This window comes from Amycolatopsis stemonae, from assembly GCF_054781455.1.
Genome location: NZ_BAAGUJ010000004.1, coordinates 1 through 55,213, shown reverse-complemented (window position 1 = coordinate 55,213; position 55,213 = coordinate 1). Strand labels below are relative to the sequence as shown.

General features: G+C 72.2%; 56 protein-coding genes and 1 pseudogene (1 of these 57 cut by a window edge). 26 read left to right on the top strand and 31 right to left on the bottom strand.

The genetic code is table 11. The annotated features are described in order from the left end of the window. A protein-coding gene (locus ACYVLJ_RS16090; RefSeq protein WP_460439185.1) for a chemotaxis protein CheB crosses the window boundary here: on the bottom strand, positions 1–795 show its 5' portion. Its footprint begins 225 nt before the window's first position; 795 of the gene's 1,020 nt are visible here — the first part of the coding sequence; the start codon lies at positions 793–795; its stop codon lies beyond the left edge, outside the window. Positions 796–1,327: 532 nt separating this feature from the next. Between ACYVLJ_RS16090 and ACYVLJ_RS16085 the strand changes: the two genes are divergently transcribed. After that, on the top strand, positions 1,328–1,669 hold the full coding sequence (locus ACYVLJ_RS16085) for a hypothetical protein (protein WP_451979877.1): 342 nt from the start codon (positions 1,328–1,330) through the stop codon (positions 1,667–1,669). Between the two features lie 4 nt (positions 1,670–1,673). Here the strand turns inward: ACYVLJ_RS16085 and ACYVLJ_RS16080 are convergent, their stop codons facing one another. Then, positions 1,674–2,048, bottom strand: coding sequence for a VOC family protein (locus tag ACYVLJ_RS16080; protein WP_460439184.1), 375 nt, complete (start codon positions 2,046–2,048; stop codon positions 1,674–1,676). Between the two features lie 109 nt (positions 2,049–2,157). Here ACYVLJ_RS16080 and ACYVLJ_RS16075 point away from each other — a divergent pair, with 109 nt between their 5' ends. Continuing rightward, on the top strand, positions 2,158–2,652 hold the full coding sequence (locus ACYVLJ_RS16075) for an SRPBCC family protein (protein ID WP_460439183.1): 495 nt from the start codon (positions 2,158–2,160) through the stop codon (positions 2,650–2,652). Here ACYVLJ_RS16075 and ACYVLJ_RS16070 read toward each other — a convergent pair. From ACYVLJ_RS16070 to ACYVLJ_RS16060, 3 genes are all read right to left on the bottom strand, one after another. Next, positions 2,643–4,235, bottom strand: coding sequence for a phytoene desaturase family protein (locus ACYVLJ_RS16070; RefSeq protein WP_460439182.1), 1,593 nt, complete (start codon positions 4,233–4,235; stop codon positions 2,643–2,645). The two genes, ACYVLJ_RS16075 and ACYVLJ_RS16070, sit on opposite strands and share 10 nt — an antisense overlap. A 25-nt stretch (positions 4,236–4,260) precedes the next feature. Further along, positions 4,261–5,334: a Rossmann-fold NAD(P)-binding domain-containing protein gene (locus tag ACYVLJ_RS16065; RefSeq protein WP_460439181.1), complete on the bottom strand. Its 1,074-nt coding sequence runs from the start codon at positions 5,332–5,334 to the stop codon at positions 4,261–4,263. A gap of 136 nt (positions 5,335–5,470) precedes the next feature. After that, entirely contained in the window at positions 5,471–6,658 is a 1,188-nt protein-coding gene (locus ACYVLJ_RS16060; RefSeq protein ID WP_460439180.1) for a zinc-dependent alcohol dehydrogenase, read from the bottom strand. A 110-nt stretch (positions 6,659–6,768) separates the two neighbouring features. Between ACYVLJ_RS16060 and ACYVLJ_RS16055 the strand changes: the two genes are divergently transcribed. The 5 genes from ACYVLJ_RS16055 to ACYVLJ_RS16035 all read left to right on the top strand — a co-directional run bounded on the left by ACYVLJ_RS16055 (position 6,769) and on the right by ACYVLJ_RS16035 (position 8,945). Then, a complete protein-coding gene (locus ACYVLJ_RS16055) occupies positions 6,769–7,374 on the top strand; it encodes a flavodoxin family protein (protein WP_460439179.1) in 606 nt (201 codons plus the stop codon). A gap of 221 nt (positions 7,375–7,595) precedes the next feature. Beyond that, positions 7,596–8,000 carry a DUF4383 domain-containing protein gene (locus tag ACYVLJ_RS16050; protein ID WP_451979857.1) on the top strand — a complete coding sequence of 135 codons (405 nt, stop codon included), beginning with the start codon at positions 7,596–7,598 and terminating at the stop codon, positions 7,998–8,000. Between the two features lie 14 nt (positions 8,001–8,014). Then, the gene (locus ACYVLJ_RS16045; protein WP_451979854.1) at positions 8,015–8,182 is read left to right on the top strand and encodes a hypothetical protein; all 168 of its coding nucleotides are present in this window, start codon (positions 8,015–8,017) and stop codon (positions 8,180–8,182) included. Next, a complete protein-coding gene (locus tag ACYVLJ_RS16040; protein ID WP_460439178.1) occupies positions 8,179–8,592 on the top strand; it encodes a hypothetical protein in 414 nt (137 codons plus the stop codon). Before ACYVLJ_RS16045 ends, ACYVLJ_RS16040 begins: the two co-directional genes overlap by 4 nt. After that, positions 8,589–8,945 carry a VOC family protein gene (locus tag ACYVLJ_RS16035; protein ID WP_460439177.1) on the top strand — a complete coding sequence of 119 codons (357 nt, stop codon included), beginning with the start codon at positions 8,589–8,591 and terminating at the stop codon, positions 8,943–8,945. Before ACYVLJ_RS16040 ends, ACYVLJ_RS16035 begins: the two co-directional genes overlap by 4 nt. 1 nt (position 8,946) lies before the next feature. Here the strand turns inward: ACYVLJ_RS16035 and ACYVLJ_RS16030 are convergent, their stop codons facing one another. Together ACYVLJ_RS16030 and ACYVLJ_RS16025 are read right to left on the bottom strand one after the other, a co-directional pair. Further along, a complete protein-coding gene (locus tag ACYVLJ_RS16030) occupies positions 8,947–9,381 on the bottom strand; it encodes a DUF6292 family protein (RefSeq protein WP_460439176.1) in 435 nt (144 codons plus the stop codon). 113 nt (positions 9,382–9,494) lie between these two features. Beyond that, entirely contained in the window at positions 9,495–10,145 is a 651-nt protein-coding gene (locus tag ACYVLJ_RS16025) for a phosphoribosyltransferase (protein WP_460439175.1), read from the bottom strand. 198 nt (positions 10,146–10,343) lie between these two features. Here ACYVLJ_RS16025 and ACYVLJ_RS16020 point away from each other — a divergent pair, with 198 nt between their 5' ends. Then, positions 10,344–11,789 (top strand): glycoside hydrolase family 76 protein, encoded by a 1,446-nt coding sequence (locus ACYVLJ_RS16020; protein ID WP_460439174.1) that lies wholly within the window; start codon positions 10,344–10,346, stop codon positions 11,787–11,789. Positions 11,790–11,856: 67 nt separating this feature from the next. On the opposite strand, the gene htpG is transcribed toward ACYVLJ_RS16020, so the two are convergent. Then, positions 11,857–13,752 carry an Hsp90 family chaperone protein gene (gene htpG / locus ACYVLJ_RS16015; protein WP_460439173.1) on the bottom strand — a complete coding sequence of 632 codons (1,896 nt, stop codon included), beginning with the start codon at positions 13,750–13,752 and terminating at the stop codon, positions 11,857–11,859. Between the two features lie 161 nt (positions 13,753–13,913). Here htpG and ACYVLJ_RS16010 point away from each other — a divergent pair, with 161 nt between their 5' ends. The 3 genes from ACYVLJ_RS16010 (at position 13,914) to ACYVLJ_RS16000 (ending at position 16,846) form a co-directional block, all read left to right on the top strand. Next, entirely contained in the window at positions 13,914–14,852 is a 939-nt protein-coding gene (locus ACYVLJ_RS16010) for a CE1 family esterase (RefSeq protein ID WP_460439172.1), read from the top strand. 64 nt (positions 14,853–14,916) lie between these two features. Further along, positions 14,917–15,378, top strand: coding sequence for an HNH endonuclease (locus ACYVLJ_RS16005; RefSeq protein WP_460439171.1), 462 nt, complete (start codon positions 14,917–14,919; stop codon positions 15,376–15,378). A gap of 115 nt (positions 15,379–15,493) precedes the next feature. Continuing rightward, a complete protein-coding gene (locus ACYVLJ_RS16000; protein WP_460439170.1) occupies positions 15,494–16,846 on the top strand; it encodes a protein kinase domain-containing protein in 1,353 nt (450 codons plus the stop codon). Here the strand turns inward: ACYVLJ_RS16000 and ACYVLJ_RS15995 are convergent. Next, entirely contained in the window at positions 16,843–17,727 is an 885-nt protein-coding gene (locus ACYVLJ_RS15995) for a LysR family transcriptional regulator (RefSeq protein WP_460439169.1), read from the bottom strand. The genes ACYVLJ_RS16000 and ACYVLJ_RS15995 overlap by 4 nt on opposite strands. Positions 17,728–17,798: 71 nt before the next feature. Between ACYVLJ_RS15995 and ACYVLJ_RS15990 the strand changes: the two genes are divergently transcribed. Beyond that, positions 17,799–18,716, top strand: a complete 918-nt coding sequence (locus tag ACYVLJ_RS15990; RefSeq protein WP_460439168.1) for a DMT family transporter — start codon at positions 17,799–17,801, stop codon at positions 18,714–18,716. Here ACYVLJ_RS15990 and ACYVLJ_RS15985 read toward each other — a convergent pair. The 7 genes from ACYVLJ_RS15985 to ACYVLJ_RS15955 are packed head-to-tail and all read right to left on the bottom strand — an operon-like array spanning position 18,622 to position 28,739. Beyond that, the gene (locus tag ACYVLJ_RS15985; RefSeq protein WP_460439167.1) at positions 18,622–20,448 is read right to left on the bottom strand and encodes an exo-alpha-sialidase; all 1,827 of its coding nucleotides are present in this window, start codon (positions 20,446–20,448) and stop codon (positions 18,622–18,624) included. The genes ACYVLJ_RS15990 and ACYVLJ_RS15985 overlap by 95 nt on opposite strands. Positions 20,449–20,450: 2 nt before the next feature. Beyond that, positions 20,451–22,412 (bottom strand): beta-galactosidase, encoded by a 1,962-nt coding sequence (locus ACYVLJ_RS15980; protein WP_460439166.1) that lies wholly within the window; start codon positions 22,410–22,412, stop codon positions 20,451–20,453. Next, on the bottom strand, positions 22,412–23,335 hold the full coding sequence (locus tag ACYVLJ_RS15975) for a dihydrodipicolinate synthase family protein (RefSeq protein ID WP_451985960.1): 924 nt from the start codon (positions 23,333–23,335) through the stop codon (positions 22,412–22,414). Before ACYVLJ_RS15975 ends, ACYVLJ_RS15980 begins: the two co-directional genes overlap by 1 nt. Continuing rightward, positions 23,335–24,273 carry an ABC transporter ATP-binding protein gene (locus ACYVLJ_RS15970; RefSeq protein WP_460439165.1) on the bottom strand — a complete coding sequence of 313 codons (939 nt, stop codon included), beginning with the start codon at positions 24,271–24,273 and terminating at the stop codon, positions 23,335–23,337. Before ACYVLJ_RS15970 ends, ACYVLJ_RS15975 begins: the two co-directional genes overlap by 1 nt. After that, complete coding sequence (locus ACYVLJ_RS15965) at positions 24,270–26,174, bottom strand: dipeptide/oligopeptide/nickel ABC transporter permease/ATP-binding protein (RefSeq protein WP_460439164.1); 1,905 nt, start codon at positions 26,172–26,174, stop codon at positions 24,270–24,272. Before ACYVLJ_RS15965 ends, ACYVLJ_RS15970 begins: the two co-directional genes overlap by 4 nt. After that, positions 26,171–27,130, bottom strand: coding sequence for an ABC transporter permease (locus tag ACYVLJ_RS15960; protein WP_460439163.1), 960 nt, complete (start codon positions 27,128–27,130; stop codon positions 26,171–26,173). The genes ACYVLJ_RS15965 and ACYVLJ_RS15960 overlap by 4 nt, the downstream gene beginning before the upstream one ends. Before the next feature lie 13 nt (positions 27,131–27,143). Next, the gene (locus ACYVLJ_RS15955; RefSeq protein WP_460439162.1) at positions 27,144–28,739 is read right to left on the bottom strand and encodes an ABC transporter substrate-binding protein; all 1,596 of its coding nucleotides are present in this window, start codon (positions 28,737–28,739) and stop codon (positions 27,144–27,146) included. 140 nt (positions 28,740–28,879) lie between these two features. Here ACYVLJ_RS15955 and ACYVLJ_RS15950 point away from each other — a divergent pair, with 140 nt between their 5' ends. Next, on the top strand, positions 28,880–29,605 hold the full coding sequence (locus ACYVLJ_RS15950) for a FadR/GntR family transcriptional regulator (protein ID WP_460439161.1): 726 nt from the start codon (positions 28,880–28,882) through the stop codon (positions 29,603–29,605). Positions 29,606–29,728: 123 nt separating this feature from the next. Here the strand turns inward: ACYVLJ_RS15950 and ACYVLJ_RS15945 are convergent, their stop codons facing one another. The 5 genes from ACYVLJ_RS15945 to ACYVLJ_RS15925 form a co-directional block, all read right to left on the bottom strand. Then, positions 29,729–30,367: a LuxR C-terminal-related transcriptional regulator gene (locus ACYVLJ_RS15945; RefSeq protein WP_460439160.1), complete on the bottom strand. Its 639-nt coding sequence runs from the start codon at positions 30,365–30,367 to the stop codon at positions 29,729–29,731. A 2-nt stretch (positions 30,368–30,369) separates the two neighbouring features. Continuing rightward, a complete protein-coding gene (locus ACYVLJ_RS15940) occupies positions 30,370–30,759 on the bottom strand; it encodes a hypothetical protein (protein WP_451985974.1) in 390 nt (129 codons plus the stop codon). 29 nt (positions 30,760–30,788) lie between these two features. Then, entirely contained in the window at positions 30,789–31,997 is a 1,209-nt protein-coding gene (locus ACYVLJ_RS15935; RefSeq protein WP_460439159.1) for a cytochrome P450 family protein, read from the bottom strand. Positions 31,998–32,158: 161 nt separating this feature from the next. Next, the gene (locus ACYVLJ_RS15930; protein ID WP_460439158.1) at positions 32,159–33,550 is read right to left on the bottom strand and encodes an aspartate aminotransferase family protein; all 1,392 of its coding nucleotides are present in this window, start codon (positions 33,548–33,550) and stop codon (positions 32,159–32,161) included. A 117-nt stretch (positions 33,551–33,667) separates the two neighbouring features. Beyond that, on the bottom strand, positions 33,668–34,162 hold the full coding sequence (locus tag ACYVLJ_RS15925) for an Lrp/AsnC family transcriptional regulator (RefSeq protein WP_451985980.1): 495 nt from the start codon (positions 34,160–34,162) through the stop codon (positions 33,668–33,670). A 172-nt stretch (positions 34,163–34,334) separates the two neighbouring features. On the opposite strand from ACYVLJ_RS15925, the gene ACYVLJ_RS15920 reads away from it, so the two are divergent. Further along, positions 34,335–35,708 carry an APC family permease gene (locus ACYVLJ_RS15920; protein WP_460439157.1) on the top strand — a complete coding sequence of 458 codons (1,374 nt, stop codon included), beginning with the start codon at positions 34,335–34,337 and terminating at the stop codon, positions 35,706–35,708. Between the two features lies 1 nt (position 35,709). Here the strand turns inward: ACYVLJ_RS15920 and ACYVLJ_RS15915 are convergent, their stop codons facing one another. Continuing rightward, positions 35,710–36,261: a copper resistance CopC family protein gene (locus ACYVLJ_RS15915; RefSeq protein ID WP_460439156.1), complete on the bottom strand. Its 552-nt coding sequence runs from the start codon at positions 36,259–36,261 to the stop codon at positions 35,710–35,712. 225 nt (positions 36,262–36,486) lie between these two features. Here ACYVLJ_RS15915 and ACYVLJ_RS15910 point away from each other — a divergent pair, with 225 nt between their 5' ends. The 7 genes from ACYVLJ_RS15910 to ACYVLJ_RS15880 are packed head-to-tail and all read left to right on the top strand — an operon-like array spanning position 36,487 to position 40,458. Then, the gene (locus ACYVLJ_RS15910) at positions 36,487–36,972 is read left to right on the top strand and encodes a L,D-transpeptidase (RefSeq protein WP_460439155.1); all 486 of its coding nucleotides are present in this window, start codon (positions 36,487–36,489) and stop codon (positions 36,970–36,972) included. Between the two features lie 12 nt (positions 36,973–36,984). Then, a complete protein-coding gene (locus tag ACYVLJ_RS15905; protein WP_460439154.1) occupies positions 36,985–37,779 on the top strand; it encodes a class I SAM-dependent methyltransferase in 795 nt (264 codons plus the stop codon). Then, positions 37,776–38,252, top strand: coding sequence for an RNA polymerase sigma factor (locus tag ACYVLJ_RS15900; protein ID WP_460439153.1), 477 nt, complete (start codon positions 37,776–37,778; stop codon positions 38,250–38,252). The genes ACYVLJ_RS15905 and ACYVLJ_RS15900 overlap by 4 nt, the downstream gene beginning before the upstream one ends. Beyond that, positions 38,249–38,842 (top strand): methylated-DNA--[protein]-cysteine S-methyltransferase, encoded by a 594-nt coding sequence (locus tag ACYVLJ_RS15895; RefSeq protein ID WP_460439152.1) that lies wholly within the window; start codon positions 38,249–38,251, stop codon positions 38,840–38,842. Before ACYVLJ_RS15900 ends, ACYVLJ_RS15895 begins: the two co-directional genes overlap by 4 nt. A 40-nt stretch (positions 38,843–38,882) precedes the next feature. Beyond that, positions 38,883–39,596, top strand: a complete 714-nt coding sequence (locus ACYVLJ_RS15890; RefSeq protein WP_451985994.1) for a 2OG-Fe(II) oxygenase — start codon at positions 38,883–38,885, stop codon at positions 39,594–39,596. Next, the gene (locus ACYVLJ_RS15885) at positions 39,593–39,970 is read left to right on the top strand and encodes a type 1 periplasmic-binding domain-containing protein (protein WP_460439151.1); all 378 of its coding nucleotides are present in this window, start codon (positions 39,593–39,595) and stop codon (positions 39,968–39,970) included. Before ACYVLJ_RS15890 ends, ACYVLJ_RS15885 begins: the two co-directional genes overlap by 4 nt. Next, positions 39,970–40,458 (top strand): methylated-DNA--[protein]-cysteine S-methyltransferase, encoded by a 489-nt coding sequence (locus ACYVLJ_RS15880; RefSeq protein ID WP_451985998.1) that lies wholly within the window; start codon positions 39,970–39,972, stop codon positions 40,456–40,458. Before ACYVLJ_RS15885 ends, ACYVLJ_RS15880 begins: the two co-directional genes overlap by 1 nt. Here ACYVLJ_RS15880 and ACYVLJ_RS15875 read toward each other — a convergent pair whose 3' ends face one another. Next, positions 40,459–41,061 carry a LysE/ArgO family amino acid transporter gene (locus tag ACYVLJ_RS15875; RefSeq protein ID WP_460439150.1) on the bottom strand — a complete coding sequence of 201 codons (603 nt, stop codon included), beginning with the start codon at positions 41,059–41,061 and terminating at the stop codon, positions 40,459–40,461. Positions 41,062–41,130: 69 nt separating this feature from the next. Here ACYVLJ_RS15875 and ACYVLJ_RS15870 point away from each other — a divergent pair, with 69 nt between their 5' ends. From ACYVLJ_RS15870 to ACYVLJ_RS15860, 3 genes are all read left to right on the top strand, one after another. Next, the gene (locus ACYVLJ_RS15870; RefSeq protein ID WP_460439149.1) at positions 41,131–42,009 is read left to right on the top strand and encodes a LysR family transcriptional regulator ArgP; all 879 of its coding nucleotides are present in this window, start codon (positions 41,131–41,133) and stop codon (positions 42,007–42,009) included. Positions 42,010–42,163: 154 nt separating this feature from the next. Beyond that, a complete protein-coding gene (locus ACYVLJ_RS15865) occupies positions 42,164–43,405 on the top strand; it encodes an ATP-grasp domain-containing protein (RefSeq protein ID WP_460439148.1) in 1,242 nt (413 codons plus the stop codon). A 20-nt stretch (positions 43,406–43,425) separates the two neighbouring features. Next, positions 43,426–45,453, top strand: a complete 2,028-nt coding sequence (locus tag ACYVLJ_RS15860; protein ID WP_460439147.1) for a hypothetical protein — start codon at positions 43,426–43,428, stop codon at positions 45,451–45,453. Here ACYVLJ_RS15860 and map read toward each other — a convergent pair. The 6 genes from map to ACYVLJ_RS15830 form a co-directional block, all read right to left on the bottom strand. Further along, entirely contained in the window at positions 45,425–46,204 is a 780-nt protein-coding gene (gene map, locus ACYVLJ_RS15855) for a type I methionyl aminopeptidase (RefSeq protein ID WP_460439146.1), read from the bottom strand. The genes ACYVLJ_RS15860 and map overlap by 29 nt on opposite strands. 80 nt (positions 46,205–46,284) lie before the next feature. Next, positions 46,285–47,586, bottom strand: a complete 1,302-nt coding sequence (locus ACYVLJ_RS15850; protein WP_460439145.1) for an aldehyde dehydrogenase family protein — start codon at positions 47,584–47,586, stop codon at positions 46,285–46,287. Positions 47,587–47,590: 4 nt separating this feature from the next. After that, entirely contained in the window at positions 47,591–49,075 is a 1,485-nt protein-coding gene (locus tag ACYVLJ_RS15845; protein ID WP_460439144.1) for a CoA transferase family protein, read from the bottom strand. Beyond that, entirely contained in the window at positions 49,072–49,968 is an 897-nt protein-coding gene (locus tag ACYVLJ_RS15840; RefSeq protein ID WP_460439143.1) for a 3-hydroxyacyl-CoA dehydrogenase family protein, read from the bottom strand. Before ACYVLJ_RS15840 ends, ACYVLJ_RS15845 begins: the two co-directional genes overlap by 4 nt. Further along, entirely contained in the window at positions 49,965–50,711 is a 747-nt protein-coding gene (locus ACYVLJ_RS15835) for an acetoacetate decarboxylase (protein ID WP_460439142.1), read from the bottom strand. The genes ACYVLJ_RS15840 and ACYVLJ_RS15835 overlap by 4 nt, the downstream gene beginning before the upstream one ends. Before the next feature lie 53 nt (positions 50,712–50,764). After that, positions 50,765–51,391 carry a TetR/AcrR family transcriptional regulator gene (locus tag ACYVLJ_RS15830; RefSeq protein ID WP_451986020.1) on the bottom strand — a complete coding sequence of 209 codons (627 nt, stop codon included), beginning with the start codon at positions 51,389–51,391 and terminating at the stop codon, positions 50,765–50,767. A gap of 65 nt (positions 51,392–51,456) precedes the next feature. On the opposite strand from ACYVLJ_RS15830, the gene ACYVLJ_RS15825 reads away from it, so the two are divergent. Further along, complete coding sequence (locus ACYVLJ_RS15825) at positions 51,457–52,974, top strand: FAD-dependent monooxygenase (protein WP_460439141.1); 1,518 nt, start codon at positions 51,457–51,459, stop codon at positions 52,972–52,974. Between the two features lie 43 nt (positions 52,975–53,017). Here ACYVLJ_RS15825 and ACYVLJ_RS15820 read toward each other — a convergent pair whose 3' ends face one another. Next, the gene (locus ACYVLJ_RS15820) at positions 53,018–54,037 is read right to left on the bottom strand and encodes a hypothetical protein (protein WP_451986024.1); all 1,020 of its coding nucleotides are present in this window, start codon (positions 54,035–54,037) and stop codon (positions 53,018–53,020) included. Positions 54,038–54,158: 121 nt separating this feature from the next. On the opposite strand from ACYVLJ_RS15820, the gene pip reads away from it, so the two are divergent. Continuing rightward, positions 54,159–55,085 (top strand): alpha/beta hydrolase family protein, encoded by a 927-nt coding sequence (gene pip / locus ACYVLJ_RS15815; protein ID WP_460439140.1) that lies wholly within the window; start codon positions 54,159–54,161, stop codon positions 55,083–55,085. Here the strand turns inward: pip and ACYVLJ_RS15810 are convergent. After that, positions 55,082–55,213 (bottom strand): annotated as a pseudogene (locus tag ACYVLJ_RS15810) (IS481 family transposase); the annotation flags it as partial. The gene pip and the pseudogene ACYVLJ_RS15810 sit on opposite strands and share 4 nt — an antisense overlap.

The window sequence follows — 55,213 nt, the reverse complement described above, 5'->3', positions numbered from 1 at the left end:
GGCCCCCAGCAGGGCCTCCGCCGACCACGCGTGCCCGATCCGGCAGCGGAACTGGTCGGCCGCGTCGACCTCCATCAGCGCCCCGTGGCAGTCCGGGCAGGTGAAGCCGGAGGCCGGGAGCCCGGCGCCGGGGACGACGGCCCCGAGCCGCACGTCGTCCCGCGCGATCCGGTCTTCCAGCAGCAGCGCGGCGGACGGCTGCGGCACGTCCCCCACCTCCACCGGCGTCCGGACGAGCTTGTCCAGGGCCGGGCCGATCTCGTGCGCCGGCAGGACGTACTCCGCGTCGACCGCGGCCAGCGCCTTCTGCGGCATGCCCGCGTACAGCGCGTCGGCCGGGTCCTGCACCACGGCCTGCCCGCACCGGTCGACGATCGAGCGCAGTCCCTGCGACCCGTCGTCGAGGGTGCCCGACAGGATCACGCCGATCGCCTTCGGCCCGGCCGTCACGGCGGCGGAGCGGAAGGTGGCGTTGATCGCCGGCCGGTGCCCGTTTTCGGTGGGGCCGTGGGTGAGCACGACCGCGCCGTCGTCGGTCAGGAGGTGGTGGTCCGGCGGCCCGACGTGGATGACGCCCGGCCGCAGCCGCGCGCCGTGGGTGGCGGGCCGGGCGGGCAGCGGGCCGGCGCGGTCGAGGATCAGGGGGAGCGCGCTGCGGGCGCCCGGGGAGAGGTGCATGACGACGAGGACGGCCGCGGGGAAGTCCGCCGGGAGTGACCGGGCCAGCGCTCGGAGGGCCTCGACCCCGCCTGCCGACGCGCCGACGACCACGACGTCCCGCCGGAATGCGGGCACGGTCACCACCTCCGCCTACCAAGGTAGTCCTCAAGTCCGCACCTCGGGTAGCCCACCCGTGGCGGGCTGAAACCCGATGGTTACCCGGAAGCGAACCCGAACGGCAGGGCATCGACGCGGGCGCGGTTCTTCTGCACCATTTCCTGCTCGGCGTGGGCAGCGACCAACTGCACGGCTCGAAACCGTCGCTGTCCCCTTCCCGGCAATCTGGTAATGCCCCTTCCGCGGCCGGCGGCCCGGATCCTGGCCCCAGCCGAGGCGCACCACGATCTCGTGGCCGGCGCCCCCACGAATTCGACCAGCTCGGCGTGCGACGGCGAATGTCCCGTTGTCGTACCCGGTCCGGGGCCGGTGTGGTCCACTGTGGACCCGCCACCGTGAATCCCGAGCTGTGTGGGATTGAACGTCACCCGGGCGGGGAAACCCGGGAACACAGGCGGCCAGATCGCGGCTAGGAGGCACGGTGAGTGAGCGTCGATCCACCCGGACGTGTACTGGCCCGCCGACGCGGTCGTCCGGGAACCTGAATGCGATGAATCCCGAAGCCTCCCCCGTCCGCTGGCGCGCGTCGATCGGCCTCGCCGTCGGCGGCGACGGCCCGGTGTCGAGCATCGTCGAGTCCGACCACGTCAGCGAGGGCTCCGCCCGCGAGTGGGTCGAACGGAAGCTGCCGCGCACCCGCTTCCCGGCGTGGATCCCGGCGGCGCGGCAGGCCGCGGGGGTCGAACTGTTCGGCGAAGTGGCCTGCGGCCGCGTCCTGACGGACCGGCTGCTGCCGACCTGGGAGTCCGAGGGCACGACGGTGTGGCACGCGGATCGCGCCGGCGACCGGGTGCACTGGCGCCGCTGCGCGGCCGGGCCCGACGAACGCTAGGCCGTCAGCCGACGTCCGTGCGCAGCAGGCAGAACTCGTTGCCCTCCGGGTCCTGCAGCACTTCCCACGACTCGGTGCCGTCCTGGCCGACGTCCGCCGGCCGCGCACCGAGGGCCAGCAGGCGAGCCAGCTCCGTTTCCTGGTCGGTTCCCGCCGGGCTCACATCCAGGTGCAGGGGCAGCTTGCCGTGGCGCGGGTCGCCGCTACGGGCCAGGATCAGCGTCGGCGGCCCTTCGCCGAAGGGCGTGCCGGGCGGGCCCAGCGCGAGACCGTCCGGTTCGGGGCCGATGACCTCGTAGCCGAGCACGGCGCACCAGAACTCCGCGAGCCGCTGCGGGTCCCGGCACTCCAGCACGAGCTCGGTGATCCGGCAGGCCATCCCTCAGCTCCGTTCGGGGTCCGGCGACGTTCGAGATCGGCCACGATACAAGGAATGCGCGGCCCGCGACCGGGTATCCGGCCTTCGAGCCGAACCACAGGAGGAAGCCGTGACCGAGGTCAGCCGCGTCATCGACGTACCGCCCGACGCCCTGTTCGACGTGCTGGCCGACGGCTGGCTCTACGCCGGCTGGGTGGTCGGCAGCTCGCACATCCGCGACGTCGACGACGACTGGCCCGCGGTGGGCGCGCGGATCCACCACAGCGTGGGGCCGTGGCCGCTGCACATCCAGGACGAGACGGTGGTGACGGCGGCCGAGCCCGGCGTCTCCCTCTCGCTGGAGGCCCACGGCTGGCCCCTGGGCGCGGCGGCGGTGGGGCTGACGCTGGTCCCGCACGGCGAGGGCCGGACGCTGGTCCGGATGACCGAGCACGTCGTCAGCGGCCCGGCCAAAGTCCTGCCGGCGGCTCTGCAGGCCCTGGTGATCAAGCCCCGCAACACGGAGTCCCTGGCCCGCCTGGCCGACCTGGCGACGGGCAAGTACGCCCGCGCCCGCCACGGCCACCCCCGCCCCGGACCCGGCGCGGGACGTGCTCAGCCGTAGATCGCGCGGTGGGCCGCGCGGATGACCGCCGCGTAGCCGCCGCCCAGCGCGCCCGCCCGGGCCAGGGCCGCGCGGGCCGCGTTGGCCCCCGGGCCGCCGTGGACCGCGCCGCCCGGGTGGGCCGAGGCGCCGGCCAGGAACAGCCGGTCGACCGGGGTGTCCGACCGGCCCGTGCCCGGCACCGGGCGGAAGAACAGCTGCTGGTGGATCGCCGTCGTGCCGCCGTTGATCGCGCCGCCGACCAGGCCCGGGTTGTGGCCCGCCAGCTCGACGGGCCCCTGGACGTACCGGGCCTTGATCAGGCCGCCGAACCCGGGCGCGTTCGCCTCGACGACCTCCTCGATCCGCTTCGCCCGCCGCTCCAGCGCCGCCCGGCTCTCCATCGTGCCGCGCGGGACGTGCGTGTACGCCCACGCCGACTCCGTGCCCGCGGGCGAGCGGTCCGGGTCGGTCGTCGTCATCTGGCCGAACAGCAGGAACGGCTTCCGCGGCGTCCGGCCGCGGGTCAGCTCGCCGCCGAACGCCGCGAGGCCGTCCAGGTCCGTGCCGAGGTGGACGGTGCCCGCGCCGCGGGCGCCTTCGGCCGTCCACGGCACCGGGCCGGACAGCGCCCAGTCCACTTTCACCGTCGCGCTGTCCCACTCGAACCGGCCGAGGTCCTCGACCAGCCGCGAAGGCAGCCATTCCGTGCCGACCAGCTCGGTGTACAGCACCGGCGCCGGCACGTCGGCGAGCACGGCCTTGCGCGCCCGCACCGGGTCGCCCGAGCCGTCGCGCACCCCCAGCGCCCGCCCGCCGGCGACGAGCACCTCGCGCACCGGACGTCCACAGTGGACTTTCCCGCCGCGCGACTCCAGGCGCCGCACCAGCGCCGTGATCAGCTCGCCCGCGCCGCCCGCCGGCACCGGGAAACCCTTGTCCTGCCCGATCATCGCGAGCAGCCAGCCGAACACCGCGCTGCCCGCGTTGTCCACCGAAAGGTCACTGTGCGCGGCGTTCCCGGCCACCAGCAGCTTCGCGCCCTCGCCGGTGAACACCTCATCGGCGAACCGGCGCGCTGGCAGCGTCAGCATCCGGGCCAGGCGCAGCGCGTCGGGCGTCCCGGTGCGGCGCAGCAGCTTCAGGGCCGGGCGCACCGGCGGGAACGGCGTGAACAGCGCGTCCAGCAACGGATCGCGCAGCTCCTGCCACTGCTCGGCCAGCCGCCGCCACGCATCACCGTCGCCGGGGGCGAACTCGTCGACCGACGCCGCCGTCCGGTCGAGGTCACGCGACAGCACCGCACACCGGTCGTCCGGCAGCACGTGCGCGAGGACGTCGGGCGCGTGCCGCCAGCGCAGGCCGTGCTCTTCCAGCCGCAGGCCCCGCAGCACCGGTGACACCGCCGTCATCGGGTAGAAGGCGCTGAACAGGTCGTTGCGGAAGCCCGGCTCGGTGACCTCGGCGGTGCGCACCGCGCCACCCGGGTGGTCGGTCGCCTCCAGCACGAGCACGGACCAGCCCGCGTCGGCCAGGAGGTTCGCCGCCACCAGTCCGTTGTGGCCGGCGCCGATCACGACCGCGTCGGCGGCTTCCGTACTCACTCGGGCCTCCTGGGGCTCAGGATCGTCAGCCTTGCGACTGGTGGCTCGGCCCGACCCGCGCGAGCGAGCGGAGCCGGGACAGCACCCCGTCGCGGCGCGGCGGGGCCAGGGGCGGGCTCGCCGCCCCCGCGCCCGCCCGGAGCCCGTCGACCAGCTCGGCGAGCGCGGACGCGGCGTCGTACCGAGGTTGCCAGCCCAGCGCGGTCTCCGCCAGCGTCGCGTCCACGAGCGCCGCCCGGTCGGCGAGCTCGAGCCAGCCGGGGTGCACCGGCAGCGCACCGGCCCACCAGGCCGCCCGGGCCGTGACCTGCACCAACGGCTTCGGCACCGGGACGCGCACGCCGCCGAGCACCTCGGCGAGCGCGTGGGCGTCGAGCACGCCCGGCGCGGCGAGGTTGACCGGCCCGCGGTGCCCGGCGTCGAGGATCAGCCGGATCGCGTCGGCGACGTCGGCGGTGTGCACGGCCTGCGCGCGCAGGTCCGTCCACAGCGGAAGCGGCAGCGCCCGGCCGCCGACCAGGCGCGCGGGAACGGCCGGGCCGAGGAGCCAGCGCGCGAACTCGCCGGCCGCGCGGCGGTGCAGGATCGCGCACGGCCGCAGCCGGGCCACCCGGACTTCGGGGTGGCGCTCCCCGAACCGGTCGAGCAGCGTCTCGAGCGCGGCCTTGCCGCGGCTGTAGGCGCTGTGCGGGATCCCGGTGCACGGCCGGGCTTCGGGCACCGGCACCCAGCGCGGCGCCGGGCCGTACGCGGCCGCGGACGACACGACGACCGGGGGCACCACGCCGGCGGCCGCGACCGCGGACAGGACGTGCCGGGTGCCGTGGTCGTTGGTGCGCCACATGGGCGGGTCACCGCGCTCCGGCGAGATGGCCCACGCGAGGTGGACGACGGCGTCGGCGTCTTCGAACAGCCGCGTCAGTTCCGCCTGGGCGCCCGGCACGCCGATGTCGACGGCCCGCCAGCCCGCCCGGCGGTACGGCTCGGCCGTGGTGTCGGGCAGCCGCCGAGCGAGGCCGACGACGTCGTGTTCGGGGTCGAGGGCGGCCAGCAGCGCCGTTCCGACGTTGCCGGTGGCCCCGGTGATCACGATCCGCACCCGCCACGCTTACCCCGTGCCGCGAAGCCGAAACCCGGGCCAGGTCGCGCGGGTTCGCCGGAGGTCACCGGCAGCCCGGCCCGCGGTGTCCGTTGTGGACGGACAGCGGAACCGGCGCCGGCGGTCACGACCTCCCTCAGGCGGCGGGCTGCAGCAGGATCTTCTGGGCGCCCTCCAGCTTCTTCTGGAACATTTCGTACGCGCGGGGCGCGTCGGCCAGCGGGAGCTTGTGCGTGGCGAAGCCCTCGACGCCGAGCGGGTCGCCGTCGGCGGTGAGCACCGGCATGATGTCGTCGATCCAGCGCCGGACGTTGGCCTGCCCCATCCGCAGCTGCACCTGCTTGTCGAACAGTTCCATCATCGGGATCGGGTCGACCATGCCGCCGTACACGCCGGACAGGGAGATCGTGCCGCCGCGGCGGACGGCGTCGATGGCCGCGTACAGCACGCTCAAGCGGTCGATCCCGGCCTTCTCGGTGATCTTCGCGGCGATCGGCTGCGGGAGCAGGGTGACGAGGTCGTGCGCGAGCTTGCCGACCGGCGCGCCGTGGGCCTCCATGCCGACGGCGTCGATCACCGAGTCCGCGCCGCGGCCGCTCGTCAGCTGCCGGACAGCGTCGCCGATGTCCTTGTGGTCACGGGTGTCGAGCGCGGTGACGCCGTGCTCGCGGGCCCGCGCGAGCCGCTCGGGCACCAGGTCGACCCCGATGACGTTCGCGCCGCGGTGCCGCGCGATCCGGCAGCTCATCTGCCCGATCGGGCCGAGGCCGAACACGACGACCGTGCCGTCCCGGGGGATGTCGGCGTACTCGACGGCCTGCCACGCCGTGGGCACGACGTCGGAGAGGTAGACGAACCGCTCGTCCGGCGGCCCCTCGGGGACCTTGATCGGACCGTACTGCGCCTGCGGGACGCGCAGGTATTCGGCCTGGCCACCCGGGACCTGGCCGTACAGCTTGGTGTAGCCGAGCAGGGCCGCGCCCTTGCCCTGGTCCTTCACCTGGGTGGTCTCGCACTGCGACTGCAGGCCGCGTTCGCACATCCAGCAATGGCCGCAGGAAATGTTGAAGGGGATGACGACGCGGTCGCCGGGTTTGAGGCCGCTGACCGCGTCGCCCACCTCCTCGACGACGCCCATCGGCTCGTGCCCGAGGATGTCGCCTTCGGTCATGAACGCGCCCAGGACCTCGTACAGGTGAAGATCGGAGCCGCAGATCCCGGTGGAGGTGACGCGGATGACCGCGTCGGTGGACTCCTCGATCTTCGGATCCGGCACCTCGTCGACGCGGACGTCGCGCTTGCCGTGCCAGGTCACTGCCTTCATGGCTCTCCTTTCCGCGGGCGGGACTGGCTCACCGGCTTCCCGCGGGCCGGCCCGTTTAACCGGCGATCTCCGGGAAACCCGGGCCGTTCAACCCATCGACGGAGGCCGACATGACCCTGCGCGTTCTCGCGCTCGTCTGCACGCTCAAGCCGTCGCCGGCGAGGTCCAGCAGCGACCTCATCGCACGCCAGCTCCTCGACCTGTTCGCCGAGCGGGGCGCCACCGGCGAGCTGGTGCGGGTGGTCGACTTCGACGTCCGGCCGGGCGTCGAGGCCGATCTGGGCGACGGCGACGAATGGCCCGGGATCCGGCGGAAGATCGCCGACGCGGACGTTCTGCTGGTCGCCACCCCGACGTGGGTGGGTCACCTGTCCAGCGTCGCGCAGCGGGTGCTCGAACGGCTGGACGCGGAACTGTCCGAAACGGACGCCGAGGGCCGGCCGGCGATGGTCGGCAAGGTCGCGGTGGCCGCCGTGGTCGGCAACGAGGACGGCGCCCACAAGATCGTCGCGGACCTCTTCCAGGCGCTCAACGACACCGGCTTCACGGTGCCCGCGCAGGGTGGCACGTACTGGAACGGCGAAGCCATGAAGGGCGGCGACTACCAGGACCTCGCCGAGACGCCCGAAGCCGTGGTGTCGACGAACGCGACCCTGGTGCGCAACGCCGTCCACCTCGCGGACCTGCTGCGGGCACGGCAGTACCCGGCCGCCTAGCTGCCCGGCTGCGCGCTCCCGGTGTTTAGTCCCCGGTGGAGGTGGTAGCCGATCTGTTCACCCCCAGTCCAGGGGCCCGCGTCGTGGCTGCAGGGACCGGCGCGGGTCCCGGCCACGGGCCGGACGGCGGATCCCCCAGCCCGCCGTCCGGCCCGTTCCATTCCCCCGTTTCCCACCCGGTGCGCCGGGTATCCGGGCACGAACGGGCAAAGGAGGCACCGATGACCACCGTGATCCGCCCGGTCGTCGCCGTGATCGGGCTGTGCTACCTCGCGCTGGGCATCGCGGGCTGGCTGACACCGGAGACGGCGGCCGTCGGCCACGCGACGACCCACGTGGTGTGGCTGTTCAGCGTGAGCGTCCTCCTGAACCTCGTCCACACGCTGGTCGGCGTGCTCGGGCTCCTCGCCGCGACCCGGCGCACCGGCTCGATCATCTACTGCTGGCTGATCTTCGTCGGGTTCCTCGGCATGACCGCCTACGGCGTCCTGGCCACGGCGTTCGGCCCACCGGAGGACCCGATCAACCTGAACTGGGCCGACAACTGCCTGCACGGGCTGACCGCCGTGGCCGGGCTGGTGCTCGGGATCGCCGCCACCCGCGCGGCCACGCGAGCCGCTACGTGATCGAGGAGGTTCCGATGCACCGCGAAAGCGACAGTCATTCACCGCGCGAAGACGACGAGCTGAAGGCCGAGCTCCGCGGCACCCTGCAGGGCAACGGCCCGTCCCGCGCCGAGGAGTGGCGCGACCCCGAGGGCCCGGCCGACGACGACCCGGACGTCCCGCCGGTGGGTGGTGGAGCGTGACGGCATCGAGGGAACGGGTCGCCGTGCACTACCGCTTGCACGCGGAGTTCGCCGTGAAGTCCGCTCGCCTGCGCCGCGTCCTGGGTCCGCGCAGCGGGCTCGACCTGGACGCCGGCGGGCTGCGCGTGCGGCTCGGGCCGTGGGTGGTCACGACCCCTCTGAGCAACATCGCCGGTGCCGAGGTGAGCGGGCCGTTCAGCCCGCTGCGTGGCCTCGGCGTCCGGCTGTCCCTGGCCGATCGAGGCCTGACGTTCGGCACCACGACCGACCGCGGCGTGTGCCTGCGGTTCCACGAGCCGGTCCGCGGGCTCGACCCCTGGGGGCTGGTCCGCCACCCCGGGTTGACCGTGACGGTTTCGGAGCCCGAACTGGTCGCCGAGGCGATCGACCGGGCGGTGGTGTCGCGATGAGGATCCTGGCCGTGGCCGTCGACTGCCGGCAACCGGACCTGCTCGCCGAGTTCTGGGCGAAGGCGCTCAGGACCCCGGGCAGGACCCGCACCTGGACCGACTCCCGCGGCCTGACCTACCGCCAGCTCGACTTCGCCGGCGGACCCGCGCTGCTCTTCCAGCCCGTGCCCGAAGACAAGTCCGTGAAGAACCGGCTGCACCTCGACCTCGCCCCGGCGGAGGGCGACCAGCGCGCCGAGGTGGAACGCCTGGTGATGCTGGGCGCGAAGGTCCTCGAGGACCCGCCCGACGACCCGTGGGTCGTGCTCGCCGACCCGGAGGGCAACGAGTTCTGCGTGCTTCCGCCGCGGTGACTCAGGCTTGGCCTTCCGGCAGGCAGACGGTGTCGCCCGCGCAGGCCGTGAGGCGTTCGTCGAAGCCGTCGGACGCGCCGGGGCTGCGGAAGTCCGGCGGGTCCGGCCGGCCGGGGTAGCCGTTCGAGTAGAGGCCGTCCACGAACGCCACGACCTTGTCCGGCGCGGGCAGCACGTCTTCGCCGAGGTAGGCCAGGATGACCACGTCCTCGCCGCTCGCCGACTCCACCGCGGCGGCCCAGCCGTCGCGTTCGTCCCACAGGAGCGCGACTTCGTGGTCAGGGAAGCGCGCGAGCCGTCGTTCCAGCGCGATGTACGCCGTGGCCGGCGCGTCGACTTCGCAGAACCACGCGGGCGCGTCGAGCTTGCCCGCGACAGCCAGCATGTACTGCCGCAGCCCGCGCGCCGCGGCGCCGAGCCCGTCCCGTTCGATCATCTCGCGCCTGCCCATCCCCGTCGGTGCCCCGCCGGGTGATACCCCGGCACCCGACGGGTCAACCGGGGCCGTCCCCCGGATGGAGCAGCAGGTCACGGCCGGTTCGCCGGGGGTCACCGGGCGAGCAGGTCCAGGACGTCTTCGTCACTCGTCTGACGGAAATCCCCGTACCACTGGCCGACCGCGCGGAACTCCGGCGGCTCGGTGACGCACACGACGTCGTCGGCCTCGTGCAGCAGTTCCGCCGCCGCGGCCGGGGCGCCCACGGGGGCGGCGAACACGAGGGTCCGCGGGTGGCCGGCCCGCAGGTCGCGCAGGGCCGCGGTCGCGGTGACGCCGGTGGCGAGCCCGTCGTCGACGAGGAGGACGTCGCGATCGGCGAGGACGGCGTCCGGCCGGCCCGCCCGGTAGCGCTCGAGCCGGCGGCGGGCCTCCGCGCGCTCACGCTCCTCCGCCCGGCCCATCCGGCCTGCCGTCAGCTTCAGGGCGCGCAGGCTCGCTTCGTCGTAGATGGCGGGGCCGTCCGCGGTCACCGCGCCGACGCCGAACTCGCGCCGCCCGGGGGCGCCGATCTTGCGCGCGACCGCAACGTCCAGTTCGGCCCCGAGCCGCCGGGCGACGACGGCGGCCACCGGCACCCCGCCGCGGGCGAGTCCGAGCACGAGCGGGGCGACCCAGGTGCGCCGCCCCAGCTCGTCGGCGAGCCTGCGACCACCGTCTTCGCGGTCGGCGAAGACCCGCGAAACTCCCTGCCGGCCGGCCATGTCCGCTCCCTCCGCGCCGTTCGCCGCTCGGGTAAGTCTGCGCCGGATCCGGCGGAACGTCGCCCGTCGAGATCCGCCGTGAACCGCGGTTACCGCGGGAATTCCTGTCCGAAACCTGTCCCGCCAAAGGACTGGACCAATAATATTAGCTCGGAAAAATGGAGGTATCGCCCCTTCAGCGTGGAAGGCAGCTGTGCGATGAACCTCCTCGTTCCCCTGCTCACGGTCGTCCTGGCGGCCACCCCCACTCCGAGTCCGTCCCCGAGCCCTGCCGCCGCGCCACTGGCGGCGATCTGCGACAAGTACTGCGACGCAAGGGATCCCGCCCTCTCCCCCGGCGATCGCGAAGGTGCCACGGCCGGCGTCAGCGGACGACGGCTCTCCCTGCACCTCGACGACGGCGACGACATGGGCTGGGCGGCGATCACCGGCGGCGCGCCGGGTGACCACGTCTGGCTGGACCGCTCGTTCGACGCCGGGCGCACCTGGGCGTCGGGCAGCAAGCTCGGCGACACCGCGACGCCGTCGGGGCAGACCGGCTGGCGGACCCTGATGTACAACGTCGACGACTGGAACAACCGGGGCGTCGGTCTGCTGCGCGCCTGCGGTCAGCCCGCCGGTTCGGCCACGATCGCCTGCACCGGCTGGGCCCGCACGACCTGGAACGCCTGGGACCGCCGCACCGCGGCCGCCACGGCGCTGATGGAGCGGTACAACCAGGGCACCGGCCTGTTCGACACCACCGGCTGGTGGAACTCGGCGAACGCCCTGACCGCGATCGTCGACAACGCCCGGATCAGCGGCATGGGCAGCTACCGGTACGCGATCGACACGACGTACACGAAGAACCTCGCCGCCCAGGGCGGGAACTTCCGCAACGACTACCTCGACGACACCGGCTGGTGGGGCCTGGCGTGGGTCGGCGCGTACGACCTGACCGGCGACAGCCGCTACCTGACCACGGCCCGCGCGGACGCCGACCACATGTACGCGTACTGGGACGGCGTCTGCGGCGGCGGGATCTGGTGGAGCACGAGCCGCACCTACAAGAACGCGATCCCGAACTCGCTCTACATCCAGCTGAACGCCGCCCTGCACAACCGCATCGCGGGCGACACGGCGTACCTCGCCCGGGCGCGCGCGGGCTGGACCTGGTTCGCCGGCAGCGGGATGATCAACGGCTCGAACCTGGTCAACGACGGACTGAACTCCTCGACGTGCGCCAACAACGGCCAGACGACGTGGACGTACAACCAAGGCGTGCCGCTGGCGGCGCTGACCGAGCTGTACCGCGCGACGAACGACGCGAGCCTGCTGACGAAGGCCCGCACGATGGCGAACGCGTCGACGACGAGCGGAACGCTGAACCCCGGCGGCATCCTCCGCGACCCGGGCGAGTCGGCGGGCGGCGGCGGTGCCGACGGCCCGACGTTCAAGGGCGTGTACGTCCGGGACCTGGCGGTGCTGAACGCGGCCCTCTCGGACCACCCGTACACGGGTTACCTGCAGCGCCAGGCGAACTCGGCGTATGCGAACGACCGGAACAGCGCGGAGGCGTACGGCCTGCTGTGGGCGGGCCCGTTCGACCAGGCCGACGCGGCCCGCCAGCAGACCGCGCTGGACCTGATGAACGCGGCCCCCTGACCGAGCCGTCGTGAGTGGTCAGGGCGGTTGGAACGCCCTGACCACTCACGACGAGCCGCGGCAGAACTCAGAGGGTCTTCTCCAGGCGGCTCGCCAGCAGCTTGATGAAGCGGGCCGGGTCGCCCAGCTCGCCGCCTTCGGCGAGCAGGGCCATCCCGTAGAGCAGTTCGGCCGTCTCGGCGAGCCCGGCGTCGTCCGGGCGCGCCGCGTGGGCCTCGCGCAGGCCGGTGACCAGCGCGTGCTCCGGGTTCAGCTCGAGGATGCGCTTGATCGGCGGCAGCTCCTGCCCCATCGCGCGGTACATCTTCTCGAGCGTCGGGGTCAGGTCGTGGGTGTCCCCGACGATGCACGCCGGCGACGTCGTCAGCCGCGACGAGAGCCGGACCTCCTTGACGTCCTCGCCCAGCGCCGTGCCCATCCAGCCCAGCAGGCCTTCGAAGTCCTTCTTCTGCTGCTCACGCGCGACCTCGGTGGCCTTCTTGTCCTCGTCCGACTCGAGGTCGACCTGGCCCTTGGCGATCGACTGGAACTGCTTCCCCTCGAAGCCCGGCACCGCGTCGACCCACATCTCGTCGATCGGGTCGGTCAGCACCAGCACCTCGTAGCCCTTGGCCCGGAACGCCTCCATGTGCGGGGAGTTCTCGATGGCCGAGCGCGACTCGCCGGTCATGAAGTAGATGTGCTCCTGGCCGTCCTTCATCCGCTCGACGTACTCGCGCAGCGAAGTCGGCTTCTCCGCGTCGTACGTCGAGGAGAACGACGAGATCTCCAGGATGGCTTCGCGGTTCTCGAAGTCGTCGAGCAGGCCTTCCTTGACCGCGCGGCCGAACTCGCGCCAGAACGTCGCGTACTTCTCGGCGTCGGCGGTCATCATCGACTTCACCGTCGAGAGGACCTTCTTCACCAGGCGACGGCGGATCAGCTGGATCTGCCTGTCCTGCTGCAGGATCTCGCGCGAGACGTTCAGCGAGAGGTCCTGGGCGTCGACGACGCCCTTGACGAACCGCAGGTACTCCGGCACCAGCGATTCGCAGTCGTCCATGATGAAGACGCGCTTGACGTACAGCTGCACGCCGCGCTTGCGCTCCCGCAGGAACAGGTCCATCGGGGCCTGCGACGGCAGGAACAGCAGGGCCTGGTACTCGAACGTCCCCTCGGCGTTGAGCCGGATCGTCTCCAGGGGGTTCTGCCAGTCGTGGCTGACGTGCTTGTAGAACTCGTGGTACTCGTCCTCGGTGACCTCGCTCGACGAGCGCGCCCAGAGCGCCTTCATCGAGTTGACCGTCTCGGGCTCGGCGTCTTCGCCTTCGCCCTTCATCCGGATGGGCCAGGTGATGAAGTCGGAGTACTTCTTGACGATCTCCCGGATCTTCGCCGGGGACGTGTAGTCGTAGAGGTGGTCCTCGGCGTCTTCCGGCTTGAGGTGCAGGGTCACCGTGGTGCCCTGCGGCGCGTCTTCGACCTCCTGGATCGTGTACGTGCCTTCGCCGGTCGACTCCCAGCGGACGCCTTCGGCGGTGCCGGCCTTCCGGGTCACGAGGGTGACCTTGTCGGCGACCATGAAGCTCGAGTAGAAGCCGACGCCGAACTGGCCGATGAGGTCCTGCGACGCCGCCGCGTCCTTGGCTTCCTTCAGCTTGGTCAGGAACTCCGCGGTGCCGGACTTGGCGATCGTGCCGATGAGGGCGACGACGTCCTCGCGGCTCATGCCGATGCCGTTGTCCCGGACCGTGAGGGTCCGCTCGGCCGGGTCCGTTTCGAGCGTGATGTGCAGATCGGTGGTGTCCGCGCCGAGGTCCTTGTCGCGGTACGACTCCAGCCGGAGCTTGTCGAGGGCGTCGGAGGCGTTGGACACGAGCTCCCGCAGGAAGGTGTCCTTGTTCGAGTAGATCGAATGGATCATCAGCTGCAGCAGCTGACGCGCTTCCGACTGGAACTCCAGCGTCTCGATCGGGGTGGTCACTTCCGTTCCTTTCGGTGCAACGGCCGAGGTGGACCGATCCTACCGACGGGGTCCGACAACCCCGGCCGTCACCCGGTCGCGCACTTTATGAACGCAATCTGGCAGGCCCGGTCGAGCGGGGTGATGCTGGCCACGCCCCGCTGCCGATCAAGGAGGATCGAGTGCCCGGACGCCTTCCCCGGTGGGCCGCCGCGTTCGCCGCGGCCTGTGCCCTGACCACCGCCTTCGCCGCTCCCGCCGCCGCGGCGGGCGTCGTCGACCACCCCGTCCGCACCACCGGCTGCGGCCGCGCCGCGCCGGTCCCGGCCGGGGTGACGACCACCCGGCACGTCGTCTCGGGCGGCCTCGACCGCGAGTACACCGTGCACCTGCCGGCGCACTACGACCCGCGGCGGGCGTACCCGCTGCTGCTGTCGTTCCACGGCCACAAGCGCACGTCCCAGTACCAGGAGGAGCTGTCCGGCTTCTCGGCGCTGGACGCGATCTCCGTCTACCCGCAGGGCCTGGTCGGCACCGACGGCGAGACGGCGTGGACCGGCGCGCCCTATTCGGCGTCGGCCGACGACGTGCTGTTCACCAGCGACCTGCTCACCTCGCTGCAGCGCACGCTGTGCGTCGACGTCGACCGCATCTTCGCGGCCGGGAAGTCCAACGGCGGCGGGTTCGTCGGCGTATTGGCCTGCCGCCTGGCCGGCCGGATCGCGGCGTTCGCCCCGGTGTCGGGCGCGTTCTACCCGCAGGGCGGCGCCTGCGCTCCGAGCCGGGACGTCCCGGTTCTCGACTTCCACGGCACCGCCGACACGACGATCCCCTACACCGGCAACCCGGCCAAGGGGCTGCCCGCCATCCCCGACTGGCTCGCCGCGTGGTCCACAAGGGACGGTTGCTTCCCGAAGCCCGTGACGTGGACGCCGGTTTCCGGTGTGCTCGCCCAGAAGTGGCTCGGCTGCGACCACCACGGCGCCCTCGAGCACTACCGCGTCGAAGGGGCCGGGCACGTCTGGCCCAGCACGCAGCCGAACAACGACTCGGCCACCCCGGCCGTCATCGACGCGACCCCGGTGATCTGGCGGTTCTTCCGCGCGCATCCGCTGCGCTGAAACACGATTGACGCACCGCTTTCCTCTCGGCGACGATTTTCGCCGAGAGGAAAGAAGGTGGGTTGTGAAGGTACTCGTCCTGAACGCCGGTTACGAGCCGCTGCAGACCGTGTCGGTTCCGCACGCGATCCGGATGCTCGTGCGGCACGTCGCCGAGATCCACGAGGCCGAGGACGGTCTCGCCTACGGCCTGTTCCCGCGCCCGAAGATCGTGCGGTTGCTGCGTTATGTCGTCATGAAGTGGCGATATACGCAGCCGCCGCGCTGGTCCCGCCGCGGGGTGCTGACCCGCGACGGCCACCGCTGCGCGTACTGCGGCCGCCGCGCGACGACGATCGACCACGTGACGCCGCTGAGCCGCGGTGGCGCGCGGACGTCGTGGCTCAACACGGTCGCCGCGTGCGGTGGCACGTCCCGCAGCTGCAACGCCCGCAAGGCGGACAAGCTCCCGGCCGAGGCCGGGATGACGCTGCGGTTCACGCCGTACGTGCCGACGTGGGACCAGCTGCACGCGCCCGCCGCGTGACGCGCGGCCTGCCCCCGGGCAGGCCGCGCCCGTCGGCGTGCCAGGGCCGGGGTCGTTAAGCTCGAACCGATCGTCCCCCGCATCCGTGTGTTCCGGGGAAGGCCGGGAGGTCGTCGTGACCGACGCAGGACAGCTGATCGCCGGGCGCTACCGGCTGGCCGAGCGGGTCGGCCAGGGCGCGATGGGCGTCGTCTGGCGAGCTCGTGACGAGCGGCTCGACCGGGTCGTCGCCGTGAAGCAGCTGGGCTACGAACCGGCGATCGGCCAGGCCGCCGGCGCCGAGGCCGCCCAGCGCGCCCAGCGGGAGGCCCGGCTGACCGCGCGCCTGCGGCACCCGCACGCGATCACGGTCCACGACGTCGTCGAAGAGGACGGCGAGCCGTACCTGGTCATGGAGTACCTGCCGTCGCGGAGCCTGGCCGACCTGCTGCTCGACCGCGAAAGCCTGCCCGCCGACGAGGTCGCGCGCATCGGCGTGCAGGTCGCGTCCGCGCTGGCCGCCGCGCACGCCGAAGGCATCGTGCACCGCGACGTCACCCCCGCCAACGTCCTGATCGGCGACTCCGGGATCGCCAAGATCGCCGACTTCGGCATCTCCCGCGCCACCGGCGAAGGCACGGTGACCGGCGGCGGCTTCATCGCAGGCACGCCCGCCTACCTGTCCCCCGAAGTCGCGAGCGGCCGCGACGCCGGCTTCCCCGCCGACGTGTTTTCCCTCGGCGCCACGCTCTACCGGGCGCTCGAGGGCGTCCCGCCGTTCGGCAACGACGACAACGCGATCGCGTTGCTGCTTCGGGTCGCCCGCGAGAACCCGATCCCGCCGCGGCACCGCGGCCCGCTCGCCGAGGTGCTCGGCCGCCTCCTGCACCGCGACCCGGCCCAGCGCCCGGCGATGGCCGAAGTCCAGGAGCTGTTCGAGGCGGTCACCGGCGGCCGGCCGCTGCCGCCGCCCCGCCCGCGGCCCCGCACCGAGACGCGTCTGCTGCGCGTCCGCCGGTCGAGGCGCGGCGTGGTACTGGCCTGCGCCGGCGGCGTGGTGCTGCTGGCGCTGGGGGTGGTGATCGGGACCGCGGTCGTGCCGGACCGCGGCACGCCGGTCGCCGCCGCGCCCGTGACGTCCACGTCGCCACCGCCGGCCCCGTCGACGACCCCCGCCGACCTGGGCTGCGCCGCTCGCTACGAGGTGACGAACTCCTGGCCGGGCGGCTACCAGGTGCAGGTGACGGTCCGCAACGACCGCTCCGCCGACCTCGCGGGCTGGAGCGTCCGCTGGGCCCTGCCGGACGGGCACCACATCACGGGCCTGTGGAACGGCACCTTCACGGTGGAGGGCTCGACGGTGACGGTCGACAACGCGGCCTGGAACGCGAAGCTCGACGCGGGCGGGTCGACGACGTTCGGCTTCATCGCCCTCACCGGCACGGGCGACGCCGCCGGACGTCCGCAGCTGACCTGCCGGACGGTCTAACCGCCGACGGTCCACTCACCGCCCGCACGCTCCAGCCGGTCCAGCACCGCCCGGATGTCCGGCCGCCGCGCCGTCCCCGGCCGGGTCAGCGCGAACACCCGCCGCGTCAACGGCTCTTCCAACGGGTGCAAGCCGACGCCGAGCGGACCCGGCGGAAGTGCCATCGCCGGGACCAGTGCGACTCCGGCACCCGCGGCCGCCAGCGCCACGAGCACCGCGAAATCCGGGGACTCCGCGACCACCGACGGCACGAACCCCGCCGCGCCGCAGGCTCGTTGGATCATCTCGTAGCACGACAGATCCGACGTCGGGACCAGCCACGGCTGTCCGGCGAAGTCGGCCAGGCGGACCGGCGTTCCGTCCGCCGGGCCGGCCATCGCCAGCAGCACCGGGTCCTCGAGCAGGGCCCGCTCCTCGAACCGGGACGGGACGTCCCGAGGCAGCAGCGAATAGCTGTGCACGACGGCGATGTCGACGTCCTGGCGGCGCAGTGACTCCAGGGCCGTGCCCGGCTCCTGCACCAGCAGGCGCAGCGAGACCGGTCCGCCCCACGCGCGCGGCAGCAGTGCACGTGCCGCGGAAGCGAACGCGGCCACCCGGACCGTCCCCGAGCCGTTCTCGGTCACCTCGGCCAGGGCCGACTCCGCCGCGGCCAGGTCGTCGAGGATGACTTCCGCGTGCGAGACCAGCAGCCGCCCGGCCGGGGTGAACGCCAGGCCCCGGCCCTGCTTCTCCAGCAGCGGGACGCCCGCCTCCCGTTCGAGGGCCGCCAGGTGCTGGGAGACGGCGGGCCCGGTCAGGTGCAGTGCGGCAGCCGTCGCGGCGACGGTCCGGTGCTGGGCGAGGGCGTACAGGACGCGCAGGCGGCGAAGCTCCAACATGAAGTCAGACTTCCTGGTCCAAGAAGAAACCGTAACTGGTACTTACGCAGCATACCGCTGACGATGGACGGGTGAAACTCTTCGCACTCGCCCTCACCGTCGTCCTGTGGGCGGCGGCGTTCCCCGCCATCAAGGTCGGCCTCGACGGCTACGGCGTCGCCGGGCTGTCCTTCGCCCGGCTCGCCGTCGCGTCGGCCGTCCTGCTGCTCGCCGCGCCGATCCTCAAGGTGCGCCTGCCCCGCCGCAGGGACCTGCCCCTGATCGCGGTGTGCGGGCTCGCCGGGATGAGCGCGTACCAGGTGCTGCTCAACTGGGGCGAGGTGCACGTCCCGGCGGGCACCGCGAGCCTGCTCGTCTCGGTGGCGCCGGTGTTCAGCGTCCTGCTCGCCGCGGTGTTCCTCGGCGAGCGGCTGACCGCCGCCAAGGTCCTCGGCAGCGCGGTGGCGCTCGGCGGCAGCACGCTCATCGCGGCCGGCAGCGGCCTGGCGTACTCGAGCGCCGCGTGGGTCGTCCTGGCCGCCGCGGCCGTCCAGGGCGTCTACCACTTCTGCAGCAAGCCCCTGCTCAAGCACTACACGGGACTCGAAGTCGCCTGCTACGCCATGTGGGCCGGGACGCTCTTCCTCCTGCCCCTCGCCCCGGAAGCCTTGCGCGGCAGCGAAAACCCGCAGGCGACGATCGCCGTGGTCTTCCTCGGCGTGTTGCCCTCGGCCGCCGGGTTCGTCGCGTGGGGCTACGCCGTCGCGCGGCACTCGATCGCCGTCGCGACCGGCGCGCTCTACCTCGTGCCCGCGATCGCCCTCGCCGTCGCGTTCGTCTGGCTGGGCGAGGTCCCGACCTGGGTGGACGCCGCCGGCGGCGCGCTCAGCATCGCCGGCGTCGTCCTCATCTCCCTCAGGCGCGGAGCCGGTCGAACGGCAGCCGCAGCACCTGCCCGGCTGGCACCGGCGCGTTCACCCGGCGGATCGCGTCGAGCTCCGGTGCCGTGAGCGCCCGGCGGTAGAACCGGACCTCGTCGAACGAGCCGGTCCAGCGGAACTGGTTGTCCAGCCGCTGGCCCAGCTGCAGCTGGAACGACACCGTCCGGCTGACCGACCCGGCGGCCGCGGCGCCGGAGGCGACCTGGACGCCGTCGACCCACAGCAGCAGCTTCCCGCCGGTGCGTTCCAGGGCGACGTGGTGCCACGCCTGGTCGTCGTACGCCTGGCTCGTGGTGATCGACGCACTCCCGGCCGCCGTGGTCATCATCGCGATCAGACGGTGGTTCGCGGGCTCGCCGCGCAGCCACAGCTGCGGCGCGGTGGCCCCCATCCCGCCGAGCCAGAACAGGACCTGGTTGCCCTTCGTGGCGCCGTACCGGAACCAGCCCGTCCAGGTCAGGTCGCCGTCGCCCGGCGGCTGCGCGGGGTCGTAGGGCACACGGACGTAGTCGTCGGTGCCGTCCAGGGTCAGCGCGCCGCCGAAGCGTCCGGCGACCAGGGAAGCGCCCCCGAGCACCCGGGCGTCCGCGTGCCCCGAAACGTCCGGTGTGGACGGACCCGCGGAGTTGTGCCACCCCAGGGATGACTCGTCGAAACGCGCGAAGCGGATCTCGTCCCGGGCGTCGACGGCGCCGCCTTCGTACACGAGCCCGATCCTCGGGCCGCCGATCTGCACCAGGTCCGAGTACCCGGACCAGTCGGTGGTGAGCTGCGTGCCCTGTTCGGCGTTCTCCCACGTCCGGCCGTTGTCGTAGGACGAGCGGATCATCATCCAGCGGCGCCGGTCGGTGTCGGACGGCGACGAGAACAGCAGCCGGTTCCCGACGCGCAGGATCGAGCCCTGCACCATCGGCGTCACCAGGTCGGGGATGGTGGTGAAGGACTTGGTGAACGTCTGGCCACCGTCCCGGCTGAGGGCGTAGTCGCGGTTGCCGATGTCGGTGCCGCCCTGCTCGCGGCCGCCGGCGTAGACCGTGCCGTCGGGCAGCTCCACGACCGTGACTTCGGACGGCTTCTGCGTGTACGTCCCGCCGACCGGGTGCGGATAGCTGTTCACGGCGCCGACGTGCCAGGTCCGGCCGCCGTCGTCGCTGTAGACCAGCCCGGCGTGGTTCTCGACGGAATGCGTCCCGTCGCTGGTCTCCGCGTTGACGCCGAACACCAGCCGTCCCGCGTGGCGGCCGTGCGTCAGCTGGATGCCGTGCACCGGCCCGGACGCGTACCAGGAGTCCCAGTCCGGCAGCTTGGCCTGCGCGCTGATGTCGACCGGCGCGGACCAGGTCAGCCCATCGTCGTCGCTGTACTGCGAGTGCGGGGTGCGCGGGCACGGGACGTCGCACGCCTTGTCGTCGGTGCGGCCCTTGTTGTACGTCGTGATCAGCACGATCCGGCCGGTCCGGCTGTCCACGACGGGCACCGGGTTGCCGTGGGTGTCGCCGCCGCCGCGGTTGACGACCTGCAGCGGCGACCACGTCTTGCCGCCGTCGGCCGAGCGTTTCAGCACGAGGTCGATGTCCCCGGTGTCGCCGCAGTTGTCGATGCGGCCTTCGGCGAAGGCCAGGAGCGTGCCGTGGGTGGACTTCACGATCGCCGGGATCCGGAAGCAGCTGTAGCCGGGATCCTGCGACGCCTTGAACAGCACCTGCTGGTCGACCATCGGCGCGGCCTGGGCCGGGCCCACGGCGACCAGCGAGCCCGCCAGCAGGGCCACGAGCGCGGCCCCTCTCCCCAGTGTTCTCATTCTCATCCCTTCAGGACGGCGACACCTCGCGGGGCGAGCCGGACGCGCGCGACCGGCCGCGAGGGGTCGGTGAGCAGGTCCGGCGCGGCGTGCGGCAGGTCGACGGTGACCGGCTCGGTGCCGTGGTTGAGCAGGATCAGGTAGGCGCTTTCCCCGCCGTGCCGGACGACGGCCTGCACCCCGGGCGGTGCCTCGATCACGGGCGTCACCCCGGCTTCCGCCGCGATCCGGCCCAGCACCGCACCCAGGTCCGGCCGGGTGCCGACGTACCAGGCGACGCCGTCACCGAACGCGTGCCGGGTGATCGCCGGGCGCATGGCCAGCTCGCCGGCTGCGAAGGAGGCGACCACCTCGGCGCCTTCGGGCTCGATCCACTCGGCCCAGATCGTCCCGGCACCCGTTGTGCCGTCGGTGAAGTCGAGGGCGATGCTCCCGTCGAGCGGCCAGAACTCGTCGACCCGCAGGCCGAGGATGTCCCGCAGCGGCGCGGGGTGCCCGCCGAGGTAGGCGCGATCGCAGCCGTCGACGATGCCGGAGAAGTACGACACCACCAGGTGCCCGCCACCGGCGACGTACTCGCGCAGGTTGTCGGCCGTCGGCTGCTCCAGCAGGTACAGGTTCGGGACGACGACGAGCCGGTACCCCGAAAGATCCCGTGAAGGGTGGACGACGTCGCACGTGATGTTGGCATCGAACAGCGGCGCGTAGTGCGCCAGGTGCGTCTCGAGCTGCTCCAGCTCGGCCGGGTGCGAGTCCAGTTCGAGGCCCCACCAGCTCGGCCAGTCGTGCAGGAGCGCGACGTCGGCCCGCACGCGCGTCCCGGCCAGCTCGGGCACGCGCGCCAGTTCCCGGCCGAGCGCGGCCGTCTCGCGGAAGGTGCGGGTGTCGCGGCCGCCGTGCGGGACCATCGCCGAGTGGAACTTCTCCGCGCCGCCGCTGGTCTGCCGCCACTGGAAGAACAGGACCGCGTCGGCGCCCTGGGCGATCGCCTGCCAGCTCCCGAGCCGCATCGCGCCGGGTGGCTTGGGGCTGTTGCGGGTCCGCCAGTTCACCGCGCTCGGCGCCTGCTCCAGCAGCAGCCACGGCCGGTCCTTCGCCGACCGGACGAGGTCGTAGGCGAACGCGGCCTCGACGTGGGCGCGCGGGTCGTACGGGTCCGGGTAGGAGTCGAGGCTGACGACGTCCTCGTGCGGCGTCCAGGTGTGCCAGTCGAGGGCTTTCTGCACCAGGCCGGCGAAGTTGGTCGTGAGCGGGACGTCCGGTGTGATCCGCCGCAGCACCTCCTGCTCGGTCCGGAAGCAGCCGAGCGCGGCGTCGGAGGAGAACCGGTGGAAGTCGAGCTGCTGAGCGGGGTTCGGGAACGTCGGCGCGACGCGCGGCGGCAGGATCTCGTCCCACGCGGAGTAGTGCTGGGCCCAGAACGTCGTCGTCCACGCGGCGTTGAGCGCCTCGATCGTCCCGTAACGCTCTCGCAGCCAACGGCGGAAGTCCGCGGCGGACTCGTCGCAGTAGCACGCGCGGATGTGGCAGCCGAACTCGTTGCCGACGTGCCACATCGCCAGGGCCGGATGACCCGCGTAGCGCGTCGCCAGCTCCGTGACGAGCCGTGCGGCGTGCGCGCGGTAGACGGGGCTGGACGGGCAGAACTGCTGCCGCGCCCCGGGCGAGAGCCGGACGCCGTCGGCGCGCACCGGGAGGATCTCCGGGTGGGCGCGGGACAGCCACGGCGGCGGTGACGCGGTCATCGTCGCCAGGCACACCTGCACGCCCCCTCCGGCGAGGCCGGCCATGACGTCGTCGAACCAGCCGAAGTCCCACTCCCCCGGCTCCGGTTCGACGCCGGCCCACGAGTAGATCCCGGCCGTCACCATCGTGACGCCCGCTTCGGCCATCAGCTCCAGGTCTTCCCGGCGGACCTCTTCGGGCCAGTGCTCGGGGTTGTAGTCGGCGCCGTAGCGGATCATCAGAGCAGGCCCGCTTCCGCGAGCTTTTCCTTGATCCGCAACAGCTCCTCGTCGTCGAGGGGCAGCTGCGGCGGCGCCATGACAGCGTTGTCGATGAACCCGCGCAGCTTCATCGCGGCCTTGAACGCGCCGAGCCCGGCCGACCCGCGGCCCATCCGGCTCGGCGGCGCGACGGCCGTGATCGAGAACAGCTTCATCAGGCGTTCCTGCTCGCGGCGCGCCGCGGCGAGGTTGCCGGACTTGAAGTGGTCGTGGATCAGCACGTACCCGACGGGGTCGACGTTGCCGAGGCCCGGGACCGCGCCGTCGGCCCCCATCGCCAGGGCCGCGTCCACGACCAGCTCGGAGCCGGTGAACACGGCGAAGGAGTCCAGGCCGCGGTCGCGCTTGCCGAGCAGGACGGCGCGGAAGGACGCCTCGTCGCCGCTGGAGTCCTTCAGCGCGGCGAGGACGCCGTCGGCGGCGAGGTCGAGCACCATCGGCCCGTCGAGCTTCGTGTGTACCGCCACGGGGATGTCGTAGGCGACGATCGGCAGCGACGTGCGCTCGTGCAGCAGCCGGAAGTGCCGGTCGACCTCGGCCACGTGCGTCCGGGTGTAGTACGGCGCGGTGACGACGACCGCGTCGGCCCCGGCCGCTTCGGCGGCCTTGACGTGCTCGGCGACCCGCAGCGTCGTCATGTCGATACAGCCGGCGAGCACCGGGACGCGCCCGGCGACCTGGTCGACCGTCGTTTCGACGACGACCCGGCGCTGCGCGTCGGGCAGGAAGGCGACCTCGCTCGAGGAGCCCAGGACGAAGACGCCGTGCACGCCGGCGTCGAGCTGGAACTCGACGTGGCGCCGCAGCGAGTCGGTGTCCACGCTGAAGTCGTCGTTCAACGGCGTGCACAGCGGCGGGACGATTCCGGCGAACTTCGGCATCAGGTGCTCACTCCGGTAGGCAGATCTGGGTGGATGCAGCGGTAGGTGTGCCCGCCCTCGGCCGCGGCGAGCGGCGGCAGCTCCGCCGCGCACTCGCCGGTGGCCTTCGGGCAGCGGGTGCGGAACGGGCACCCGCTCGGCGGGTGGGTCGCCGAGGGCACCGGGCCGGCGAGCACGATCGGCTCGACCGGGTGGAGCAGGCTGGGTGTCGCGGAGAACAACGCCCGCGTGTAGGGGTGACGGGCCTGCGCCCCCACCGGGGCTTCTTCGACGATCCGGCCCAGGTACATCGTGACGATCCGGTCGCTCATCTTGGCCACGGTCTGGATGTCGTGGGACACGAAGACCATCGCCAGGTCCAGCTGTTCGCGCAGGTCGAGCAGCAGGTTGAGGATCTGGGCGCGGACCGAGACGTCGAGGGCGGACGTCGGCTCGTCGGCGACCAGCAAGGCGGGGCGCAGGGCCAGGGCGCGGGCGATGGCGACGCGCTGGCGCTGCCCGCCCGACAGCTGGCCGGGCACCGCGTCGGCGACGCTGTCCGGGAGGCCGACCAGGGACATCAGCTCCCGGACACGCTCGTCGCGCTCGGCGGGCGTCCCGGCCTGGTGGACGTCGAGGGGGTCGCGGATGATCTTGGCGACGGCCAGCCGCCGGTTGAGCGCGGTCGAGGGGTCCTGGAAGACCATGCCGACCTCGCGCCCGGACGTCCGGGGCTTCCCGCGGAACCGGACGCCGCCCGCGGTCGGCCGCTGCAGGCCGACGATCACCTTGGCCAGGGTGGACTTGCCGCAGCCGGACTCGCCGACGACGCCGATCGTCTCGCCCGGGTTCACCACGAGGTGGGCGTCGGTGAGGGCGTGGACGTGGTCGTGGCCGAACAGCCCGCGGCCGCGGACCTTGTGGACGACGTGGACGCCGTCGACCTCCAGGAGGTTCACGCCGTCGCCTCCTTCTCGCGGGCGATGTCGACCGCCGGGAAGTGGCAGGCGACGAGGTGGCCGACGGGTTCGCCGAAGCGGACCGGGGGTTCGTCGTGGCACTTCGCGCGGGCCGCCGGGCAGCGGCCGGCGAAGCGGCAGCCGGCCGGGAACTCGGCCGGGGCCGGGACGACCCCCTTGATCTGCGTCAGCCGGGCCTCGTTCTCCTCCAGCGACAACACGGCGCTGAGCAGGCCGCGCGTGTAGTGGTGCCGCGGCGAGCCGACCACCTCGGCGGTGGTGCCCAGCTCCGCGACCTGGCCGCCGTACATGACGACGACGCGGTCGGCGAGCTCGGACACCAGGGCGAGGTCGTGCGAGACGAGGACCAGCGCGAAGCCGAGCTCTTCCTGCAGCCGCAGCAGCAGCGCCATGATCTGCGCCTGCACGGTGACGTCGAGGGCGGTCGTGGGCTCGTCGGCGACGATCAGCTTCGGGTCGCGCGAGAGCGCCATGGCGATCAGCACGCGCTGGCGCTGGCCACCGGACAGCTCGTGCGGGTACGCCCGCAGCGTCCGTTCCGGATCGAGGTTGACCAGGTCCAGCAGTTCGGCCGGGGTGCGGGTGCCGCCGCGGCGGCAGAACTGCTTGAGCTGGGCGCGGATGGTCATCGCCGGGTTGAGGGAGCTCAGCGCGTCCTGGTAGATCATCGCGATGTCGTGGCCGAGGTGCCGGCGGCGCTCGCCGGGCTTGAGCGCGAGCAGGTCCCGCTGCGCGAACCGGATCTGGCCGGACACCCGGGCGCCCACCGGCTCCAGGCCGAGGATCGACAGGGCGGTGAGCGTCTTGCCGCAGCCGGACTCGCCGATCAGGCCGAGGACCTCCCCGGCCCGGACGCTGAAGGACACTCCGTCCACGACGTCGACGCCCTCGTGGCGGCCGGGGAAGGCGATCCGGAGCCGGTCGACCTCCAGGACCGGGTCGCGGTGGTCCAGGGACCGCGCGGTGCGGGCCAGCCGCTCCCCCGCCTCCCGCAGGCCGGCGATCGGCAGGACGGGCGCGGTGTCGGCCTCGTCGCGGGCTTCGACGGCCTTGGCGACCTCGGCCGCCTTGACCGCGCGGGCCGAGGGGGCGGCCCAGGCGTCGGAGATCCGCTCGGACAGGATGTTGAGCGCCAGCACGGTGCTCAGGATCAGCAGGCCGGGGAACAGCGTCGCCCACCAGCCGCCGGTCAGCACCAGGTCCTTGCCGTCGGCGAGTACCGAGCCCCACGACGGGTCCGGCGGCTGGATGCCGGCGCCGATGAACGACAGCGAGGCCTCGAAGACGATCGCGTCGGCCACCGTGACCGTGCAGTAGACCAGCACCGGCGCGGCGCAGTTGACGGCGACGTGCCGGGTCAGCACGAAGAACCGGCGGGCGCCGATGACGCGTTCGGCCGCGACGTAGTCCTCGCCGTACTGTGCCAGGACGTTCGCCCGGATCACCCGGGCCACCGGCGGCGTGTTGAGGAACCCGATGGCCAGGACCAGCACGAGGATCCCGTGCCCGAACACCGCGACGAGCACCGCGGCCAGCGCGATGCCGGGGAACGCCATGACGACGTCGAGGACGCGCATGATCACCGCGTCCACCCGGCGGTGCGACGTCGCGGCGAACGCCCCGATCACCGCTCCCGACACGAGCGCGAGCGCCACCGCCCCCAGGCCGATGGCGAGCGACCAGCGCGTGCCGGCGACGAGCCGGGAGAAGATGTCGCGGCCGGACTGGTCGGTGCCGAACCAGTGCGCGGCGCTCGGACCGCCGGTGTCGGTGCTCAGCGCGTCCGGGTTGTGCGTGGCCAGGAGCGTGCCGAGCACGGCGACCAGCACCAGGACGCCGAGGAGCGCGAGGGCGGGCCACGACCCGCGCAGGCGCTTCACGCGTGGCTCCGCAGGCGCGGGTTCGCGATCAGGTACAGGACGTCGACGATCAGGTTGACCAGCACGAACCCGATCGCGATCGTGATCACGAAGCCCTGCACCTTGGCGGTGTCGCCGTCCTTGACGGCCTGGATCATGTTCTGTCCCATCCCCGGCAGCGCGAACATCGTCTCGATGACGACCGCGCCGCCCAGCAGGTAGCCGACCCGCAGGCCGAGCACGGTCAGCGGGGTGACCAGCGCGTTGCGCAGCACGTTGCGCCCGACCACGACCACCGGCGGCAGCCCGCCGCCGCGCGCGGTGCGGACGTAGTCCTTGTCCAGCTCTTCGACCATCGACGTCCGGATCACCCGGGTCAGCTGCGCCGCCACCGGCAGTGCGAGGGAAATCGCGGGCAGCGCCAGCGAGTTCAGCCAGCCGCCGAAGGAGTCGGCCGGGCTGACGTACCCGCTGGTCGGGAACAGGCCCCGGCCGACGGCCAGCCACTGGACCAGCAGCAGCGCCACCCAGAACGCCGGCGCGGCGACCCCGGCCAGGGTGACCACGCGGATCGCCTTGTCCGGCCAGCGGTCGCGGAACAGCGCGGACGTCACGCCGAGCACCAGCGAGGACACGAGCGCGATGACCAGCCCGAGCAGGGTCAGCTGCACGGTGAGCGGCAGCGCGGTCGCGATGGTCTCGCCGACCGGCTGCTTGGTGATCACGCTGGTGCCCCAGTCGCCCTGGACCAGGTGCCAGACGAAGTGGACGTACTGCAGCGGCAGCGGGTCCAGCAGCCCGTTCTCCAGCCGGAACTGCTGCAGCTGCTCGGCGGTCGCGTTCGCGCCGTCGAACGCGGCGAGCGCCGGGTCGGTGGGCGCGAACCGCATCACGACGAACACGAACAGGATGACGCCGAGCAGCAGCGGGATCAGGGCGAGGACGCGGCTGAGCAGCATCCGCACGACGACGGCCACGGGTGTTCTCCTCCTAGACCGGCTTGGCCTGGTTCAGGTAGATGCCCGGGTAGCCCTGGGCGTGCACGCCGGTGATCGCCTTCGGGTCCCAGGCCGTGCCGAGCTGGGTGAAGACGACCGGGTAGATGACGGCCTGCTCGGAGATCCGGTCGAGCAGCTGCTTGGTGAGCGAGCTCCGCTTGGCCTCGTCGGTCTCGGCCGCGGCCTGGTCCTGCAACGCGAGCAGCGCCTGGGCGTCCGGGCCGGTCCAGCGCGCGTACTTGCTCGTGAGGATCGACTTGGCGTCGTAGTAGTAACGGATCATCAGGTCGGGGTCGTTGCCGAACTGCAGCGGGTTGTTGGTCGTGGCGACGACCTGGAAGTCGTGGCCGGCGTCGAGTTTCGAGAACAGCGCCTTGGTGTCCTGGGAGTCCAAAGTGGTCTGGACGCCGATCGCGTCCCAGCCCTCCTTGATCACCTTGACGCAGTCGGCGACCAGCGAGGTGTTCGTCGTCGACAGCGTCACCCTGAGGTTGCCGACGCCGGCTTGCTGCAGCAGCTGCTTCGCCTTTTCGGGGTTGTAGGCGAAGTCCTGCGACGCGGGCTGCGAGGACGGCAGCTTCGGGTTGATGAACGACGTGCCGGGCGAGCCGGCGCCCTTCAGGCCGATCTCGACCATCTTCCGCTTGTCGATGGCGTAGTGCAGCGCCTGCCGGACCAGGTTCTTGTCGAACGGCGCGTGCGCGGTGTTGAAGAGCAGGAAGAGGTTGTTGCCGCCGTCGGCGAACTCGACCGTGCGGCCGGCCTTGCGGAGCTGGTCGGCGTTGGCGGCCGGGATGTTCTCGGCGATCTGCGCGTCCGGGTTCGCCCCGGAGATGGCGGCGACGCGCGGCGCGGAGTCCACGATGGACTTCCACAGCATCTTGTCGTAGGCCGCCGGGCGCGGGCCGGTGTAGCCGGCGAACTTCTCGAAGCTCGTGTGGCTCAGCGGTGCCTGTTCGACGACCTTGTACGGGCCGGAGCCGACGACCTTGCCGGCCGCGGCGTCGGCCCACTTGCCCTCGAAGACGTGCTTCGGGACGATCTTGCAGCACTGGATGCGCCGCAGCGCGTACGGGAAGGGGAACTTGAGGACGAACTCGACCGAGCGGTCGCCGGTCTTGCGGACCTCCTTGAGCCAGGTGGAGAAGAAGCTGTGGACCAGCACGTTCTCCTGGTCGTCCAGCGCCCTGGCGTAGGTGAAGACGACGTCGTCGGCGGTCACGGGCTGCCCGTCGTGCCACTTCGCGCCGTCTCGGAGGTCGAACTTCAGGCTCGTGCCGGTCGCGTCGGGCAGCGCTTTCGCCAGGCCCGGGAACGGCGCGCGGGTGATCGGATCACCCTCCACGAGGGACTCGTAGCAGTGCAGGATCGCGGCCATCGAGAACGCGGACGCGGTCTGCAGCGGGTCCCACGACTGGTTGTTGCCGTAGCCGACGACGGCGGTCAGCGAGCCCGCCGAGCTGCCGGTCTTGTTGGTGGACGCGGGCCCGCCGCAGGCGGCGAGCACGGTGGGGAACGCCACGGCCGCCCCGGCGAAGGTGGTGTAGCGCAGCAACTGGCGGCGGCTGAGCGACGGGCTCTGGGACATCGCTGTCTCCGGGGGCTCGAACGGTAGGACGTGGGACGTCCTATGACCGGCGTGAGCCTAGGATGCGTTCGCGTGCCGGTCAACCCTTCTGGACGTATGACGTAGGATGTCCTCTCACGACGCATCCGGGGAGGACAGCAGTGGCCCGTCCGCAGCGCAGCGAAGAGATCACCAAGCGCATCATCGACCTGATCGTCGAGCGGGAGCTCCCGCCGGGCGCGCCCATGCCCACCGAGCTCAGCCTGATGGAGGACATCGGCGTCAGCCGCAACTCCATCCGCGAGGCGATCAAGGCCCTCCAGGCCCTCGGCATCGTCGAGATCCGCCACGGCTACGGCACGTTCGTCGGGTCCGCCGGGTCCGAGTCGCTGCAGACGTGGCTGCTGTTCCGCACCCGCGCCCGCGGCGCCACCGACGTCGGGCGGCTGCGCGACCTCCTGGAGGTGCGGGAGATGCTCGAGACCGAGCTGACCCGCCGCGTCGCCACCGACCACCGGCCCGAGCTGGTCGAGGACCTGCAGGCCTGCGTCGCGCGGATGAAGCGCAAGGGCCCCGACGCGGCGGACGCCGACCGCGAGTTCCACGACCTCATCTGCGCCGAGGCCGGGTTCGACCTCGCCCGCGAGCTGACCGGGTTGTTCTGGGACGTCTACCAGATCGCCGAAAGCGAGCTGGGCGGCCCGGCCGGTTCCCCGACGGCCACGGCCAAGCGGCACCAGGCCATCGTCGACGCGCTCCTGCAGCGCGACGCCGATGCCGCCGCCGAAGCCGTGCACCGGCACTTCGACGAGGTCCGCAAGCGGGCGAAAGCCGGGCCGTACGGCGGTTTCGGCGTCGCGCGCCCGGTTCCGGCCGCCCGGTCCTGACTGTCCGTCGTTCGCCCGGTCAGGGTAGTTCGACTGGGCCGTGGAGTCCACTTTGGACGTCTCGATGGATCCCGGCGGCGGGTGGGGGCCGGGCTACGACGCCACGGGGTGTCCCGCAGCCCTTCAGCCCGGCCGGCACAGCCCTCGCTCGTAGGCCAGCAACCCCGCCTCGGTCCGGTGCGCGCAGCCCAGCTTGCGCACCACCTGGGTCACCAGGCCGCGCACCTCGGGCTCCGCCAGCTCGAGCCGGGCCGCGATCTCGACGTTCGTCAGGGCCTGGCCCACCAGGACCAGGATTTCGCGCTCGCGCCAGGACAGGGCGTCGACGCGCGCGAGCCGCTCGTCGCGCGGCCCGGAGAGCCGGGTCGCCGCCGAGACGAGCCGGCGGGAGGCGTCCGGGGAGAGCACCACGTGGCCGTCCGCGGCCAGGCGGACCACCTTGATCAGCTCGTTGCGGCGGGCCGACCGGAGCAGGAACCCCGATGCCCCGTCACGCAGGGCACGCAGGATTCCCGCGTCGGAGTCGAACGTCACCAGCGCCACCACGGCCGGGCGGCGGAAGACCGGGCCCAGCGGTCCCAGGCGCAGGTCCAGCAGCAGGACGTCCGGGAGCCGGCGGCGCAGCGTCAGCGCGGCCGTCTTCGCGTCGGGCGCCGAGCCGACCACCTCGATGCCGTCGGCCTCGGCCAGCAGGGCGGCGAGGCGGGCCCGCACGGCCGGGTCGCGTTCGGCCACGAGCACCCGGACCGGCGGGGCGGGCACGGTCAATCCCGGGGCCGCAGGCGGATCAGCGGCAGGTCGGTGCGCGAGGCGCCCACCAGGTCACGCCCGCCCGGGCCGCGCAGCCGCAGCTCGCGGAAGCGCACCGCCGACAGCTGCGCGGCTTCGATCGGGTAGACGTCGCCGTAGCGCTTGATCTTGTCGACGAGCTCCTTGCCCAGCAGCTCCACGAGCCCGGCGTGCCGGGTCGCGCCGCCGCCCAGTGGCACGTCCAGCTCCTTGCGGACCTCGGGGAAGCGCTGGTCGAGCTCGACGGCCAGCTGGTGGATCGTGACGTAGGCGGGTCCGAACTCCGACGCGTCCGGCCCCGGCGGGATCTCCTTCAGCACCTTGATGAGCTTGTCGTCCATCGCGAGCTTGTCCCACAGGGTCACGTTTTCCTCCCGTCGCGGCCGCCGCAGGTCTACCAGAGGACCGGCACGCGGTCCACTCCCCCGGTGACCCGGTTCGTCCGGACCTCCAGTTCGTCGACCGGCACCGCCAGCCGCAGGCCCGGGAACCGCCGGAGCAGCGAGCCGAACACCACGCGCAGCTCCGTGCGCGCCAGGCTCGCGCCGATGCAGAACCAGCCGCCGTAAGCGAACGCCACGTGGGGGTTCGGCTTGCGGCCGGGGTCGAACTCGGCCGCGTCCGGGAACACCGACGAGTCCCGGTTCGCCGCGGCCAGCGAGAGGACGACGGCGTCGCCGCGGGCGACCGTCACGCCGCCGAGTTCGACGTCGTCGTGCGCGTACCGCAGGATGCCGAGCCCGCCCGGGGCAGCCAGCCGCAGGATTTCCTCGACCACGCCGTGCGCCCGGCCGCCGGGGTCGGCGGCCAGCGCGTCGCGGCGCGCGAGGTCGGTGAGCAGGTACAGGACGCCCAGGTCGATGCGGTTGGACGTCGTCTCGTGGCCGGCGAACAGCAGGCCGGCGGCGAGCCGGGCGAGGTCGTCGTCGGTGAACGCGGGGTCCTGCGCCTGCGCCCGGACCATGTCCGAAACGACGTCCTGCCCGGGCTCCCGCCGTTTCGCGGCGGCGAGCCGGCCCATGTAGGCGGCGAACTCCTCGAGCGCCGCGTCGGCGCCGGTGCCGATGTCCATCCGGCCCATCCGGTCGGACAGCACCCGGAACGTGGCGCGGTCTTCGTACGGGACGCCGAGCAGCTCGCAGATCACCAGCACCGGCAGCGGGAACGAGAGCAGCTCGTGCAGGTCGACCGGCCCGCCGTCGAGCCGGGCGCGCTCCATCGCGTCGTAGCAGCCGTCGGCCAGTTCCTGGACGTGGCCGGCGAGACGGCGGATCCGGTTGGCGGAGAACGCCGGCACGAGCATCTTCCGCATCCGCGCGTGCCCGGCGTGCTCGGTTTCGTGGTCGCCCTGCGGCCGGCTGAGGATGGCGGCGTCCGACAACGCCGACGCCCGCTCGGGCGCGGGGTGCGAACGCCCGAAGCGCAGGTCGCTGAACACCGCGCGGACCTCGTCGTACCCGGTGACCAGCCAGGCGGGGTCACCGGCCGGGGTGGTCACCCGCACCACCGGCCCTTCCCGGCGCAGCACCTCGAAGAGCGGGGCGATCTCCAGGACGTTCGGCCGCTCGAACGGCAGGCGCGGGGTGTCCGTGGTCGCGGTCATCGGGTCTCCTCCCGGGTGCGCGGCCGGCGGGCGACGCGGGCGGCCCGGTCACCGGCCGCTCCCCCGGTCCCCCCGCGTTCCACGGTACTCAGAACCCCGGCCGCGGGGCGGGGAAAGCCGATTCCCCGCCCCTTCGGGCCAAGATCATCGCCCGGGCGGGCCTACAGGAGCTTCCAGGCGCGGGTCAGCGTGTCGCGCAGGATCTGCTCCATCTCGTCGAACTCGGCCTGGTCGCAGACGAGCGGCGGCGACAGCTGCACGACCGGCTCGGCGCGGTCGTCGGCGCGGCAGTACAGCCCGGCCTCGAACAACGCGTCCGACAGGAAGCCGCGCAGCACCCGCTCGGATTCCTCGGCGCTGAACGTCTCCTTGGTCGCCTTGTCCTTCACGAGCTCGATGCCGTAGAAGAACCCGGCCCCGCGCACGTCGCCGACGATCGGCAGGTCGGTCAGTTTGTCCAAAGTGGACCGAAAGGCCGCCTCCCGGGAAAGCACGTGCCCGTAGAGGTCTTCCCGCGCGATCAGGTCGAGGTTCGCCAGCGCCACCGCGCAGGAAACCGGGTGGCCGCCGTAGGTCGAGCCGTGCATGAACGTCGTCGACCCGCGGGTGAACGGCTCCATCAGCCGCTCCGAAGCGAGCACCGCGCCCAGCGGCGCGTAGCCGGACGTCAGCCCCTTCGCCGTGGTGATGATGTCCGGCTGGTAGCCGTAGCGCTTGGCGGCGAAGTCGTGGCCGACGCGGCCGAACGCGCAGATCACCTCGTCGGACACCAGCAGGACGTCGTGCCTGTCGCAAATTTCCCGCACGCGCTCGAAGTAGCCCGGCGGCGGGACGAAGCAGCCGCCGGTGTTCTGCACCGGCTCGAGGAACACCGCCGCGACGGTGTCCGCGCCTTCGAACTCGATCGCCTGCTCGATCTGGTCCGCGGCCCAGCGGCCGTAGGCCTCGTAGTCGTCGGCGTGCTCGGTCGCCCGGTAGAAGTTCGTGTTCGGGACGCGCAGCGTGCTCGGCACCAGCGGCTCGAAGTCGGCCTTCGCGCCCGGGATGCCGGTGATCGACAGCGCGCCCTGCGACGTGCCGTGGTAGGCCAGCGCGCGACTGATCACCTTGTGCTTGGCCGGCTTCCCGACCAGCTTGAAGTACTGCTTGGCGAGCTTCCACGCCGTCTCGACCGACTCGCCGCCGCTGACGGTGAAGAACACGCGGTTGAGGTCACCGGGCGAGGCGTCGGCCAGCCGGGCCGCCAGCTCGATCGCCGTCGGGTGCGCGTGACCCCACAGCGGGAAGTACGCGAGTTGCTTGGTCTGCCGCGCGGCGGCCTCGGCGAGTTCCTCGCGGCCGTGGCCGACCTGGACCGCGAACAGGCCGGCGAGCCCGTCCAGGTAGCGCTTCCCGCGGGCGTCCCAGATGTACGGGCCTTCGCCGCGCACGATCACCGGGACGTCGGTGTCGTCGTAGGCGGAGTGGCGGGTGAAGTGCATCCAGAGGTTGCTGCGGGCGGCCTGCGCGAGACCGGAGGCATCGACGGCGGCGCGGTCGGCGGTAGTGGTCATGCCCCGGTTATCGCACGCGTCGACCAGCCATTGCAAGTGATTCAGTCGTATGGCCGATCCTGAGCGACTAATTCAACATCAATTAAGCCACGATACCTTCGGATTTAGTCGTCACACTCAGCGAGTCCCCCACTGGTAGGTCTGCTTCCGCAGCTTGAGGTAGACCATCGCCTCCGCGTGCCGGACGCCGGGCAACGCGCGGATCCGCGTCGAGATCAGCTGGAGCAGCGCCTCGTCGTCGGCGCACACCGCCTCGCAGAGCAGGTCGTAGCGGCCGGCGCAGAGGATCACGTACGCGATTTCGTCCATTTCGGCCAGTGCGTCACCGACCGGCTCCAGCGGGCCGTCGACCGTGATCGCGACCATCGCCTGCCGGAACAGCCCGACCTGCAAGGGATCCGAGACGGCGACGATCTGGATGACCCCGGAGTCCGACAGCCGCTGCACCCGCTGCCGCACCGCGGCCTCCGAGAGGCCGACCGCCTTGCCGATCGTCGCGTACGCGCGCCGCCCGTCTTCCTGGAGCTGCGCGATGATCTGCCGCGAGATGTCGTCGAGCACGGGCGGCGCCGGCCGGCTCGGGGTGTCCTGGCTGCTCACGCCCCGGATCATCCCCGAAGCGGGCAGTGCGGGGCAAACCCTACCCCCTCGTCACAGTCAGTGACTAAATCCGAAGGTTCGGCCGCGTACTGACGACGGATTCAGTCGAGTTTGCGGCGTTGACAACACCGAAACGGTGCTGTTCCATCCGTCGCACCTTGCCCCCGGCCGGAGGGAACGCCCCGTGACCCGCACTCCCGCCCCGCCCGATGCCGACACCGCCGCCGTCCCCGCCGGACGCCGCTCGCTGACCCGTTCCATCGGCGTCGGCGGCGGCACGCTGCTCACGCTCAGCTGCGTGACACCGGCGTCGTCGCTGTTCGTCCTCGTGCCCCCGCTGTTCGCCGACCTCGGCACCGGCACCGCGCTCGCCATCGCCCTGGCCGTGCTCCTCTGCGTCGGGATCGCCTTCTGCTACTCGGAACTCGGCACGCTCGTCCCGAGCGCCGGCGGCGAGTACGCGATGGTGACGACCGTGGCGAACCGGTTCGCGGGCTGGCTGACGTTCGTGGTGGCGTTCATCGTCGTCCTCGTCGTGCCGCCGATCATCGCGATCGGCGTCGCCGACTACCTCGCCGCCGTCGTGGACATCAGCCCCTCGGTCGCCGGGGCGCTCGTGATGCTCGCGTCCACCGTGATGGGCCTGCTGAACCTGCGGTCCAACGCCTGGATCACCGGGATCTTCCTGGTCATCGAGATCGTCGCGATCTTCGTCGTGTCACTGCTCGGGTTCACGCACACCACGCAGAGCCCGGCCGTGCTGGTGAAGCCGAGCCTCGGCACGAGCGGGATCGGGCTGATCGCGGTCGTCGCCGGGCTGGCCGTCGCGCTGTTCGTCGTGCAGGGCTTCAGCACCGCCGTCTACCTCGCCGAGGAGATGCGCGAACCGCGCAGGACCGTGGCCCGCACGGTGTTCTGGACGCTCGGGATCAGCGCGCTGGTCATCCTGGTGCCGGTCGTCGCGATCACCCTCGCCGTGCCGGACACCGCCGCGCTCGCCGGCGTCGACCTCACCGCGCTCGTCACCGGGTGGAGCACCTCGGCGGTCGGCGTCGCGATCAGCCTGTGCATCGCGGCGGCCATCGTGAACGCGGTGATCGTCATGGTCATCCAGAACTCGCGGGTGCTGTACGCCTCGGCGCGCGACCAGGCGTGGCCGACGCCGGTGAACCGCGCGATGAGCGTGGTCAGCGAACGGTTCGGCGCGCCGTGGGTCGCGACGCTCGTGGTCGGGCTCTCCGAAGCCGTTCTCTGCTTCGTGCCGGTGGACACGCTCAGCGGCGTCACCGGGGTCGCCGTCGTGGCGCTGTACCTCAGCGTCGCGGCCGCCGCGCTGCGGGCGCGCCGGGCCGCGCACCGGAAGCCGCACGTGTGGCGGATGCCGGCCTGGCCGGTGATCCCGGTGCTGGCCGTCGCGGCTTTGGCCTACGTCCTGGTCGAGCAGAGCGCGCTCGACCTCGGCATCACCGCGGGCGTGCTGCTGGTTTCGGCGCTGTACTGGTGGGGCTACCTGCGCCGGCGTCCCGAACGCTGGGTCGTGACGGTCCCGCAGGAGTAACTCAGCGCTTCGGGCCCTTCAGCACGCGAAGCAAGGCGACACCCGCGGCCAGCACGGCGGCGACCGAGACCAGGATCCAGATCCAGCCGGGGATGCCGACGTCGACCTTGGCCGGCGCGGCGACGTCCGACTCGGGCGTGGCCGAGGGCGCCGCCGAGCCGGGCGCCGCGGCCGACCGGGAGGCCGCGGTCGTGAGGGTGAAGTGGATGGTGCCCGTGACGTTGTCGCCGTCGTCCGCGATCACCTTCCAGGTCAGCGTGTACGCCTGGGCCGGGCCCGCCGGGACCACGGACGCCGTCACGACCGCGCCCGCCACGGTCGGCGTGGCGACCTTCCACGCCGTGCCGTCGCGGCCGGTGATCTTGAGCGCGTCCGGCGGCAGCGTCACGGGCTCGCCGAAGGTGAGCCGGACCTCGGCCGGCGCGGCGGCGAGGGCGGCGCCTTCGGCGGGTGAGCTGGATTCGAGCTCGGTGTGGGCCGCGGCCGGTCCGGCCAGCACGACCAGGCCGGTGAGGGCGGCGAGAAGGGCTCCGAGCACACGACGCGGCGTCATCCGGACATCCTGCCCTATCCGCCCGTGCAGTGTTCGCGTCCACCCGTGCACCCTGGCCGCGGAGCCCGGCGCTCAGCATGGTCATGGTTCGACCTCGACCCGCCGGGTACCCCGCCCGGTGGCCGCGGTGCACGCGGGGACAACCCGGCTGCACGCGCGGCTCAACCTCCGGGGCCGCCCGGCCGTACTGGTCACCGGCAGGTGGCTCGGCGAGGGGATGGACGGATGCGCGGATCCGGGGTGGTGACCGTGCTGGGACTGGCGCTGGTCACGGCGGCGTGCTCGGCGCCGCGCGCGACTGCGCCGGGCCCGATCGCCGAACCCGAGCCGCCGGCGAAGGCGGCCACGACGGCACCCCCGCCGTCGCCGCCGTGCGACGTCACGACCGGGGCGTGCGTGAGCCTCGCCCGGCGCCTGGCCTGGCTGCTGCGGGACGGCGAGGTCGTCCGCGGCCCGGTCCCGGCCGGGTTCGGGCCGCCCGATCAGACGACGCCGGCCGGCTCGTTCCACGTCGTCTGGAAGGACCGGGAGCACACGAGCAGCGAGTACGGCACGAACATGCCCAACTCGGTGTTCTTCGCCGCCGGCGGCATCGCCTTCCACGCGGGGCCGCTCGACGCGCCGTCGCACGGCTGCGTCCACCTCTCGGACGCCGATTCGGCGGCGTTCTTCGACGGCCTGAACGTCGGGGACGCGGTCCAGGTCCGGTAGTCTCGCTCCCTGTTGGACACCGCCACTGTCGTTTCCCGCCTGCGCGCCGCGGGCTGCGTCTTCGCCGAGGACGAGGCCGAGCTGCTCCTCGCCGCCGCCGCGACCCCCGCCGAGCTCGCCGCCCTGGTCGAGCGCCGGGTCGCCGGGCTGCCGCTGGAGCACCTGCTCGGCTGGGCGGAGTTCCACGGCCTGCGCGTCACGGTGCGGCCCGGGGTGTTCGTGCCGCGGCACCGCACCGAGTTCCTCGTCGACGTCGCCGTCTCGCTCGCGCCGCCGGACCCGGTGGTGCTCGACCTGTGCTGCGGTTCGGGCGCGCTCGGCGCCGCGTTCGCCGCGGCGAAGCACCCGAGTGAGCTGCACGCGGCCGACGTCGACGACGCGTCCGTCGCGTGCGCCCGCGAGAACCTGCCCGGCTTCCGCGTCCACCAGGGCGACCTCTTCGACGCGCTGCCGTCGTCGCTGCGGGGCCGGGTCGACGTTCTCCTGGCGAACGTGCCGTACGTGCCTTCGGACGCCGTCGCGACGATGCCGCCCGAGGCCCGGCTGCACGAACCCCGCACCGCGCTCGACGGCGGGTCGGACGGCCTCGACCTCGCCCGGCGCGTCGCCGCGGGTGCGCCGGGCTGGCTGGCGCCCGACGGGACCGTGCTCGTGGAATCGAGTGCGCGCCAGGCGCCCGTGCTGGCCGCCGTCTTCGCCGAGGCGGGCCTGACGCCGCGCGTGCACGAGTCCGACGAGCTCGGCGCGACGGTCGTCACGGGCACCCGATCTCACGTTCCGGCGGTCCCGGGCGTCTCCGGGGTGTGATCGTGAAACCGTTCGAGCAGATCGTGGCCGAGCACGGGCCGATGGTCCTCCGGGTCTGCCGGGCCGTGCTGGGCCCGGCCGACGCCGAAGACGCCTGGTCGGAGACCTTCCTCTCGGCGCTGAAGGCGTATCCCGAGCTGCCCGCCGACGCGAACGTCCAGGCGTGGCTCGTCACGATCGCGCACCGCAAGGCCATCGACGTCACCCGCGCGAAGGCACGCGGGCCGCTCCCGGTCGGCGAGGTCCCGGACCGGCCCGGCCGCACCGAGGAGCGGGACGGCGACCTGTGGGACGCCCTGGCGAAGCTGCCGGACAAGCAGCGTGCCGCCGTCGCCTACCACTACCTGGCCGGGCTGCCCTACCGCGAGATCGCGGAGATCACCGGGGGCAGCACGGACGCCGCCCGCCGGGCGGCCGCCGACGGCATCAAGGCCTTGCGGGTCACCTATCCCCTGGAAGGAGCGCGCTCATGACGGACCTCTTCGCGACGCTGCCGTCGCCCGACGACGCCACCACCCGCCGCCTGCACGACAAGCTCACCGCCGCCGCATCGCGGGAGGGGCTGCTGGACGTCGCCTACCGGGTCCTCGACTCCCCGGTCGGCCCGCTGCTGCTCGCCGCGACGCCCGAAGGCCTGGTCAAGGTGGCTTTCGCCCGCCAGGACCACGACGCCGTCCTGACCGGCCTGGCCGCCGCCGTCAGCCCGCGGATCCTGCAGGCCCCCGGCAAGCTGGACGCGGTCGCCCGGCAGCTCGACGAGTACTTCGCCGGCGGGCGGCGGGCGTTCGACGTCCCGCTGGACTTCCGGCTGGCCCGCGGGTTCCGGCTGGCCGTGCTGGCGCACCTGCCGGACATCGCCTACGGCCGCACGGAGAGCTACGCCCAGGTCGCGGCGGCCGCGGGCAGCCCGAAGGCGGTCCGCGCGGTCGGCACGGCGTGCGCGCTGAACCCGCTGCCCCTGGTGGTGCCGTGCCACCGGGTCGTGCGTTCGGACGGGTCGTACGGGCAGTACGCGGGCGGCGAGGAAGCCAAGCGGCTGCTGCTCACGCTGGAAGCCGCGTAACCCGATCTCACGTTTCGCCGCGTCGGCGCGTCTACCGGGCATGAGCACTTACGAAAACCGCGTCGCCGCGGCCGACTGGGCCGCGGTGGCCGCCGAGGTCGACGACCACGGCTGCGCGCTGCTGCCCCGGCTGCTCACCCCGGCCGAGTGCGCCCGGCTCGTCCGGATGTGGGACGAGCCGGGGCACTTCCGGGCGACGGTGAACCTGCGGCGTCACCGCTTCGGGGACCACGGCGACTACCACTACTTCGCCGCGCCGTTCCCCGAGCCGGTCGAGCGGTTGCGGCAGGCGCTCTACCCGCGGCTGCTGCCGATCGCCCGCGACTGGTCCGCGCGGCTGGGCCGCGAGGCCGAGTGGCCCTCCACTTTGGACGAGTGGCTGGCCGTCTGCCACGACGCCGGGCAGCGGCGGCCGACGCCGATCCTGCTGCGCTACGAAACCGGCGGCTGGAACGCGCTGCACCGCGACCTCTACGGCGACAAGGTGTTCCCGCTGCAGGTCGTGATCAACCTCAACGACCCGGGTGCCGACCACACGGGCGGCGAGTTCCTGCTGGTCGAGCAGCGGCCGCGGGCCCAGTCGCGCGGCACGTCGACGCTCATCCCGCAGGGCCACGGCCTGGTGTTCACCACGCGCGACCGGCCGGTCCGCTCGGCCCGCGGCTGGTCGGCGGCACCGGTGCGGCACGGCGTGTCGGTGGTGCGTTCGGGGCGGCGGCACACGCTCGGGCTCGTGTTCCACGACGCGACGTGACCGGCCCGGAGCTCGACGCGCTGCTCGGCCTGATCGGCCGGGCGCGGCACATCGTCCTCGGCACCGCGGCCGACCCGGCCTCGCGAGCCGACGGCGAACGGATCGCCGCGGCGTGGGGCGGCCTGGTGCTGGCGACGGTGACGTGGCCGGAGACGGCGGCGTCGTGGCTGCGCCAGGCCCGCCGGTTCGCCGCGCCCGACCCGGACGTCTGGGTCGTCGCCGCGACCCCGGCCGGCTGGGCGTCGATGGTGCGGCGACTGGAGGAATCGACGTCGTGGCGTCCTCATCGGACGGTCGTCACGGCGGCATTGGCGGAGGTCCGGCTGCCCGGCGTGCGCGGCGCGCGGGCGGACGGCAGTACCTGGGAGGACTGATGAAGCACACGGTGGCCGATTCCCCGATCGGCGAACTGACCCTGGTCGGGTCCGGCGAGGTCGTGCGGGGGCTGTATTTCCCGCACCACTGGACGCGGCCGGACCGGACGACGTTCGGCCCGCGCGACGACACGGCGTTTCCGTCGGCCGTCGAGCAGCTGAAGGAGTACTTCGCGGGCCGGCGCCGGGAGTTCGACGTCCCGGTCCTCGCCGAGGGCCCGGCGTTCGAGCAGGCCGTCTGGGCCGAGATCGCGAAGATCCCGTACGGCTCGACGGCGACGTACGGCGAGCTGGCGCGCTCGGTGGGCGCGTTGCCGCACGAGGTCGGCGCGGCCGTCGGGCGGAACCCGCTGAGCATCCTGGTGGCGTGCCACCGGGTCGTCGGCAAGGACGGGAAACTCACGGGTTACGCGGGTGGGGTGAAGCGCAAGCAGTTCCTGCTGGAGCTGGAGCGCCCGCCGGCTTCGGAGAGCGGCCGGCTCTGGTGATCAGACGCGGCCGAGCAGCATCGTCGCGCCGAGGCCGGCCATCGTCACGGCGATGACGACGTCGAGCACCCGCCACGCGACGGGCTTGGCGAACACCCCGGCCAGCCGCTTGGCGCCGAAGCCGAGCGCGCTGAACCAGACGGCACTGGCGACGCCGGCGCCGAGGCCGAACAGCCACCGCCCGTCCCCGTGGGCGACCGCGACGGAGCCGAGCAGCAGGACGGTGTCGAGGTAGACGTGCGGGTTGAGCCAGGTGAAGGCGACGCAGGCGAGCACGGCCTTCCGCAGCGGCGTGCGGTCCTCCCCGACGGTCATGACCGAGGGCCGGAACGCGCGCCGCGCGGCCAACGCCGCGTAGGCCAGCAGGAACAACCCGCCGCCGACCGCGATCACCCCGATCGCGGTGGGCCACCGCCGGAGCACGGCCCCGATCCCGCTCACACCGAGCCCGATGAGCACGAGATCGGAAACGGCACAGATGACGACGAGCGGCGCCACGGCACCCCCGCGCAGGCCCTGCTGCAGCAGGAAGGCGTTCTGCGACCCGATGGCGACGATGAGCGAGAGGCCGGTCCCGAACCCGGCGGCGAGCAGTGGAAGCACGGTTTTACCGTATGCGCGTCCCGGTGCATCACTCCAGCTAAAGATTCTTACGTAACATTAGCGCTCGTGATGTCAGATCTTCCCCTCGACCAGGTCAGGACGCTGCTGGCGGTCGTGGACGAGCACAGCTTCGACGCCGCGGCGGCGGTCCTGCACGTGACGCCGTCGGCGGTGAGCCAGCGGATCAAGGCCCTCGAGCAGCGGACGGGCCGAGTGCTCCTGCTCCGCACGAAGCCGGTGTCGCTCACCTCGTCCGGCCAGGTCCTGGTGCGCTTCGCGCGTTCCCTGGCCCAGCTGGAGCAGGACGCTCTGGCGTCCCTGGGCCTGGGCTCACCGACGCGAACGCTGTCGATCGCGGTGAACGCGGACTCCCTGGCGACGTGGTTCCTCCCGGCCCTCGCCCGGGTCCCGTCGTCGCTCTCGGTGTGTTTCGACCTGCAGCGGGAGGACCAAGACCACACAGCGGCGTTGCTGCGTGAGGGGTTGGTGATGGCGGCTGTGACGGCCTCGCCTCAGCCGGTGCAGGGGTGTTCGTCGATCCGCCTGGGCCGGATGCGCTACCGGGCGATGGCCTCTCCCGCATTTCTTGCCCGCTGGCTGTCCGAGCCACTTCCCGTGTCTCTGCCCGCGGCGCCGGTGATCGTGTTCGACCGGAAGGACGACCTGCAGGACCGATTTCTCCGGGGCCTGACGCGTCGCCGCAACTTCACGTTGGTGCGGCACCACATCCCGGCATCGGAGTCCTTTGTGGACGCAGTGGCTGCCGGGCTCGGGTGGGGCATGGTGCCGGAGATCCAGGCGACGTCCCGCGGCGAGGCGTTGGTGGACCTCGCCTCCGGGCGGCCGTTGGACGTGCCGTTGTACTGGCAGCAGTGGAAGCTGGACTCTCCTGCTTTGTCCGCCGTGGCAAAGGCGGTGGCGGAGGGCGCGAAAGATGCGCTTCGGTGAGTGACACGGCGCACTCGACGAAGTTGGTGAAGCGCGCCGCCGCCGGTGATCCCGGCAACCGGCCGCGCCGCTCGTTCAGCCCCATCGGTTACCTCCCGGTACGGTGAAGGCACGACACCGACCACAAGCACGCGCCGAACCGGAGGAATGGTCCATGCCCCAGCCCGAATTGGCCGCCAAGGATCCTGACAAGGGTTATCTGGCCCTGCTCGGCTGGAGCCTCAACGCGGTCGAAGCCCTCGACCGGTTCGACCGGCGGTACGTCGTCGTCGCGCCGGAGTGGGCCGAGGAGTACTGCGTCGACCACGATATCCCTTACGTGCCTTGGAACTTCGAACGGCTCAACGACCGGTCGCTCGAGATCGCCGAGATCCTCGCCGACCGGGGCGTCGACGTCGCCATCCCGCTCTTCGAAGAGACCGTCGAGTGGGCCGGGGCCATCAACGCCGTGCTGCTCGACAACCCGCGGCTGTTCGGGCAAGCCATGCTGCTGCGGGACAAGTCGTTGATGAAGCGGCGGGCGCAGCTCGGCGGGATCCGGGTCGGGATCTTCGAAGAGGCGCACGACCGCGACGACGTCATCCGCTTCCTCAAGCGGGTCAACCAGACGCTGCTCAAACTGGACGGTGACCCCAACGACCCGATCCACCTCAAGGCCTTCGACAAGGCCGGCTGTCTCGGGCACCGCGTCATCCGCACGCCCGACGAGGTCGACACCATCCCGGACGACGAGTTCCCCGTCCTCATGGAGTCCCACCTCGACGGCTGGGAATTCGCCGTCGAGGCGTGGATCCACAACGGGAAGATCAAGTTCCTCAACATCTCCGAGTACGTCACGCTCGGGTATTCCGTGTTCGTGCCGGCCACTTCGGAGCTCGAGAGGTACCGGCCGCAGATCACCGCGCAGATCGAGAAGCTCATCAAGACCTTCGACATCGAGTTCGGCTTCGTGCACCCGGAGTACTTCGTCACCAGTGACGGCGAAATGTACTTCGGCGAGGTCGCCTACCGGCCGCCGGGGTTCAAGGTCTTCGAGCTGCTCGAACGGGCCTACGGCTTCAACGCCTACCAGGGCCTGGCGCTGGCCTTCGACCCCAAGACGACCGAGGAGGAAATCGACGCCTTCTTCCCGCGCGAGGTCGTCGACGCGACCGGCGTCGCGGGCTGCTTCGGCGTCTATCCGCGCCGGCGGGTCGTCAGCGACCTGCAGATCCCCGAGCAGACGCGGGACGACGACTACTACGAATCCCACGACCTTTCGGCGCCGCTCGAGGAAACGGTCACCAAGCGGACGGCCTTCGGCACCCACTGGGGCCTGCTCTACTTCTTCGGCGACGACGCGTACCGGATGCGCGATCTGCTGAAGGAGCAGGAAGAGTACGACTTCTACGTCTGATGTGGAGGGCGGAGAAGCCCGTGAAACCGACCTCCGGCGCGATGCTGGACAAGCGCGTCGCCGCGCTGGACGATGCCGTCCAGGCCATGGCCGAGACCCGCGACTTCGGCAAGCACACCAAGCTGAGGCGCGTCCTGGAGGCGCTGCGGCGGGTCCTGCTGCTCCCGGGCGGGCCCGCCGCGGTCCAGGCCAGAGCGCAAGCGATCGAAGAAGCCGGCCTGTTCCAGGGCACGGACTGGGCGACTCCCGAGATTCTCGTCCCGGCCCTCGTCGGGCCCGGCCTGCGCAGCGAAAACGGCGACACCGTCGTCATCGAGGCGACCAGCGAACTGCGGATGCTCGCCGTCGCCCGTGGTGACTTCAAGCACCCGACGCTGTCCGCCGAGGACGCGCACCAGTTCCTGTCCCAGGTGCTGGCGATGAACCTGGAGCTGCTGTTCACCCCGCCCAGCGAGGCGGAACGGGTGCGGCAGGGCCGCACCGCGCAGCTGATCCGGGACCTCTTCGGGCACATCGCCGACGAGGTCGGCTACGACAGCGTCCTGGACGAGCTGGTCGACGAGATCTGGCGGATCCTGCGCCAGCGGCCGATCCAGGTCGACCAGGTGTCGTCGCTGATCACGCGCATCGCGGTCTACCGCGGCGACCCGGACGTCGGACTGGGCGCCGCCTCCGGCCAGGGCATCGACCGGCTCATCACCAGCCTGTTCGGCACCACCGAGGCGTGCCGCGAGGACCCGGGCATCGACGTCTTCCGGTCGCGGCTGGAGGCGATGGACGCCGGCGGCCTGCAGTACGAAGCCACCGGGTTCGCCCGGGCGATGCACGACACGGGCCTGGTCTCGCCCTACCACGCGGAGCTGGTGCGGTTCCTGCGCCACGAAAGCGACTACCTGCTCGGCGAGGCGCTCGGCCTGTCCGAAACCGGGCGCAACTGCCTGCTGCGCTACCGCGACCTCGTGCACTGGCTGATCGAGGCGGCCGTGCACCCGCAGACCGCGCAGTGCATCTACGGGCTCGCGCTGCTGCTCGACCGCGGCATCCTCTACGAGCCGCCGGTGGTGCCCGCGCTGTGGCGTCAGCTGGCGCTGGAGCTTTCCCCGGCCGCGCGGGAACGGTTGACGACCGTCTTCGGCGACCAGCCGGGGCCGGAGGCGCGGCTGGTCGCGGGCGTGCTGTCGATGCTGGGGCTGCCGCTGGGCGTCGGGCAGGGCGACAACCCCACCTGCCAGTCGGCCCGCGCGCTGTCGATGTGGGCCTACAACGACCCGGACTACCTGCTGCAGATCGTCGCCTGGGCCGCGCGCGACGACGAGGTCATCATGCACTTCGAGGGCCAGCCGATCTCCTCGAAGGACAGCGCGGCCGGGCTCGCGGCCACGCTGCCGATGGACCTGGACCCGGTGTCGCTGCTCGTGGTGCCGCACCTGGACCGGATCTACGCGGAGATGGGGCGGCGGTGCGCCGGCCGGCCGGGCGACCCGCACCGGTGGGTCAACCCGGAGTTCCACGGCTGGTGGACCGCCCGCGGCTTCCGGATCAACGTCGACGTCGCGACCGGGCAGCTGATCGACCTCGACGAGTTCTACCGGCACTTCCACGCGAGCTACCACCCGACCTACAACGGCGGGCAGCCGCTGATCCACCCGCAGCCGGCCGGGGTCGCCGTCACCGACAGCGCCGCCCGGTACGTCGGCTGGCACGCGATCACGATCCTGCGGGTCGCCCCGGACCCGCAGGAAGTCATGCGCGTGTACTTCTTCAACCCCAACAACGACAGCGGCCAGGACTGGGGTGACGGCGTCGTCGTCTCCACCGCGGGCAACGGCGAGCGGTTCGGCGAGGCGTCGCTGCCGTTCGACCAGTTCGCGTCGCGGCTCTACATCTTCCACGTCGACCCGCTGGAACGCGGGGCGCCGGAGAAGGTGCCCGCCGAGGACGTCACGCGGATCCTGGGCTACGTCGAGCGCAGCTGGGGCGTGGACCGGCTGCCGGGCGGAGAGCTCCAGGCGGCGGGCCCTAGCGTCCCTCCGCCTCCCGGCGAGTGAGGACCAGGGGCGCGTCCTCGGTGACGGCGATCGTGTGCTCGGAGTGGGCCGTGCGCGAGCCGTCGGCCGAGCGGATCGTCCAGCCGTCCGGGTCGTAGACGATCTTGTCGGTCGTCATCGCGAACCACGGCTCCAGCGCCAGCGTGAGGCCCGGCCGGAGCTTCATGCCGCGGCCCGCCTGGCCCTTGTTGGAGACGTGCAGGTCCTCGTGCATGGTGCGGCCGATGCCGTGCCCGCCGAACTCGGTGTTCACCGGGTAGCCGTAGGCGGTGGCGACCGCGTAGATCGCCGCCGAGATGTCGCCGAGGCGGTTGCCGGGGCGGGCCGCGTCGATCGCCGCTTCCAGGGCCTCTTCGGTGGCGCGGACGATCCGCTGGTCCGCTTCGGCCGGCGTGCCGACGATCACCGTGCGCGCCGAGTCGGCCGCCCAGCCGTCGATGCTGACCGCGAGGTCCGCGGTGAGCACGTCGCCGTCGCGCAGGACGTAGTCGTGGGGCAGCCCGTGCAGCACCGCGTCGTTGACCGACAGGCAGATGACGTTGCGGAACGGGCCCTTGCCGAAGGACGGCGCGTAGTCCCAGTAGCACGACTCCGCGCCGCCCCGCTTGATCATGCCGCGCGCGTGGTGCTCCAGGTCCATCAGGTTGACGCCCACGTCGGCGAGCTCGCCGACCGCGGTGAGGATCTCGGCGACGAACCGCCCGGCCACGTGCATGCGGTCGATCTCCGCAGGCGTCTTGAACTCGATCACGAAAACCTCACGTCGGGGATACCGGTATTTCTATACCGACACCGTAGCACGGCGCCGGTATAGAAATACCACTATGCCGGTCACAGCGGCTTGTCGAGGACCGCCTTCAGGTTGGAGAAGGTGTCGATCGAGTACTTGCCGTGGTAGCGCCCCATGCCGCTCTCCCCCACGCCGCCGAACGGCAGGTCGGGGGCGGTCAGGTGGGCGACCGGAAGGCCGAAGCCGACCGCGCCCGACGACGTCTCGGCCAGGATCCGCCGCTTCGTCTCCGCCGAGCCGGTGAACGCGTACAGCGCCAAGGGCTTGTCCCGGCCGGTGATGAACGTCAGGGCGTCGTCCAGGGATTCCACGCGCAGGACCGGCAGGATCGGCCCGAAGATCTCCTCGCCCATTACCGGCGAGTCCGGCGGGACGTCCGCGAGGACGGTCGGCGCGATGTACTTCGCGTCCCGGTCCGTCTGACCGCCGGTCACCACGCGGCCGCTGCCCAGCAGGCCCGACAGCCGGTCGAAGTGCCGGGCGTTGACGATCCGGCCGTACACCGGGCTCCGCGCCGGGTCGTCGCCGAAGCGCTCGCGCAGCACGTCGGCCAGCAGCTTCTCCAGCCGCTCGCCGGTGTCGCCGACGGCCAGCACGTAGTCCGGCGCGACGCACGTCTGGCCGGCGTTCATGAACTTCCCGTGGACGATCCGCTCGGCCACGACACGCAGGTCGACGTCGGTGTCGACGACGACCGGGCTCTTGCCGCCCAGCTCGAGGACGACCGGCGTGAGGTGCTGGGCCGCGGCCGTCATCACGATCCGGCCGACGGTGCCGTTGCCGGTGTAGAAGATGTGGTCGAACCGCTGCGCCAGCAGCTCGGTGGTCTCCGGGACCGCGCCCTCGACGACCGCGACCGCCGAAGTGTCCAAATAGGACGGGACGTGCCGCGCGATCGCGGCCGACACCGTCGGCGCCAGCTCGCTCGGCTTGACGACGGCGGCGTTGCCCGCGGCCAGCACGCCGACCAGGGGTGCCAGCACGAGGTGCAGCGGGTAGTTCCACGGGCCGATGACCAGGGCGACGCCGAGCGGCTCCCGCACGACCCGGCCGGCCCCGGGCAGCAGGTACCGCGGCAGTGGCGCGTCTTCCGGCGCGACCCACGCGTCGAGGTGGTCCAGGGTGTGGTCGATTTCGTTGGTGACGAAGGTGATCTCGGCACTGCGGGCTTCGGCCGCGTTCTTGCCCAGGTCGGCGTGCAGCGCCGCGAGGAAGTCGTCGGCCTGCTCGGTCAGCATCGCCCGCAGCGCGGTCAGCTGGGCGCGCCGCCAGTCGAGGGGCTTGGTCACGCCGGACGAAAACGTCGTGCGCAGGCGCGAAACGACGTCGGGGACGGAACTCATCGGGTTACCTCCGGGGCAGCCATTCGGCGCGGCCGGAGCCGCGGGGCACGAGGATCGTGGAGTACGCACCGGGGGTCTCGGACATCCGGACCTGGTCCGTGACGCCCTGGTAGTGCCCCAGCGGCGTCTCGGCGGTGAACGTCTCCGGGTCGAGGTAGGCGTGCCGCCCGCCGGTGCCGGCCACCGAACGGGCGTAGTCCTTGTCGAAGACGCCGAGGCTGATGATCCACAACGCGATGCGCGTCAGGGAGATGTGGACGCGGTAGCTGCCGCCTTCGGTGGCGCGGCGCATCAGCGCGGCGCAGATGCCCGCCGTGGCCAGCCACGGGACGAGGTAGTCGTTCACCACGCCGATGTGCGGCAGCACGGGCTGGTCGGGCGAGCCTTCCAGGGTCATCATCCCGGCGACGCAGCCCGCGGTCTGGTCGAACCCGACCCGCGTCGCCCACGGGCCGCGCTCGCCGTGCAGCGAGACGGTCGTGTGGATGATGCCGGGCCGGATCTCCGCGGCCCGCTGCGGCGAAAGTCCCAGCCCGGAAACGAACCCGGGGCGGCGGTTGGCGTAGAAGACGTCGGCGCCGCGCAGCAGCTCGTGCACCTTCGCCGGATCGTTGAGGTAGTCCACTGTGGCCGACCGGACCCCGACGTTCGCCGTCGTGTAGACGACCGGGTTCTCCCATTCCGACGGCCGCCACAGGTTCAGCGCGTCGCCGCCGTGCAGGGCCAGGGACCGGCCGATCGCCGCGCCCGCGATGACGTGGCCCATGCCGAGCGCGCGGATCCCGTCGAGCGGTTGCGCGGCGCCTTCGGGCAACGGCTCCGGGGCCGAGTCACCGATCTTCTCGAGCTCGATCAGCGGGAGGCCGGCCAGCACGTCGCGGTACTGCCGGGTCTCCAGGAACTCCTCGGTGCCGCGGACCATCGGCATCACGACACCCGCGTCGGCGCCGGCTTCCTCCAGCTCGGCGGCGTCCCAGCGCGCGATGGCGGCGGCGATCGCCGTGACGTCGTCGTAGGTGCGGAGCAGCTTGAGGGTCCTGGACTTCAGCTTCGGGTAGATGTTCAGCGGCATCACCCAGCGGCCGTCGCCCGCGCGGTAGAACTTCAGCGACAGCGGGCTGGCGGGGTCGGCCGTGTTGGTCGGCGGGAGGCCGTTGAGCAGCTCCCACTTCTTGTCGTAGAACGGGCACAGCCGGTGCGGCGCCGTCCGCAGGTCCGTGGCGATGTCCTGGCCGGGACCGCCGCGGTGGCGCCACACCGCGGCCAGCGCCACGGACTTCGCGACCAGCCCGATCGCCGGGGCCGCACCGAGCCGCACGGCACTCGGCACGACCGGGTCCGCGCCGGTGAACTCGACGCGGCCGCCGGAGTCCTTTTCGGACAGTCCGACGTCGGACAGCACCTCGTTGAGCGCCGCGTGGATGTCGAAGTCGTCTTCGGCGGAGATCGGGTTCGCCAGCGCGGCGCGGATCCGGTCGGTGACGCTCATCGGCCCAGCGCCTTCATCAGGGCGATCTGCGCGGTGTCACGGGCTTCCGCCAGTTCGGCGATGGTCCCGCCGAAGTCCGACGCCTGCTCGCTGAGCAGCTCGACCGTGGCCTCGTCGAGGTCCGGCGTGCCGAGCTGGCCCCAACGCTTGCGCAGGCCCGGGCCGAGGTGCTCCAGGAAGTGCGGCAGCCCGCCGGGGCCGCCGCCGAGGTGGAAGCTCAGGAACGGCCCGCTCACCGCCCACCGCTGCCCGAGCGAGGACGTGACGACCTCGTCGAGCTGCTGCTCGGTGACCACACCCTCGGCGACCAGGTGCACGCACTCGCGGAAGATCGCGGCCTGCAGCCGGTTCGCGACGAACCCGGGCACCTCCTTGGCCAGCACGATCGGTTTCTTGCCCAGGCCGCGGTAGAACTCGACGGCCCGCGCCACGACTTCCGGCGCCGTCCGCTCGCCGGGCACGACCTCGACCAGCGGGATCAGGTGCGGCGGGTTGAACGGGTGCCCCACCAGGAGCCGTTCCGGCCGCTTCAGCGCGACCGCGATGTCCGTGGCCGGGATCCCGGACGTCGAGGTGAGCAGCAGCGCGTCCGCCGGCGTGTGCTCTTCGATGGTGGTCCAGATCCGGTGCTTGAGCTCCAGGCGTTCCGGGCCGTTCTCCTGCACGACGTCGGCGTCGGCGACCGCCTGGGCCAGATCGGGCTGGAAGGTCACGGCGAGGTCGGTGGGCAGCCCGAGCTCCCGCAGCGCCGGGGTCAGCTCGGCGAGGCCGGCCCGCACGGTGGCCTCGATGCCGGGCGCGGGGTCGCTGACGACGACGTCCAGCCCGTGCGCGGCCATCAGGCCCGCCCAGGAGACGCCGATGACCCCGCCGCCGACGATGGTCGCCTTCATGCCTGCTCCCCCGCGAGGTAGTCGTGCACGGCCGCGGCCCGGCCGAGCGTGAGGTCGGTGAGGATGTGGCTCGCCGACACGATCTCCAGCACGGGGAGGTCGGCGAGCGGGGCCAGCGCGTGCGGCACGAGGTGCAGCCGGGCCGGCCCGGTCCAGGCGCCCTTGATGGTGAGGTCCGAGATCCGGCTGCGCGCCAGCTCGCAGATCCGCGGCTTCCCGTCGTAGCCGGGGACGATCTTGAGCATGTACGTCGGGGCGGTCAGCTCGGCACGCGCGTCCGCTTCGGCCAGTTCGCGGTGCTTGTACCCCATGGTGGCCAGCGCGACCCGGACCGAGCCGTAGTCCAGGGTGCCGACCAGGGTGTCGGAGTCGGCGAAGAGCCGAGGCTTCCCGAGCTTCTTCGGGTAGGCGGCGACTTCGCGGCCGCTGGCGATGGCGGGGTGGCTGTCGACGTACATCCCGAGCGTGAACTCCCCCGGCTCCCCGCCGTGGGTGACCATCGCAACCTGCCCGGACTCGGTGTAGTCGCCGAGGCCGGTGACGTCCGGCATCCGCATCACCTCGAACCGCACGAGCGGTTCGGGGACTTCGAGGGGCTCGGGCACCAGGGCCCGCAGCGCCGTGGGATCGGTGCGGTAGGTGATGTTCAGGTACTGCCGGTCGGTGAACCGGTAGGGCCCGCGGGGGAAGGCCGGCGCGGAAAGCGGCGTGGTGACCTGGCGGAGAACCTCGTCCTCACGCATGGGCGGCGTCCAAGATCACGATCGCAACCTACCTCCGGACCGCGCGAGCCGCATCAGCTGCCGGGGAAGTCCCCCACCCCGTGTTCGGCCAGGTCGAACGCCTCGTCGATGACCGCGACCTGCTCGCGCCGGACGACCTCGGCGTCGTCGCCGGCCACGATCCGGGTCATCGCGTGCGAGAACACCGTCGCGATCGCCGTCGTCAGCAGGCCCGCCACCATCCGGGACCGGAACGCGTTCCCGGTCTCCTCGGTGAGCACCTCCGTGATCGCCTGGGCGATTTCCCGTTCCTGCTCGAACCACCGGGCCATCAGCGCGGGGCTGGACGTCAGCACCCACCAGAACCCGGGACCGCCGGCGATCGCGCCCGAGAGCGGGTGCCCGGCGGCCAGCAGCTCGTGCTGGTGCCGGCGCAGCGCGGCGGCGGCCGACACGCCTTCCGGCCGGGACCGCACGACCTCGGTCAGCTCGGCGAGCCGGTCCGCGTGGCGGTCCAGGAAGAGGTCTTCCTTGCGGGGGAAGTAGTTGAACACGGTCATCTTCGAGACGCCCGCGGCTTCGGCCACTTCCGCCACCGTCACGTTCTCGAAGCCGCGCTGGATGAACAGCCCGGTGGCGACGTTCGAGATCAGCTCTCTGGTCGCCTGCTTCTTCCGCTCGCGCAGTCCGTGATCCGCCATGAGCCGAGAGTATAGACTGAGCACAAAGTTTGACTCGGTAAAAGTTCTGCGGCACCATCGGAGCCATGAACTGGGATGTGGTGATCTCCGGGGGCGGGCCGGTCGGGTTGATGCTGGCCTGCGAACTCCGGCTCAGGAACGTGGACGTGCTCGTCGTCGAGCGGCTGACCGAACCGGACCGGACGATCAAGGCCGGATCCGTCAACCTCACGACGGCCGAAGCCTTCTACCGCCGCGGCTTGCTGCCCGCGGTGGACGAGGTCGTGCAGCAGAACTTCGAGAAGATCCAGGAGTTCCTCAAGTCCCGCGGCGGGGGCGGGCCGAAGCCCGCGATGCCGGTGGGGCACTTCGCGGGGATCATGGTCGCCTCGCACGGCGTCCACTTCGACGACCCGGCCTTCCGCGACGTCGGGCCGGCGGCCCGGGTGGTCGTGATCCAGCAGCAGGCCGTCGAGGCGATCCTCGCCGCGCGCGCCGCCGAGCTGGGCGTCGAACTCCGGCGGGGCGTCGAGGTGACCGGGTTCGACGCCGAAGCCGACGGCGTGACCGTGCGGCTGTCGGACGGCGACCCCGTGCGCGCCGGCTGGCTCGTCGGCTGCGACGGCGGCCGCAGCTTCGTCCGCAAGGCGGCCGGGTTCGACTTCCCCGGGACCGGCCCGGCCATCACCGGGCGGCAGGCGCTCGCCGAGCTGACCGGCGCCGAAGTGCTGCCGGGCGGCTGGCAGCACGGCAACGACGGGCTCTACGTCCACGGGCCGATGCCCGGCCGGATGCTCACCGTCGAGTTCGACGGGCCGCCGGAGGACCGCGAGGCCCCGATCACCGCGCAGGAGATCGAAGACAGCTTCCGGCGCGTCTCCGGCGCGGACATCCGCGTGACCAAGATCCACAGCGCGACGCGCTTCACCGACAACGCACGGCAGGCGACCACCTACCGCAAGGGCCGGGTGCTGCTGGCCGGCGACGCCGCGCACGTCCACTCGCCCTTCGGCGGGCAGGGGCTCAACCTCGGCATCGGCGGCGCGGTCAACCTCGGCTGGAAGCTCGCCGCGACCGTCCACGGCACGGCGCCGGACGGCCTGCTCGACACCTACACCGACGAGCGGCACCCGATCGGCGAGTGGGTCCTCGAGTGGACGCGCGCGCAGGTCGCCCTGATGCGCAGCGACGTCCGGACGAAGGCGCTGCGCCAGGTCGTCACCGATCTCCTGCTCACCGACGACGGCGCGACCTACCTGGCGAAGAAGCTCTCCGGGGTCCTGCACCGGTACCCGCTCGAGGGCGAGCACGACCTCACCGGCCGGGGCGCGCCCGACTTCGAGTTCGCCGACGGCACCCGGCTCGGCGAGCACCTCCAGGACGGCAGGGCACTGCTGCTCGACCTCGCCGACGACGCCGGGCTGCGCGAAACGGTGGCCGGCCTGGCCGGCCGGGTCGGGGTGCTGACCGCCAAGAGCGTCGGCGAAGAGGCCCTGACAGGCGTCCTGGTCCGGCCGGACGGCTACATCGCGTGGGCTCGCGAAGACGGTTCGGCGACCGGCCTCGACACGGTGCTGCGCCGGTGGTTCGGCGAGCCCGCCTGATGACCGGACGGGGGCGCGCCGCCACGGCGCGCCCCCGAAAACCTCAGTAGGCGACCGCGAACGCGTGGCTCATCGCGTCGTTGTGCGTCGCGGCCGAACCGGCCGCGTCCGGCAGGCCGCTCGCCGCCAGCTGGACCGCGCCCGTCGACCCGCTCAGCCAGTCAGTCTTCACGTAGAAGTTGAACTTCGGCACGCAGCCGTTGCCCGTGGCCGCCGCGAAGTGCGTGTTGAGCGGGACGACCAGGTGGTGGACGTCGCGGCGCACGACCGCCGTCACGCTCGAGGACGCATCCGACTTGCACAGCGTGCCGTCGGCCTTCCACTGGTTGACGAACAACGTCACGCGCGCCGTCATCTCGTTCACCGGGCAGTCGTAGTTCGCCGGTTCCGGGTAGCAGGCCATGAGTTCCATGTCGCCGAAGACGCTGAGCCCGGTCACCGGCGCCGTCTCGAAGATCTCCGTGCCCGGCTCGCGGACCGTCTTCGCCGACGAGTTCAGGGCGATGACGCGCCCGGACGGCGTGTCCCCGTCGTCGGCCTGGGGCGGCGTGCCGGCGGTGGTGTTCGCGACGCTGGTGTCGGCGAACTTCAGCTCGCCGCTCACCAGGCGCACGGTCGAGGTCCCGAGCCCGAGGTTCGCGCTGCGCAGGTAGGTCGTGCAGGTGACCGTGCCGGCCGCGCCGGGGTGCACCAGGAACCGGGTCGTGACGCCGATGTCGCGCAGCGACGCCGGGGCGTCGGCGCTCGCGATCAGGACGTTCTGGCCGAGCACCTCGTTCTTCGTCCAGCCGCTGGTGCTCGCGCAGCGGACCTCGTTGTCGATCAACGTCGTGTTCGACGCGTTGTTCGCGCGCAGCGTCGAGTAGACGTACGCGGTCTGGTTCGCCGTCATGGACAGCTGGACCGAGCCCAGCGCCGCCACGTACTGGGTCTCGTGCGGCGAGGTCACCGTGCGCGGGGTGAACGTCACCGCCGTCGCCGCCTGGGCCGCGCCCGCCGTGCCGAGCAGCCCCGCGAACGTGGCCGCGCAGGCCAAAGCCGCGGCGAAGATCCTGCGTTTCATCGAAATCCCCTCGAAAGAAGTGGGTTCGTCCGGAATGATCACCGGCCGGAACCGATTCTGGCGCGGGCACGGCGCGACCGGACCGGTCGGTAGCGGACATTGACCGGAGGTGGACACCCGCATGGCCGAACTGTTCCCGCTGAACGAGCCCGACGCCCAGGGGCTGCTCGACGTCGGCGACGGGCACCGGATCCATTGGGAGACCAGCGGCAACCCGGCGGGCAAACCCGCGGTCGTGCTGCACGGCGGGCCCGGCCAGGGCAGCACCCCGGGCATGCGGCGGGTGTTCGACCCGGCCCGCTACCGGGTGGTGCTGCTCGACCAGCGCGGCTGCGGCCGGAGCGTCCCGCACGCGACGACGTCCGTGCGGGACAACACCACCGACCACCTGGTCGCGGACCTGGAGAAGCTGCGCGAACACCTGGGCATCGAGCGCTGGCTGGTCACCGGCGGCTCGTGGGGCACGACGCTGGCGCTGGTGTACGCCGAACGCTTCCCCGAACGAGTGACCGAACTCGTGCTGAGCGCGATCAGCACCACGCGCCGCTCCGAGATCGACTGGCTTTACCGTGGTGTGGGCCGCTTCTTCCCCGAGGAGTGGGCGCGCTTCACGCTGGGCGCCGAAGACGACGTTGCCGCGTATGCGCAGCTGATGTCCTCGCCGGATCCCTCGGTCCGGGACCGGGCGGCGGCCGCGTGGTGGCGGTGGGAGAACGTGGTCCTGTCACTGGAACCCGGCGCCGCCCCGGTGACCGAGGAACCGGTCGACGACGCGACGCGCGCGTTCGTCACCCTCACCACGCACTACTACGCGAACGCGGGCTGGCTCGAGGAAGGCGCGGTGATCCGGGACGCCGGCCGGCTGGCCGGCATCCCGGGCGTGCTGATCCACGGCCGCCTCGACCTGAGCTGCCCGGTCACCACGGCGGTGGAACTGGCCGAAGCGTGGCCGGGCGCGGAGTTGTTCGTCGACGACCACTCCGGGCACCGCGGCAGCGACGTCAAGCGCGACTGGAAGCTCGCGGCCCTGGACCGCTTCGCGGGTTAGCTGTACTGCCCTGTGAGGTTGGGGACGCGGCTGACCGGTGGGCGGCCTGCGAGCGCGGTGTGTCCGCGGTGGTGATTGTAGATATGCAGCCATCGCGGTAGCGCTGCCCGGCGTTCGGTGTCGGTGCG

Bases quoted from the DNA above. Each gene is read 5' to 3' on its own strand.
- ACYVLJ_RS15865 (WP_460439148.1), top strand. From the start codon at position 42,164: ATGCCCCAGCCCGAATTGGCCGCCAAGGATCCTGACAAGGGTTATCTG.
- ACYVLJ_RS15925 (WP_451985980.1), bottom strand. From the start codon at position 34,162: ATGATCCGGGGCGTGAGCAGCCAGGACACCCCGAGCCGGCCGGCGCCG.
- ACYVLJ_RS16030 (WP_460439176.1), bottom strand. From the start codon at position 9,381: ATGATCGAACGGGACGGGCTCGGCGCCGCGGCGCGCGGGCTGCGGCAG.
- ACYVLJ_RS15915 (WP_460439156.1), bottom strand. From the start codon at position 36,261: ATGACGCCGCGTCGTGTGCTCGGAGCCCTTCTCGCCGCCCTCACCGGC.
- ACYVLJ_RS15980 (WP_460439166.1), bottom strand. From the start codon at position 22,412: ATGATCCGCTACGGCGCCGACTACAACCCCGAGCACTGGCCCGAAGAG.
- ACYVLJ_RS15895 (WP_460439152.1), top strand. From the start codon at position 38,249: ATGACGGACCTCTTCGCGACGCTGCCGTCGCCCGACGACGCCACCACC.
- ACYVLJ_RS15870 (WP_460439149.1), top strand. From the start codon at position 41,131: ATGTCAGATCTTCCCCTCGACCAGGTCAGGACGCTGCTGGCGGTCGTG.
- ACYVLJ_RS15890 (WP_451985994.1), top strand. From the start codon at position 38,883: ATGAGCACTTACGAAAACCGCGTCGCCGCGGCCGACTGGGCCGCGGTG.
- ACYVLJ_RS15830 (WP_451986020.1), bottom strand. From the start codon at position 51,391: ATGGCGGATCACGGACTGCGCGAGCGGAAGAAGCAGGCGACCAGAGAG.
- ACYVLJ_RS15820 (WP_451986024.1), bottom strand. From the start codon at position 54,037: ATGAAACGCAGGATCTTCGCCGCGGCTTTGGCCTGCGCGGCCACGTTC.
- ACYVLJ_RS15840 (WP_460439143.1), bottom strand. From the start codon at position 49,968: ATGAAGGCGACCATCGTCGGCGGCGGGGTCATCGGCGTCTCCTGGGCG.
- ACYVLJ_RS15975 (WP_451985960.1), bottom strand. From the start codon at position 23,335: ATGCCGAAGTTCGCCGGAATCGTCCCGCCGCTGTGCACGCCGTTGAAC.
- ACYVLJ_RS15845 (WP_460439144.1), bottom strand. From the start codon at position 49,075: ATGAGCGTCACCGACCGGATCCGCGCCGCGCTGGCGAACCCGATCTCC.
- ACYVLJ_RS16020 (WP_460439174.1), top strand. From the start codon at position 10,344: ATGAACCTCCTCGTTCCCCTGCTCACGGTCGTCCTGGCGGCCACCCCC.
- ACYVLJ_RS16025 (WP_460439175.1), bottom strand. From the start codon at position 10,145: ATGGCCGGCCGGCAGGGAGTTTCGCGGGTCTTCGCCGACCGCGAAGAC.
- ACYVLJ_RS15910 (WP_460439155.1), top strand. From the start codon at position 36,487: ATGCGCGGATCCGGGGTGGTGACCGTGCTGGGACTGGCGCTGGTCACG.
- ACYVLJ_RS15930 (WP_460439158.1), bottom strand. From the start codon at position 33,550: ATGACCACTACCGCCGACCGCGCCGCCGTCGATGCCTCCGGTCTCGCG.
- ACYVLJ_RS16050 (WP_451979857.1), top strand. From the start codon at position 7,596: ATGACCACCGTGATCCGCCCGGTCGTCGCCGTGATCGGGCTGTGCTAC.
- ACYVLJ_RS16055 (WP_460439179.1), top strand. From the start codon at position 6,769: ATGACCCTGCGCGTTCTCGCGCTCGTCTGCACGCTCAAGCCGTCGCCG.
- ACYVLJ_RS15995 (WP_460439169.1), bottom strand. From the start codon at position 17,727: ATGTTGGAGCTTCGCCGCCTGCGCGTCCTGTACGCCCTCGCCCAGCAC.
- ACYVLJ_RS15955 (WP_460439162.1), bottom strand. From the start codon at position 28,739: ATGTCCCAGAGCCCGTCGCTCAGCCGCCGCCAGTTGCTGCGCTACACC.
- ACYVLJ_RS15880 (WP_451985998.1), top strand. From the start codon at position 39,970: ATGAAGCACACGGTGGCCGATTCCCCGATCGGCGAACTGACCCTGGTC.
- ACYVLJ_RS15935 (WP_460439159.1), bottom strand. From the start codon at position 31,997: ATGACCGCGACCACGGACACCCCGCGCCTGCCGTTCGAGCGGCCGAAC.
- ACYVLJ_RS16060 (WP_460439180.1), bottom strand. From the start codon at position 6,658: ATGAAGGCAGTGACCTGGCACGGCAAGCGCGACGTCCGCGTCGACGAG.
- ACYVLJ_RS16080 (WP_460439184.1), bottom strand. From the start codon at position 2,048: ATGGCCTGCCGGATCACCGAGCTCGTGCTGGAGTGCCGGGACCCGCAG.
- ACYVLJ_RS16035 (WP_460439177.1), top strand. From the start codon at position 8,589: ATGAGGATCCTGGCCGTGGCCGTCGACTGCCGGCAACCGGACCTGCTC.
- ACYVLJ_RS15985 (WP_460439167.1), bottom strand. From the start codon at position 20,448: ATGAGAACACTGGGGAGAGGGGCCGCGCTCGTGGCCCTGCTGGCGGGC.
- pip (WP_460439140.1), top strand. From the start codon at position 54,159: ATGGCCGAACTGTTCCCGCTGAACGAGCCCGACGCCCAGGGGCTGCTC.
- ACYVLJ_RS16045 (WP_451979854.1), top strand. From the start codon at position 8,015: ATGCACCGCGAAAGCGACAGTCATTCACCGCGCGAAGACGACGAGCTG.
- ACYVLJ_RS15825 (WP_460439141.1), top strand. From the start codon at position 51,457: ATGAACTGGGATGTGGTGATCTCCGGGGGCGGGCCGGTCGGGTTGATG.
- ACYVLJ_RS15850 (WP_460439145.1), bottom strand. From the start codon at position 47,586: ATGAGTTCCGTCCCCGACGTCGTTTCGCGCCTGCGCACGACGTTTTCG.
- ACYVLJ_RS15835 (WP_460439142.1), bottom strand. From the start codon at position 50,711: ATGCGTGAGGACGAGGTTCTCCGCCAGGTCACCACGCCGCTTTCCGCG.
- ACYVLJ_RS16085 (WP_451979877.1), top strand. From the start codon at position 1,328: ATGAATCCCGAAGCCTCCCCCGTCCGCTGGCGCGCGTCGATCGGCCTC.